This window comes from Chlamydiota bacterium (assembly GCA_016178055.1).
Classification (GTDB): Bacteria; Auribacterota; JACPWU01; order JACPWU01; family JACPWU01; genus JACOUC01.
This window is the reverse complement of sequence record JACOUC010000017.1, coordinates 1-57671: the sequence shown is the minus strand read 5'-3', so window position 1 is coordinate 57671 and position 57671 is coordinate 1. Positions and strand designations below refer to the sequence as shown.

Below are 57671 nucleotides of genomic sequence, written 5' to 3'. Positions count from 1 at the left end.
GAATGCAAATAGAGGTTGATAGTCGGGGGTATCGAGAACAAATTTTGTCCATTAAAAGGCCTGTTCGCGGACGAGATGTTTATCTTACTTTGGATATGAAAATTCAGCAGACGCTCGAAGAAATTTTGAGAGAAAAACGAGCCGTCGGAATTGTGATGAATCCCAATACAGGTGAGATTTTGGCTGCTGTCAGCCGACCTGGTTTTGATCTAAATGTGTTTATTAAACCTGATTTGAAGGAAGAAGCTCTAAAGCTCTTTAAAGATCCTAATCGACCTTTGATGAATCGAGTCTTTCAAGGAAGTTATGCCCCGGGTTCTATTTTTAAGTTGGTGGTCGCCAGTGCTGGATTGGATACAGGAGTGATGAATGAAACCAGTCTTGTCCATTGTTCAGGCTCCGTGAAAATAGGGGGTTCCACTTTCAGATGCTGGAAGGAATTAGGGCATGGAGAGGTGACGTTAGAGGAAGCCATTCGATATTCATGCAATGTTTTTTTTTATCAACTGGGACTTAATTTAGGGCCTGAGCGAATGGCCAAATACGCTAAGAAATTTGGCTTTGGAGAACCCACAGGGCTAGATGTTGGAGGTGATCGAGCGGGAGTCATTCCTTCTCCCCTTTGGAAGCGCCAGAAATTGCATGAGGGATGGTTTCGAGGGGATACGGCCAATTTTGCTATTGGACAAGGGTTTGTTTCTGTGACTCCTTTACAAATGGCTGTGATGGTTTCGACCCTAGCCAACGGGGGAAAGCTTTTTTCTCCTTCTTTAGTGAAGAAAGTCGTTCTTCCGGATGGAAGGACTTTGATTGAAATGGGTCCCAAAGAAAAAGGTTCGTTGGGTTTATCCACGTCGGTTCTTTCTTTGATTAAAAAAGGGATGTGGGAGGTCGTCAATGAAGGGGATGGGACCGGTCGGGCGGCACGATTAGACTCAGTAGAAATTTCTGGGAAGACGGGAACGGTTCAAGTTGTTCAGCATGATCAAATGATTAAGAATGGCTGGTTTGTCTCATTTGCTCCTTCTCAAAATCCAAAATATGTTTTGGTTCTTTTGGTCGAGGGAGTGGAATCAGGAGGGCATGACGTCGCTCCTCTGGCCAAAGAGATTTATGAAAGGATTTTGTAGGGGGTAGGATGATTCCTTTACGGGCTCTTAAATTTATAAATTTAAAAATTTTGTTTCTGATGCTCTTTTTATTGGGAATCGGTCTTGCCTTTATCTACAGCGCCTCTTATCAAGATTCGGGCGCTCTTTTATTCGTTCATAAACAGCTCTTTTTTATTGGAGTGGGATTGATTGCATTTTGGTTTGCCATGAATATGGAATTTAGAACGCTCAACTTGGCATCTCCTTTTTTTTATTTTTCAAGTTTATTGATGCTCGTTCTTGTTCTTTGGGTCGGACAGATTCACAATGGAGCAAAAAGTTGGTTTGATTTTGGATTCTTCTCTTTGCAACCTTCAGAGATTGCAAAGATGGGAATTGTTTTCATGCTGGCTCGATATCTATCAGAGCGTCGCGAAGATCGATTCAAACTTTCTTATGTTTTAATTTCGACTATTTGGGTAGGGATTCCGATGCTTCTTATTTTAAAACAGCCCGATTTAGGAACGGCGATGGTTCTTGTCCCTGTGTTATTGGGGATGCTTTTTATAGCAGGGGCTCGCCTCCGATATTTGGTTGGAATGATTCTCTTAAGTGTGTTGTCACTTCCTGTGATTTGGAGTGTTCTTCATTCCTATCAACGCCAGAGGCTAATGGTTTTTTTAAATCCAAATCGAGATCCTTTAGGATCTGGTTATCATGCCATTCAATCTAAGATTGCCGTTGGATCGGGGGGATGGTTTGGTAAAGGATGGCTTCAAGGAACGCAAAGTCAACTTCACTTTGTCCCAGAACGTCATACGGATTTTATTTTTTCTGTTCTAGGGGAAGAATGGGGCTTTATAGGCTGTTGGATGGTTCTTCTGGCGTATTTGCTTCTGATTTTAAGCGCCCTTCAAGTGGCAACATCTTCTGAGGATCTTTTTGGAAGGTTGTTGGCCGTTGGATTTGTACTGGTTCTCATAGCTCATGTGATCATTAATACGGGAATGACCGTGGGTGTTGCGCCTATTACAGGAATTCCACTTTCACTCATCAGTTATGGGGGATCTCATCTGATTACCATCATGGCATGTTTAGGTTTCATAGAAAATATTCATATAGCGAAAAACTTACGATAGGAAATTTGACTCCTGAGAGTCACAGGTTTTTAAAATTTAAATTTTGTTTTTGAGAGGATAAATCTATGTCAAAAGAAATTATTATTAACAGTGAAGGAAAGGAACGAAGAATCGCCTTTTTAGAGGATGGACAACTGGAAGATTTCTCGATCGAACGTGAATCCGATCGGCGTTTGGTGGGGAGCGTTTATAAAGGGATTATTGAAAATGTTGTTCCTGGAATTCAGGCTGCTTTTGTGAATGTAGGGCTGGAAAAAAATGGGTTCCTTCATGTTTCAGATATTATTAATCCGAGCGATGCCTATCGGGATATTTTAGATGAAGAAATTGATGAAGAGGTAAAAACTCCTAGTGAGGGGGAAGCTTCACCTCCTCCTATGGAGCGACCTCAGAAAAAGGCAACCATTGATGAATTAGTTAAAACGGGCCAAGAGGTTGTGGTCCAAGTCATCAAGGATCCCATTGGAACAAAAGGAGTCAGGCTTTCAACGAATATCAGTTTGCCGGGTCGTTATATGGTTTTACTCCCGGATGATCCACGCCGAGGTATTTCACGAAGGATTATGGATAAAACTGAGCGGGCCCGACTTCGCGAGATTCTATGGTCTCTCAATGTTCCAGAAAATGTTGGAATTATTATTCGTACCGTTGGAGAGGGGATGCATAAAAAGTATTTTATTCGGGATTTAAGATACTTGCTAGGGCTTTGGAAAAAGATTGAACGCCGCCGTCAAGAGTACACAGCCCCTAATTCTCTTCATACGGAACTAGACTTGGCTTTGAAGACCGTAAGGGATGCCTTCACTGAATCCGTGGGACGTTTAGTGGTAGATTCCAGGGATGATTTTCGAAAGATTAAACGGTTTGTCAGTGCAGTTCTTCCCCGCTTGAGGTCAAAAGTTGAACTTTATTCTGGAATTGAACCCATTTTTGAACATATAGGAATTGAAAAAGAGATCAAGAAAATTTTTGATCGAAAGGTATGGCTAAAAACGGGAGGGTATTTAATTATTGAACAGACAGAGGCCCTTGTTGCCATTGATGTTAATTCAGGTCGGAATGTTGGAAAGAATGATTTAGAGGAAACGATTCTTGAAACCAATATGGAGGCCGTAGAAGAAGTTGCTAAACAAATGAGACTTCGCAATGTGGGTGGCATTGTTATTATTGATTTAATTGACATGAAGACCAAAAGAAATCAGATGAAGGTTCTTCAAAAATTGAGAATGTGTCTGCGTAGAGATAAGGCGAAGACCAATATTCTTCCTATCAGTGAGATCGGACTTGTGGAAATGACTCGCCAAAGAGTTCAAGAAAGTACCAATAAAGCTCTTTACGAGTCTTGTCCTGTTTGCTCTGGTTTAGGAAGTATCAAATCCAGTACAAGCATTATTCTTGAAGTTTTGCGAGAACTCAAAAGCATTGTCGCAAAGAAAAAAATAACCTCGTCCAAAATTATTCTTCATCCCAAGGTTGCCGATAAACTTTTAACAGAAGAAAAGGAAATTTATGTACAGATGGAGAGGAGCCTAAAGGGAAAATTGGAAATAGAGAAGGATGTGGAACTGAATTTAGATGATTATAAGATCGTATATTAGAAAAAAGGTTCTTTCATGTATGAGCTAAATGCTTCAGAAATTGGAAAAGAACTCATCGATGCAAAAATTATTTCTCAGGAAGACTTTGAAAAGATTCTTTTCGGAGTTAAAAAGGGCAAGGCTTTTGATCAGCTTGTTTTAGATCAAGAAGGGGTGAGCGAAAGTATTTTTTTTCAAACCGTAGCCAAAATTTTAAAACTTCCCTTTATAGAAGTCACTGATTACCGCATTGATCCTGAAGTTGTTCAGCTTATTTCCGCTCGTACGGCCAAGGAATTCTGTGTTTTCCCTCTCTTCAAAATTCATAAAAATTTGGTCGTTGCCATGGTGGATCCAAGTCACGTGTTGGCTTTGGACCAGATTCGTCAAGAATCTGGTTTTGAGCCGGATCCTGTGATTGGCTCACGATCTGAAATTTTGAAAATGGTCGACCAATATTACGGGGCTCATCATTCCATGGGGACGTTGGTGGAAAATCTTCAGCGAGGGGAAGAGATCAAGGAAGTACCTGTGATTCCTTTGGAAACGCTTACCTTGGGAGAGAATCAGCCCGCGGTTCAGCTCTTAAATCTTTTGATTGAACATGCAGTGAAGGAAGGAGCAAGCGATATCCATATTGAGCCTGAACTGGATCGCTTGCGGGTTCGCATTCGAGTGGATGGTGTTTTGCATGAGGTTCCAGCCCCTCCAAAAAAATATGAAAATATTTTAATTTCCCGTGCCAAAATCATGGCGGATTTAAATATTGCGGAAAGTCGAGTTCCTCAAGATGGTCGTTTTTCAACTCAAGTGGATCGTAAGCGAATTGATGTTCGTGTCTCGACTATGCCAACGGTACATGGCGAAAATATCGTATTAAGAATTCTGGATGCCAAGGCCTTACAAATTCATCTTCAAGAGTTGGGTTTTTCCAGTGGAATTTATCAGCGTTTTGAGTGTTTGATTAAGAAACCCTACGGAATGATCTTAGTGACCGGTCCGACCGGGAGTGGGAAAACGACCACTCTTTATGCAGCTTTAAGGAGTATTAACAGTCTTGAAAAGAATATTGTCACCATTGAAGATCCGGTCGAATACAAGTTAGAAATTGTGAGGCAGATTCAAGTCAATCCCAAGGTTGGTTTAACGTTTGCCTCAGGTTTGAGGTCTATCGTTAGGCAAGATCCAAATATTATTATGGTGGGTGAAATCAGAGATTCAGAAACGGCGGGTATTGCCACTCAGTCAGCGCTGACAGGTCATTTGGTTTTTAGCACACTTCACACCAATGATGCCGCAGGGGCGGCTGTTCGATTGATTGAAATGGGGGTTGAACCCTTTCTAGTTTCTTCTTCTGTGATTGGAATTGTAGCCCAACGCTTGGTTCGTCTTACGTGTGAGAAGTGTAAAAAGACGGAGTCCCTTTCTCAAAAAGTCCTTCAAATGTATCAGCTGGAGGGGAGTTCTCCCATGAAAGGAGCAGGATGCCGGTTTTGTCGTCATACGGGTTTCAAAGGGCGGATGGGGATTTTTGAACTTTTAGAATTGAATGATAATATTCGCCAACTTGTTTCTTCAAAGGTAGCTGCTAGCGAGATCAAAAAGAAAGCCATTGAATCAGGAATGAAAACCATGCTCCAAGATGGGTTAGAAAAGGTTCGGCAGGGCAAGACCAGTTTGGATGAGGTGTTGAGGGTGGCTGAGATTGGGAAGTGACTTATTTTAATGACAGATCAAAATCCCAAATGTTTCCAGTGCCATTGCGTGGAAAAATTTTGATTTTTGGTTTGTCATTTTGCATTTTGATTTTTGGATTTTGATTTTCATCCCCTTGGGTGACCCATAGGGGAATGGCGGAGAATATGCCCAAGTTCATTTATCGCGTATGCACTGATGAAGGGAAAATAATCCGAGGATCTCTCGAGTCAGAATCTCTCGAGCGGGCTTTATCCATTCTTCGACGGCAAGGGTATACTCCTTTAAAAATAAGAGAAGAGGCCCATTGGCAGAAACTGTGGTTAAGCACCCTCCGTGGATTTTTAGGTCGGGTGAGGGCGGAAGAACTCATTTTATTTACCCGTCAGCTTCGTAGTCTCATATTGGCCGGCGTTTCAATTCTTAAGACTCTAGATATTGTTGTGGAACAGGTCAGATCTCCGGTATTGAAGGACGCCCTTTTAAGAATTCGAAGAGAAGTTGAAGGAGGGTTAGATCTTTCGTCTGCCATGATGCACTTCCCTAGAATTTTCTCAGAACTTTATATCAATATTTTAAAGGCAGGGGAAAAAGGGGGTGTTTTACCAGAGGTTTTGGATCGTCTTTCTATTTTTCTTGAGTATGAAGAAAAAACCCGTCGAGAGATTAAATCTTCACTGAGATATCCTGTGATTGTTTTTTGTGCAATGGTAAGCGCAAGTTTTATCTTCACTATTTTTGTCATTCCAAAATTCGCAGCGATTTTTAGTAAATTTCATTTAGACTTACCTCTCCCAACTCAATGGGTTTTTAATACAAGCACCTTTTTAAGAAATCATATCGGTATTTTGGCTTTAGCCATTGTGCTTCTCTTGATGGTGATTCGTCTTTACATGAAAACTGAAAAAGGTCGTGAAAAATGGGACGAGTTTAAACTTCGTCTTCCCATTTTCGGCAGCCTTTTTCAAAAGGTTGTCCTGTTTCGATTTGCGTGGATGTTGAAACTTATGTATCAAAGCGGGCTCCCGATTGTTAAGGCGCTTAAAATTATGGAGACAACTTTATTTAACCATACTTTTGAAAAGGAAATTCATCTTGCATCTGAGCGAGTTGAGGCAGGGGAATCCCTTTCCAGTTATCTTGAAAAGAGCCCTTGGTTTCCTCCCATGGTGGTTCATTTAATTGCCACAGGAGAAAGTTCGGGCACTCTAGATCAAATGTTAGAAGAGATCACACGTCATTATGATGCAGAGCTTGCTTATAGAATTCGAAATTTAACCACCCTCATTGAACCCATGGTTACTTTATTTTTGGCCTGTGGAGTTTTCATTCTGGCGCTCGCCATATTCTTACCCATGATTGACCTTGTGAAGATTGCAAAACAGTAATGAGAAGGCATTGTGACACGGCCCAGAGGTGTACATGGAAAAGGAAAGGGTCCGGGTGTTTAGAAAGAAATTTTTTTGACATGTCAGCAACTGAAATGATAATCTCTAAGGTATATGATAAAAGGGTCCTCAATGATTCAGGATCTTCCAGGTTCGTATTTCTCGTTCAGCCCTAAATTATTCCTTTTTATCGATCACGAAAATAGTCACACGTCTGCGGGTACTGGCGACAGGTAACCTGTAATTCACTAACGGCTAGCAAGCCTGATTCTCAAACATTTTTTTATTGTTGGGGGGAAAAGATGAAAATAAAAGCTTTGTCCTTGATCATCGTAGTTGTCTTTTCTTTATGCGGCCAACCTTATATTTTTTCTGATGAATTATCGGATTTGAAGAAGGAAATGAGCATGATGAAATTAAGGATGGAGGCTTTAGAGGAAAAGTTAAAAGAGAAGTCAACACCCGAAGTGGCCACGTCCTCGGCGGTTTCTACTCAACCTACTTTGGGGGGTGGGTTGAGTGAGCAAATAGAGAAGCCTGAAAAAGAGGGTCACGGGATAGATTCCATGCTTGAGAACCTGCATTGGCGGCCGCAAAAATATCCTTCATTAAGTTTCCAAGGTTTTTCTGATGTGACCTATCGTTTTGAAAAAGCAGCGAACAGTGCAGACGATGAAAATAATCATTTTGCCTTGGGCCAATTAGGTCTTTTTGTGATAGCGGCCATAGACGATCGTATCGATATGTTAGGAGAAACGGTTATTCAGTATGATGACGATAACGAAGCCGAATTGCATCAAGAGCGGCTCTGGGTTCGCTACACGTTTAATGACCACCTAAAATTTAAGCTAGGTCGGGAGCATACACCGATCGGTTACTGGAACACGGCTTACCATCATGGGGGATGGCATTACACCAGTATTGGACGTCCTACCCTGGTTGAATTTGACGATGACTTCGGCCCTCTTCCCACTCACAACGTCGGCTTGGAGACTTCGGGAAAATTTGACATCGATCCTCTCCCGTTTGAGTACTGGTTTACGGTGGCGAACGGAAGGGGCCGCACCCCCACGGAGATCACCAACGTGATTGATCGGAATTCATCTAAGGCATTGAATCTCATGCTCCGTTTTTCTCCGCAAGCAGTGGAAGGTCTTAAAGCAGGATTCAATATTTGGTACGACAAAATCCCCTCCAATCCAGACCCAGATTCCTCCCAGTTGGACGAAGGCATCGTAGCCCGCCCCGGCGAGATGGAGGAGTTAATTTCGGGCGTCCACGTTGTCTATGACATCCACAATTGGGAGCTCATAGGAGAATTTAGCACCATCTTCCACGATGATGAAGACACAGGAAGCGATTTTGATAACTATGGTGCCTATGCAAGCCTTGCCCGTCATTTCGGAAAATTCACGCCTTACTACCGCATTGATTATATGAATTTTGACGAAGATGACACCTTTTTTGCGCCCAACACCATTGATGTGCTTACTCACCACATAGGGATGCGGTGGGATATCGTGACCTTTGCAGCTATAAAGGCGGAGTATAGCTTAAGTGATGGAGACAGTGGATCTATTGTTCATTCGGGAACGGTGAACGTATCATTCTACTTTTAATAAAAAGGGTTTCGATGATGAAAAAGACTATCATTTTTATTTTCATGCTATGGATACCGCTGATCATCCTAGCCCAGGATGATCCTATTGCCATTATTGTTCATCCCTCCAACCCTGTAAATTCCTTGTCGATGGATCGGGCTGTTAAGATTTTCAAAATGGAGGAAAGATTTTGGCCCGATGGTAAGATTATTGTTGTACTGATCCCTGGAGAGGAGGGGGTTGGGCGGGCCCGAGTATTAGATGAAATTTACACAATGTCCGAAGCAGGACTAAACAGGTTTTTGCTTGACAAGGTATTTAGAGGGGAGATTCCCTTTCCTCCTGAGGAGATCAATTCTCCTGGAGTCATGAAAAGATTTGTCTCAGCCGTTCCTAATGCTATTGGAATTGTTCGAGCCTCCGAGGTAGACAACAGCGTTAAAGTCGTGCTCGTTGACGGAAAAAAACCTGGCCAGGAGGGATATCGGTTGCGATGAGACTCAATATTCAATAAAGCTGACCTGATAACTACTTTTTAATTTTTCAAATTAATGATATGAGATCAGCAAAATATAAAAATTAATTAACGTCGCATAATATATATTATGTTAAATTTATATTTTTTAAATAAATGAGTTTTATTTTCTTAACTTATTGTAAATACGTTAGTTATAGAATTTATATTACGAGGTGTTAATAACTTGTTTAGAATGTTAGTGGTAAGTATCGAGATGCCAACGACAGGCGGCTCGCAAGTATCCTGCAGTAATATCTTCAGAAAAAGCGATAAGCTCTTCATCTGCTTTAGTCTCAAGTGCTTTGAGGGTATTTTGAAATTCCCTTTTAGCTTTGCTCACTCGTTTTTGACATTGATAAATATTTCCAAGCTCAAAATGGGCTAAGGCGATAGAAGGATTGACGTAAAGGGCTTTTTGAAATGCTTCAACAGCTAAATCCATTTTCCCAAGTTTTTGATAGACCGCTCCCAATAAATAATATCCTGGACTCGACAAATTGTTTAACTGGACGACCCGTAATAGAATGGGCACGGCCGATTCATATTGACCTTGGTCAGCGAGAATGGAAGCTTTTCCGAGGAGCGCCGATGACTGATGAGGATTTAAGCGCAAAACCTCATCCAATAAATGTTCCGCCTGCGTATAATTCTTTTGCTTCATGGCTGCAAGCCCTTGCTCGAGGAGTGGTGTTGATAGAGGAAGTGACTCTGAAGGAGTTAGAGCATCCTGAAACATCAATAGCTCAAAGGGGGGTAAATCCACAAAAGGTTTCAATATCTCCTCTCCCGGATGGGGTGATTTTCTATAAATGATGCTGTGTGGAAATTCGACAGGAACGAATTGATCTGAAAGGGTCCAAAGGGTCTCAGCCTCTCCCATAAAAAGATAACCGGGTTCGCGAACACAAGTAGCAAACTGATTAAAAAGCCTTCGAATGGTCTCTAAATTAAAATAAATAATGACATTGCGACAAAAAAGGATGTCAACTTCTTGCATGCCGGGAAGTGTAAAAGAATCTTTTATAAGATTGTGATATTCAAAATGAACTTTTTTTTTCACGCATTCTTTAAGAATGTATTTCCTTCCTCGTTGAGTAAAATATTTTTCAAGCCACTCTGGAGGAACCTGTCTTACAGCCCTTTCACTGTAAATGGCTTCTTTGGCCCTCAATAAATGATTCCGGTTTACATCCGTTGCCAAGAGAGAAATGTTCCATGTTTCAGGCTCAGGCAAAGTTTCAAGAAGCGTGATGGCGAGCGAATAGATTTCTTCCCCGGTAGACGAACCGGCGGACCAGAGATTTAATGTTTTAGAACCGTGAGAGCGATCTCTTACAAAAAGAGGTAACACATGCTCTTTTAATACATCAAAATGGGCTGGATTTCTGAAAAAATAAGTTTCACCAATGGTGAGTAAATCAATGAGTGATTTTATTTCAATTTCACCTTCGGGGTGGTTCTTAATAAAATCGTAATATTCCTTTGCAGAATCGATGTGCCGCTTAGCCATACGATCACTTAAACCTGAAAAGAGAAGTTCCTGACGATTCGGATCAAAGAAAAACCCGCATTCTTGAATCAAGAGCGTTTGGAAAGATTCAAAGTCTGCATCAGAAAGTTTTGAGATTTTTGATCGATCTAATAACATTTCTTCTCCTTTTTATTTATAAAGGATTGTCCGGCTTAAGAAGAAGGCGTTTAACAACTTTAAGGACTTGTGAAGGCTCACAATCTTTGGTGAGGTATTCATCAGCTCCTACCTCTTTTCCCAGCTCTTTTTCATTAGGATTTCCTGTCAACATGACAACTTTCATCGATTCTAAGACCTCGCTCTTTTTCAACATTGCACAGACCTTAATCCCATTCATACCCGGGAGCATAATATCTAAAAGGACAAGATTGGGAACTTCTTTTGTCGCTAAATTAAGGGCACTTAATCCGTCGCTTGCGACCAGAACTTCGTATCCATTTTTTTTAAAAAGTTCTTGATAAAAAAGTGAAATGGTTGGGCTATCTTCAACGATGAGAATCTTAGCCATGGATCTCCTCCTTTGCGTGAACCTCTGCAAGCTCGTTTTCTTCTTTCCCTGAAAAAATAGCTGATGCATTTAGGAGTAGGATTAAACGATTTTCTACTTTCGTAATTCCTGAAAAATAGTGATGTGTTGCCATGGCCATTTCAGGGGCTTCTTGAATTGCTGCCTTGGAAATGGACAACACTTCATCCACCGTATCCACAATAAAACCTACGAGTGCTTTTGAGAGCCTAACAACAATGATGCGTGTGTTTGGGTTCGTCTCTTCTCCTCCTAAATTGAAGCGCTTGCGCAAATCTATTACAGCAAAGATGCGCCCACGGACATGGATGACCCCTTCGATGAAGGATGGGGCTTGAGGTAAGGGAGTGATCTCCTGTAGACTCAAGACTTCTCTCACCTGAGAGATAGGAAGGGCGTACGACTCATTTTTCAGGCTAAAGACCACCACCTGTAGTAGAGAATCATTTAAAAATTGACTCATTTGCGGTTTCATAGGTTTCATTTCACATTTTTCCTTGATACCTTACTTCTCTCAAAATAGTTTCTGCGATCCGGTTCAAAGGTAATACTTCATCCACAATACCTAGATCAATGGCTGCCTTCGGCATTCCGAAAATAATGGAGCTCGCCTCATCTTGCGCAAAAATTTTGCCATGGGCTTCCTTGACTCGTTTAAGCCCGTCGGCACCATCTTTCCCCATGCCTGTTAAAATAACTGCGATCGCTTGATCCCCATAAACTTTCGCGACAGACTCAAAAAGGATATTTCCAGAAGGTTTATGGTTAGCATACTCCGTCGTCTCATTTACGAGGTGGATGATACCCCCTATCTCAACCCGCGTATGAAACCCTGTGGGGGCAAAATACACAACCCCTGGTTCAATGTGTTCCCCTTCCCTTGCTACCTTTACCCTCATCTGACAGTCGTCATCCAGCCACGCTGCCAGACCCTCAGCAAAACCTTCCGCGATATGTTGCACGATCACAATTCCACATGGAAAATCTTCTGGAAGTAAACGCAACAGCACTTGTAAGGCTTGAGGACCCCCCGTAGAAGCGGCAATGGCCACAATTTTACCGCCTTCCAAATCTTTTGGCGTTTTATGTTTTTTCGGTATTCCCATCTCTTCCAACTTACCCATAGGATGATGGATCACCTTAACACGGGCCAAGATTTTAATGCGTTCAATAAAATCAGTAGACACTTCAATCCGACTCTTATCCATGACATCCAGAGCACCGTAGGACAAGGCTTTAAAAGCCAAATTCATTCCGTCCTTAAAAACCGAAGAGGATAAAATAAGAATAGGTGTAGGATTAAATGCCATAATTTGCTTTGTCGCTTCGAAACCATCCATGACGGGCATTTTAAGATCCATCGTAATAAGATCCGGCTTTAGTTTAGAAACAAGCTCAACAGCCTCTCTCCCATTAGACGCGATACCTACGACATTTAAAAATGGATCCGAACTGATAAGGGATACGATCATCTTTGATGACAGGGATGAATCATCAACGACAAGAACACGAATGGGTGACATTGATTCATTATTCATAAATAATTCCCTTTCACAAGATGTGCGATGATACGATGTGTGATGTGTAATGTGTAATGTGCGATGTGTAATGTGTAATGTGAAAATTGCTAGATGTTGAGGCTTCCGATGAGCTTGCCTAACATGTTAGCAATATGCACAATTTCTTCTCGCAACTCTTGATGCGTGCTAGGTGATATCTGATGCTCTTGCCACAATAATGTCAACATAGGGATACATTCTCGACTCGAGTTGAGAGAAATCCTATAATATCGTCCTTTCTCTTTCTTAGAAAGCTGACCACTCCCTTCAGCTAAATTATTGAGAATTGAGAGCCCTGCTCTTCGCAGTTGGTCAGCTAGGGAATATTGATATTCTCTTGGCAAAACCCTCATGAGCTGAAAGATTTTTCGTATCAGTTCCAAAGTCTTCTGATATACCTCCAATCTTTCAAAATCAAACTTATAATCTTTTCCCATTTCACCTTCCCCTTCCACATTCCACATCGCACATTACACATCGCACATTACACATCGCACATTACACATTCCACATCGCACGTTACACATTACACATCACACCTTCCACATTCCACATCGCACGTTACACATTCCACATTACACAATTTTCATCCCACCAACTGATCAATCGCTTGTAAAAGATTCGATTGATCAAACGCCCCTTTGACAATATAGGCCTGGGCGCCCACTTCAATTCCTTTGCGCTTCTCCTCTTCTTTTTCTAAGGCCGTCACAAAAACAAAAGGGAGTTCCTTATAATTAGGATTCTGGCGAAGGGTTTTGCAAAACTCAAATCCATCCATCCGAGGCATCTGAACATCACTGACAATAAGATTAAATTTTCCCTGAGACAGTTTTGCCAATCCATCCATACCATCCACCGCAGTCTCAACTTCATATCCTTGTGCTTGTAGAATCCCCCGCTCAAGCTCCCGAGTCGTAAGAGAGTCCTCTACAACTAAAATTCGCTGATGATGTTTTTCAGAAGTAATTTTTTTTTCCTTGGGCTGGGCAGAGGTATTCGCAAGCCTTGCTGAAAGAATAAGCTCGGTCATGTCCAAAATTAAAACAACCTTTCCCGTCCCCAAAAGTGTGGCCCCACTGATATTTTTGAGTTTCCCAATGTGTGTTCCTAAATTTTTAAAAAAAATCTGTTCTTCACCCACCAGACGATCCACCAGAAAACCTATACGTCTCTCCAGTAAATGAGCGATGAGTACAGGCCAACGCTCAGAAATTTCTTTAGGAGATCCTTCTTCTGTGGGCTTACTCGGAAGTTGAAGAACATCGGCAAGTTTTATAACTGGTACGGTTCGATTGCAAAATTGGATGGTCATTTTATTTTCAAGTGTTTCAAGATCTTTAGGATTGACAGATACAATTTCTTCCACAGATAGGAGTGGAAGGCCAAATGTTTGACCTTCAGCCTCTACCAAAAGAATATTCATGATGGCTACCGTAAGCGGAAGTTTAATCGCAATATGTGTTCCCTTGTCACCTTGAGACGTGACGCTGACTTCACCCTTGAGCTCTCCAATCTCTTTACGAACAACGTCTAACCCTACACCCCGTCCTGAAATGTCTGTGATCATCGGACTTGTGCTAAATCCGGGAGCAAAAATAAGGTTCATCACCTCTCGATCATCCATCCCATTCAATTCCTCTGGTTTTATAATATGTTTCTTCAAAGCAACCTCTTTGACCTGCTCGAGATCAACACCCCGTCCGTCATCGCTCACCTCAATCAAAACCCTACTCCCTTGATGTGCTGCCGTTAAATGAATGATTCCCGTTGCCTCTTTACCTTTATTCTTGCGTTCTTCAGGCGATTCAATCCCATGTGAAACTGAATTACGCAGGAGATGAATCAAGCACGGTTTTAACACCTCGAGAACCTTTTTATCAAGTTCCGTGTCTTTTCCATCAATCAGTAATTCTACCTCTTTCTTCTCTTCTCTGGCCACATCACGCACCAACCTTTCCAGACCTTCAAAGATGGTGGCACAGGGCATCATGCGAAGCTCTTTAACTTTGAATTGGAGTTCGTCAATCACAGGATCTAAGTGCACAGTTTCTGTGGATAATTGATCCGCTAACGTTAATATTCCACGCTTCAATTCTTCTAAATCAAAATTACATTGATGCATGGGTTGATCAAAATCACTTTTTTTGACTCTACCCTTCCAAAGTTCACCCTCTCCCAATTTTTCTAATAATTCTGCGAGGCGTTTCTGAGCAATTTTTACCCTTTCAGTCAACTGCCGAAAAGCCGCCATTTTGTAGGAGGATTTAATCTTATTGATCATAAGTTCCCCTACAAGACTTAAAAGGGTATCGACACGACTGACAGGAATGCGGATATATTCCTCGAGTTCTATGGGATCGCTTTTTTCAGAAATGATAGAACTCTTCGATTCCTGGCTCCCCTTGTGTTCGGATATTGCTTGAATTTTTAGTTTTGGACCGGAGGGGCCCTCTTCGGATGACTCTGATTTTTCTGTGATATATTGATTCAGTGCTTGACAAACCTCTGTGACGTCGATCAAACTTGGGTTGTTTTTTCCCATTTCTTGAAGGACTTTTTCTATGATATCTACGGCCTTTAATGCTTGATCGGTCAGGGAAGGAGTCGCTTTTAATTCACCTTGCTTAATTTTTTCCAAAAGATCTTCCAGTTGATGGGCTATGTCATGAATCTCACGCTCTCCCATCATCCGAGCAGAACCCTTCAGCGTATGAGCCGAGCGAAAAATTTCGTCAATGACTTGAACCTCATGGGGATTCTTCTCAAGCCTGATGAATCCCTGATTCAATTTGGCAATATGCTCCTTGGCCTCTGCTTTAAATACAGCCATAAACTGAGATTTGTCTAGTGGCTTCATACTTTACACATACCTCGTTACACGCGTATCACATTCCTCTGTAATTCCCTTTAAATCCTCCAACCATGACTTTTACCTGTCCAGAGAGACGATTCAATTGTTCTACCGCAGCGGCAGTCTGTTTACTCGAAGTAGCAAATTGTTTCACGACCTCATCAATGTTGCGCATCGCTTGGGTAATCTGATCACTCGCTGATTTCTGCTGCTGAGTTGCTAGCGTTATTTCTTTAATCACAGAAACGGTTTGATTAATTTGCTCTAACCCCTTCGCTGCTGTCTTGGTCGAGTCTTCAACCCCCATGATCACTGCATTGGTTTCTCCTTGAATCTCAGTAATAAGATTTCGAATATCTTGGGTTGATTCATTCGAGCGTTCAGCAAGTTTTCGAACCTCGGAGGCCACGATCGCAAAGGCTCGACCCCCTTCTCCAGCTCTTGCTGCTTCAATGGATGCATTGAGCGCAAGGAGATTAGCCTGCCCTGCAAGTTCATCAATGATCTTGGTGATATTACCAATAGACTGAGACTTTTCTCCCAAGCTCATCATTCTTTTTGCCATTGCATCCACTTTTTCATTGATCAACTGCATGCCCTTTAAAGAGGCATCAACCGCATGAGCCAATGTCTGGGCATTTGTCGCAATCCGACTCGCCGTCTGGGCAAGCTCTTCCATCGTGGAGGTAACCTCTGCTATGGTGGATGATTGCTCGGTCGCCCCAGAGGATTGCTCCTGAGCTGTGATTTGTAATTGATTCGTTGAAAAGGCAATTTGAGTCATTGCTTCTCGCATCACAGGAACTGTGGTCAAGAAAAGAACGATTAAAAGAACTGAAGCGAGTAATAATGTGATGCCAATAAAAAGATAAATTTTTTTCTTGAGAGCGTCTCGATGCTGTTTACCCTCATCCATCGCTCTATCATTTGCATTGTTTTCAATGTTGACAACAGTATTAAGATAGGCCTGTGCTTCTTCTTCCAGCTTGCCACGTTCAGCAAGCATTGTGTGAATCTCTTCTGGGTTTACCTTTGCGTCGATGGCAGCTGTGAATGCTTTCTGGGATTCCTTCAACGGCCCGATGAGTCTTTCATAGGCGTTGAGTGCTTGAATCACCTCCGGCAGTCGAGTCCATTCTCCTAAATCTCTTCGATATTCATCGTTGCGGGTCCACCTTTTATTCATTTCTTCGACCAGTTTTGGATCAGAAAAAGAGGCGTATTGCAAAACTATTTTATCCAGTTTTTGCTGTTCGGCACTTAATAAAATTGCTTTATTAAGAACCTTGGAAGACATTTTTTCTTCATTGACATAGTCGTCGAGCACATTCATTTCATGATAAACCATTAATACGATCATGATGAGAAGAAGAACAATCATTCCACCTCCCCACATCAGTTTTTGTCCTAAAGTAATTTTCTTTAAAGGATTCATTTTTTCCCCTCCCGTGATAATAATTTTTCAACTTTAAGGATAGCCATCAAATGCTTTTGCCAATGACAGGTAAATTGAATGAATTCTGTTTGCGCAGGAGTCAATGTCTCAAGGGGCGGCTCAAGACTACTGACAGGAATGTTCATAACCGCAGACACTTCATCAACAAGGAGTCCCGTGCGCTCATCTTGCATTTGAATAACAATGATGCGATTTTTATGGGTTAACGGGACTGCCTGAAGACCCAAGAGACGCTTGGGGTCTGTTATAGAAATAATGTTTCCTCGAAGACTGGTGATTCCGATAATATGAATGGGTGCCGACGGCAAAGAGGTTATTTGCCCTACTCGAACAATTTCTACCACTGCACTAACAGGAACAGCGTACCACTCCTGGCCGAGTTGAAACAAAATAAACTCTTCAGTGGCCTCCTCAACCTTGTTCTCCTCTCCATAGAGGTCCTCATCCGTCAATGGAATCTCAGGCCCTGGACAATTCATTTTCCACCTAGATCGGGATACTAAACCCCTACATACCAACATACAACATTTCTATAAGAAAACAAGGGACGTTCATTGATATATTAATATTGACTTATCTCTCCACCTACTCTAGGCTTACGTCATGCCACGCCAAGCAAGACTCGATTATCCAGGAGCTCTTCACCACGTCATGGGACGCGGTATTGAAAAGAAGTTTATCTTTAACGATGATCTTCTCAAATCGAAGTTCCATGAACGAGTAAGTAATAATTTACGTAGATTTAGCATTCAATGCTATGCCTGGTGCATTATGGGGAATCACTTTCATTTATTGCTTCAGACAGGCCAAACCCCTCTGGCAGAGTTGATGAGTAGTCTTCTGACAGGTTACGCAGTCTATTACAACATTATTCATAAACGATCAGGACATTTATTCCAGAACCGATACAAATCAGTCTTGTGTGACAGAAATGAGTATCTACTCCCTCTAGTCAGATATATCCATCTCAACCCCGTTAAAGCTGGCGTCATCAATCTCCAAGACTTAGAGCAATATCGCTGGACTGGGCATTTAGAAATTTGCAGGAATGAAAAGGGTCTTATTAAGGATAAAGATGAAATTCTGGGGTTTTTTGGTAAAAATAATCGTGAAGGTTTACGGGGATACAAAGAATTTGTGACTTCTGGATTGGACACAAAAGAGGATTATGAAGGCGGAGGGCTCGTTCGCAGTGCTGGAGGATTAAAGGAGGTTCTTAGACGGAAAAAGGATGAGAAGGAAATGTACGATGACCGTATTCTTGGAGGAGGAAACTTTGTTGAGGAGGTTCTCAAGAAGACAGGCACATTGGATCAGCAAGAATGCAAGATCAATAGCATCAAGGAGCTTTTGGGTCATGTAAGCCGCTATTATAACGTCCCCTGCCAAACGATATTAGAAACCAGAGAACACTGTGCTCGTGAGGCGAGGGATATTTTTCTATATATGGGTCGAAAGTATTTAGGCGAGAGCGTAACAAACTTAGGACAGGCGTTACATCTTAACCAGAGCGCGGCAAGTCTGGCGATTAAGAGGGCACGAAAACTGGACTTACTTAATAAAATTGAAAATGATATATTAGAATCAATATATCAATGAACGTCCCCTATTCAACGGTAAAAGTACTGTTGTCAATGGGACATCGAACGAGACTTCCAGAAGAATATCCTGTGACATCAACTTCATGTCCTTGGGGACAAACTTGAACACGATGAGCGGGTTGGGATTTTTTCTCTTCTTCAGAATGACCAATGAGTCCACCGATGATGGCTCCGCCCGCGGCTCCGATTGCAGCACCTTCACCTGTATGACCGGATTGATGACCAATGATACCACCTACGGCTCCTCCTGCTAATGCACCCCCCACAGCACCTTGCTCTGTCTCAGTACAACCGGCTGAGATAAGTGCACATGTTGCTAATAGCGCCCATACAAACTTTTTCATTTGACCCTCCTTTTTATGAGTTAATTTTAAATCGTTTCCAAAACTGGTTTCATTATATGATTGATGCAAGAATTTTTCAATTTTCAAGTTTTAGAGGAAAACCATGAAAAAAAGTTACATAGGATAAGCACGTCATTTCTTCTCAATGAACACTACTTTGAGTCCAATCCGTCGCCCTGCATTATATTGACGACGATCTGCAGTTACAAATAGGTCGCATGAGGCTTCAAGAGCTGTTCCCAGGTGAATCGCATCCAAACTGCGAATCACGCACGTCTCCAGGCATCTTATGGCTTGTTGAACAACGCTGGGAGCTATATCAAGAACAGTCGCTTTTTTTATATCCATTGCAACTGCTGATTTAAGCTTGTGGTATTGTAAACCCGTTATTTTTTTCTCCCGCCTTAAACGATTTAATCCTGAAAGAATCTCTATCGGACAGATGACGCTTACAATAGTCTCACCTGCCTCGGAGAAAAAATCCAACACTTTTTCTGATCCAATTTCCTCAATGTATCTTTTTGCGAATGCCGAGGAATCAAAGAAAATGCGCATCATAAACTCTTTTGACGATCTGCAAGAATTGCTTGACTCAACGAGACTCCAAAAATTTTCATCGGGCTGACACGTTTCCAGCCCTCTTTTGAAGAATCACCCGGTGGCAGCAAAATGGCGACAGGCTTCCCATGCCGGTAAATTTCGAATGTTTCACCTCGTTCCACCTGATCAAAATATTTTCTTGCATGATTTCTCAACTCTGTAAAGGTTACGGTGCTCACGAAGCCTCCTCTCAAATCCATGTTATAGGACGCATGATTACGATGTCATTATAATGTACATTATAATGACATTTCAAGAAAAAAGGAAATGCATCTCAAGTTTTTTTAACGTTTGACGTTTAACGTATTATGTTATAATCTTTTCATTAGATGATAAAATCATTCAGAGACAAGGATACAGAAAAAGTCTATCTTCGGGAAGTATCAAATAAGCTGCCGCAAGATATACAGCAAGTTGCGTTAAGAAAATTGCGTATGATCAATAACGCTAAGAACATCAATGACTTGCGGATTCCCCCAGCAAACAGACTGGAGAAACTGAAAGGTGATCGCGAAGGGCAAATGAGCATCAGAATTAATGATCAGTGGCGTATTTGTTTCGTGTGGCAAGGTGGAGATATTTATCAAGTTGAAATAACGGACTATCATTAGAGGAAAACTATGAAAAGAAAATTACATTCGGTTCATCCGGGAGAAGTTCTCTCAGAAGAATTTCTTAATCCTATGGGTATTAGCCAGAATAGACTTGCGCTTGCCGTAGGCGTCCCCGCACGAAGAATAAATGAGATCGTTCTTAGAAAACGGAGTGTGTCAGCAGATACCGCCCTTAGGTTAGCAAAATTTTTTGGAGTGTCGGCGGAATTTTGGCTTGGGTTACAAGCACAATACGATTTAGATGTTACTGCTGATAAGCTTGGGAACCGGTTAGAATTTGAAGTAAAGGTATATGCAAAAGCTGGATAGGTTTATTCTATTACAAGTTCCAGCTTAAGATTCTTTGCAGCATTTTCGGTGAGTTGAAGTTTCCACAAGAAAAGAATCGAGGAGCCTTGGTAGGTTCTTTCAAACCCACTTTCGGACTGTGAGATCGTTTCTAAGGGAAAATACCAGAGGTGACTTTCTTGATCAGAGGTTATTTTTGTAATAAAGCCATCATCTTCGTTCACAAGTTCTAATGATTTTGATTTCGCAAACTCCCCTTTTAATCCCAACGGAGAACGATTTTGTGATTGACTGTTGAATCGGTAATATTTTTTCTTGTCATTTCCAGCAAGGAGAGTAAGATTAAATTCGACCCCAAACCAACATGTCTCGATATTTTGAAGAGAACAAATTTCATAGTTGAGTGAAACCCTATTGCTTAATTTTGATTGCAACTGAATTATTTTTTGCACATAGAGAGGAATGGGGTTTTTCCCCTCACGAAAAAGATGTCCATTCCTTTTGAGAGTAAGCGACAGAGAATTTGTATTTTTTTCAAGAGAGCTTGCCTGATAAGGCTGGTTGACAAAATCCCCTTCCTCTCGATAGCAGCATTGATAAAATTCTTCGAGGGTCGTTCCTGGCTTAATAAAATGATCGATCAGTGAGTGGCGGCTGTACCAGTCATAAAACAAGACTTTTTCAAGGCCTTCTTCTTTTGCAATGGATAAGTCATGAATCGATTTAGGTTGTTCCCCGGAGGAATTCTGTTGGGCTTTTTGGGCCAGAGCAATTTTCTCATGATAGCTTTCTTCTCGCCGGGTTAAAACATTGGTGAGGTTGAAATCTTTTGGACGGTAATCAATTTCAAAAATAGATCCGCCATATTCCGGTTTTAAATAAAGATTTAAATCGTTTGCTGTTAAGAGAATTTCATTTTTACCATCGCAGTCATAATCACGTTCATCGATCAGGATTTTATCTTTGAATGAGTTGAGTGCAATTTTTTCTGCCTTGATGAGATGGGTATAATTGGCATGACGAAGATAGTTCAGATAGAGTCCGCCAAAGAGGCCGTGCCAGTAAGGGCAATTGCATTGACCTTTCCATAATTCTTTTTGGGCTAATTTTTTATTTTTAGAAGAATCGGAGAGTTTGGAAACTTGCTCGCTGACATAGATCATTTTTTTGTGCATGAGGTTGCTTTCGGGATATTTCGAAAAGAAATTTCTCCAAAAGCCTCCTCGCAAAAAGGGTTTTAATGCTTCATATTTTCCTGAAGATTTTAATTCATGGATACTTGATTCATAGAGTTTCTGGGCTTGAGTTGGAAGAGACCACTCCATCATTTCTTCGTAAGAGGCATTGGGAAGATAGATTCTTCCCTGAGAAGAATTGTTGGCCAAATACTCACTAAAGGTTTCCATTTTGATCCAATGGGCATTTTCTTCAAGGAGGGTGAATAAGCGCTCTAAATAGCGTTCTTCATAAACCCAATGGTGAGTCCCTGGCCAAAGTCCAAACTTCTCTCCATCATCGCCTAATGTGACTCCCCTTCCTGGATGATCGCTTGCAATACTCCCAAGGAATTCAATGGCTTTTTCAGGGATATTGAAGGGAATAAGATATCTCAAATTTTTATTAATTGGAAAAATGGATAAGGTTTTCCCTTTATCTTCTGTGGTGTAGTAGCCAAACATGTCCTTTTCCTGAAGACCCGCATAATAGAAGTGGGTGTCATCTAACAGCGTATATTCCATTCCAGCTTCTTTAATAATCGATGCCAGTTGGGGTTCCCAAACTCGTTCGGCCAGCCACATGCCTTTAGGTTTTACACCAAATTTTTCCATGAGATATTGGGTCATCATCTGAATTTGGCCAATGGCATCTCGCTCAGGGAGTGTTGCAATAAGGGGCTCGTAAAAAGCCCCGCCCATTAACTCAACCTGATTCCGATTTAACAGATTTTTAAGTTTTTCAAAATAATCGGGACGGTGTTCCTCGATCCATTCGAGCAAAGGGCCTGTGTGATGGATCGAGAGGCGAACTTTAGGATGGCGGCTCAAAACTTCGAGGAGTGGTTGATAACATTGACTAATGGCCTCTTCAAAAACCCACTCGAAGTTTCCAACAGGCTGGTGATTATGAATTCCAAAAAGAAAATCAATTTGACCCATGTTGTAAAGACAGTTTAAAGTTAAAGGTTTAAAGTTAAAAGAAAAAACAAAAAACAGTCCGATAAAGACAGTTTAAAGTTAAAGGTTTAAAGTTAAAAGAAAAACTCTATCGCTTGAATCTTTAAACTTTAAACCTTTAACTTTGAACTGTTGTTACACGCTCCACATTTCCATTTCAAAATCTTTATTAGGGACTGTAAAATTTAAATACCCAAACTTGGGATGGGTTTCTTGGATAATCTCATCTTTAAGAATAGAAACTCGAAATCTTACTTCATCCGTGCTTTTAAGATGAAGATCACTAAACGGGATTGCGAGTTCGAGTGTATCCTCAAAAGCAGTTGTTGTGTATTCTTTCACTTCAGAATAATGAATCCCCTCCTCGCTTGAAAAGAGTGTAAATTTCTTTTTTCGGCCGGCTTTAAAAACACGGGGGATCACTATCTTATACTCATTTGGCTTTGTCAAGTAGATGTGCATGTGAATGGAATCGAGGCTTCGAAGCTTGGATATTTTATGGGGATCAATGCGAATATAAAGTTGTGCGAGATCAAATCCAAAAAATATTTTTAAAATATATTTTTCAGTTTGGTGCATGGCAACATCTGTTCCAGCAAGATAAAGTCCGGCTTCATGCCATTCATAAAAGTGAGTGCTTTTGCCGTCAATTTCTGGATGGATAAATCCAATGGGTTGTTGTGCGAGCACAGGGGTTTTAATCCCTAAAACGGGTTGGTTTAAATATTCAGGAACATTCACATTCATGAGTTTATAACATGAAGATAAATGGAGGCGAAAAAGTTGATCAAATTCCTCATCAAATTCTGTTGTGAAGTCATCCCCATACCACCAAAACCAATCACTTCCTTCTGCAATGTATATTTGCTCCATTATTTTTTTCATTTGCTCATCGGGAATATCCTTTGCATTTTTCTGAATAAAATCTCGCGTTTTTCCTAAATACTCCCAAGCGGTGTTTTCCTCTTCTGAGCCGATCCAAATATCAAAATCATGATGAATCCATGATCCGCTGTGGAGAGAGGGGAGAATCTCTCTTTTGGGATTCATTTTGAAATAATTTGAAAAGGTGGTTGGGACAAGTTCAGCATTTTGGGATAGCTCATGATAGATTCCCCTTAAGAGCCCCTCTCCCCCATCAGGATAATGCTCCCAAGCATTTTCACCATCCAAAATAATAGACACCAGCGCCTCTTCATTGGCATTGTATTGTCGGATATTCTGAAGATGTTCTAAGAAATCTTGAACGGATTTTTCTGGAGGATTTTGAGAATAAGTAAATCCAATCAGATCTGAAAGACCCCGATCGCGAAAGACCATATCGACTGAGTTTTGTTCGTTCTGGGCTTGATAAACTTTAAAGAGTGCTGTCCCCTTGTCAGTGACTTGCGTTGAATGCATTAAAATGTCTTCATCGGTCGCAATCCATTGTATTCCTGCCTTAGCGAGAAGAGGAATAATCTCAGGTGCGACAGACCCTTCCGAGGGCCAAAGCCCGATGGGTTTTACTCCGAAAACACCTTTAAAAAAATCAACGGCTTTTTGAATTTGAGCCTCTGCATCTTCAGGGTGGTGATAGCGTTTAGGAAGCGGAGCCCAATTCATGCAGCGTTTGGCAAGGTCTGTGTCATAGACTAAAGGAAGAATCGGATGGTAAAAAGCGCTGGTCGTTAGTTCAACACGATTTTCTTGAAAGGCTTTTTGGTAAGAAGGAATCACGAGTTGAATCACCTCTCGCTCGATCTCTATAATTCGTTCAATTTCCTTTGAAGTATATTCTTTGCCTTTTTGGATGAGTTCATTAATTTCAGGAAATTTCTTTTTTGCTCGATACCCAAACCAGGCTAGATTGGCTAAAGCTTGAAGATCTTGAAAGTCACGGGTCGTAAAATTTTTAGCTGCCTCGCGGAGATATTCACTTTCAGCTTTATGTCCCCTTTTATTCAGGAGTTCCCAGTAGCGAGGATAGGGTTTGATCATGTTGTTCCAATGAGCCATAAAAAAATTTGAAAGTAACTCTTGTTTTTGTTCAAGGGTTAAATCAGAGGGAGGGGTGAGTGTGAGTTCTAAAAAAGGATCAAGCGTTTCAGGAATGCAGTAGTCCATCAGTTGAACAAGGACAGAAGGGACTAGATTAAAAGTGACTCTCATCGCTGGGTATTCTTCTAAAAGATCAATCATGTCAAAATAGCCTTTGATCCCGTGCAGACGAACCCAGGGCATGAGGTAATGATTTTTTAAAGGGTCTTTGTAATAAGGCTGGTGCATGTGCCAAAGAAAAGCGACATGAATCGGTTTCAAACTTCTGCCTCCTGCAAAAATCTTGCAGCCTCTTCAGGGATGGTCGGATTAATGTAAAAACCTGTCCCCCATTCAAAACCTGCCACTTTGGTTAGACGAGGCATAATTTCAACATGCCAGTGATAATCCTGATCAATGGTGGTCCAGTATCCCCTCCGTTTCCACCTGACGGGGCTGGTGTGAAGGACAAAATTATATTGTGGTTTGTTAAGTGCTTTGGCAAGTTTTGCAAGTGTAAAGCGCATCATGTCTGCGAAACCTAACAATTCATTCGAAGAAACGGTGTGAAAATCAGGATCATGACGCTTCGGAAGAACCATCACTTCAAATGGAAATCTTGAAGCAAAAGGGCAGAAAGATAAGAAGTGCTCGTTTTCATAAACAACCCGGCTTTTTTGAGTTTGCTCTTCGATAAGGATATCACAAAAAGCACAACGGTCTTTGTACTCGAAATACTCTTGAGCTCCTTGAAGTTCTTCTTTGACACGCTTAGGGGTGACGGGGGTTGCGATGAGCTGAGAATGGGGATGACTCAGGGAGGCCCCCGCTGAAAATCCTTCATTTTTAAAAATTAAAATATACTTAAATCGTAAATCATTTTCTAAATCTTTAATCCGGACGCGATAAGCCTCAAATACCTTTGCGAGGCTTTCAATGGAATGCATCTGCATTTTTTTATCATGATCCGGCGTCTCAATAATGACTTCATGAGCGCCAATTCCATTCATGCGGTCATAAATTCCGACTCCCCTTTTTCCTAAATCTCCTTCAATCCGTAGAGCTGGAAATTTATTGGGGACCACTCTTACTTCCCATCCTGGCGTATTGACGTGGGTATGAGGATTTCGAATCGCAAAGATTTCAGAGGGAGTTTTAGACTCGCTCCCTTCACAAAAAGGACATCCCTCTTTCGTTCCATCCTCCATTTCTGTTCTAAAATCACTGGGCCTTTTACCGCGTTCAGTTGCAATGATCACCCAGCGGCCCACCACAGGATCTTTTCTTAGTTCGGGCATATAAAACTCCTTTGCACTTCAATATCTCAATGCATCATTTTTTAAGTGTTTTGTAATAAACCTCTTCGTATTGTCGGGCAGAGACATTCCATGAAAAATCACATTTCATGGCGTTTTTGATGATTTGCTGGAAAAGACTTGGGTTGCGATAGATCTCCAGAGCTTTTTTAAGCTTTTCTAGAAGTGTCTGGGGAGAGTAATCCTTGAATTTGAATCCATTTCCTTCAAGTGTTTGGGGATTGAAATCCTCAATGGTATCATCTAATCCTCCCGTAGCCCGCACAATAGGAATGGTTCCATATTTAAGGCTGTAAATCTGGTTAAGACCGCAGGGCTCAAATCTTGAGGGCATTAGAAAGAAATCAGATCCTGCTTCAATTTGATGAGATAATGGATAATCAAAGTCAAACTTAACTTTTAATTTATTTGGAAATTTTTCTGCAATTTCCTGGAAGAGTTTCTGACATTTTTCCTCTCCGGTTCCTAAAAGAACAAGACCTACATTTTCAGAGAAAAGGTTATCCGTAATCTCGCTCAAGATATCAAATCCTTTTTGATCCGTAAGTCTAGAGATCATACCGATGAGCGGAGTGGTTATCGGAAGATTGAAATTAAGAAGACGTAAGAGCTCCTTCTTGCATTCGATTTTTCCTGCTAAGCGATTCAAGGAATAATGACTTGAAATCTCCGGATCTTTTTCAGGGCTCCATTCATCATAATCTACGCCGTTCAAAATACCGTAAAGGTCTTTCGATCGTCGAAGGAGAACCCCCTCAAGCCCAAAACCATATTCGGGCGTTTGAATTTCTTCACTGTATTTTCGACTCACCGTCGTCAAGCAATCTGAGTAGACGAGGCCTGCTTTAAGAAGATTCATTTTTCCATAGAATTCGATTCCTTCTGGAGTAAAAACCTCCCAGGGGAGATTGGTCATGTGCATGTCGTAATGCCAAAAGAGCCCTTGAAAAGCAAGATTATGAACCGTAAATATCGTTCGTGATTTGGTAAAAAAAGGATTGCTCGATTCAATCGTTTTAAGTAAAGCGCTCACTAAACCTGTTTGCCAATCATGGAGATGAAGAATATCCACTTTAAGATCGAGTTCTTCAAGCGTAGCCAAGATAGCCTTCGAGAAGAAAATAAAGCGTTCTGCGTTATCTTTGTAATCTCCCTGAACTGTCCGGTAAATCTCGTCACGATCATAATATTCATCTTTAATAATGAAGAGGACTTCGAGATTTTCAGAGATTTTTGCAGTCGCAATATCTCCTTCAACCACCCGATCCCCTAACTGAACAAATATTTTTTTTGAAAATTTTCGAATATCAATGTTCATTTTTTTTGTGGATCGGTAAAAAGGCGTAATGATTTTAACGTCATGTCCCAATTCGCCAAGCGCCTTGGGCAAAGCTCCCGTGACATCGGCAAGTCCCCCCGTTTTTGAAAACGGATGGACCTCACTTGCCGCAAAAACAATTTTTAATTTTTTTGGCATTTTTCACACTCCTTTAAGACAGTTCAAAGTTTAAGGTTCAAAGTTCAAAGAAAAAAATACGGTTCAAGGTTAAAAGTTTAAGGTTTAAAGGTTGACACTTGTCCCTGTTTCTTCCTTTAAGCCTTAAACTTTGAACTTTAAACTGTCTTTTCATCGCTCATTCGATCAAAGCGTGTTTTTTTAGGAACGACGACCACCCCTTCATCGGTTACAAAGAAACGTTTACGGTCTTTTTCAAGATCAAACCCAATGACTGATTTAGGGGGTATATCAACATCTTTATCAATAATGGTTTTACGAATTTGGGCATGTCGACCGATGTTAACACCGTCTAATAAAATAGATTCCTCAAGAAGACTGTAGCTGTTGACTCTGACGCCCGGGGAGAGAATCGAGCGATGAACCTTTCCTCCACTGATAATGCATCCTTCGCTAATCATGGAGTCTGTTGCATATCCTACTCTTTGTCCCTCAACATTGGCAAAGACAAATTTTGCAGGGGGTAAATGAGAGGAAACCGTGCGAATCGGCCACTCCATGTTGTAGAGATTAAGCTGGGGCGACACACTCACCAGTTCCATATTGGCTTCCCAATAAGCATCGATGGTTCCGACATCTCTCCAATATCCCCTTTCCTTTTCTTCCATACCCGGAACAGAATTTGCTGAAAAATCATAAGCAAAAACGCGTGCAGATTTTACAAGTTCAGGCATAATGCTTTTCCCGAAGTCATGATCGCTCTCTCTTTTTGCATCTTTCTTAATAGATTGAAGAAGTGCATCTCGTTTAAAGATGTAGTTACCCATTGAAACCAAGGCAAGGCCAGATCGATCAGGCAAGGGTTTGGGGACCTTTGGTTTTTCTTGGAATCCGATGATTCTCCAGTCAGAGTCAACAACAATGACCCCAAAATTAGAGGCTTCCGCGATCGGATAAGGAACTGCTGCAATGGTTACATCAGCGTCTTTTTCAAGATGGTGCTTTTCCATTTGGCGGATATCCATTTTATAAATGTGATCTCCGCCAAATACAAACACTAAATCCGGATTTTCATCTTCAATGATATTAATGTTCTGATAAATAGCATCGGCCGTTCCCTTAAACCAGGTTTCGCCCGTTCTCATTTGAGCTGGAACACAATCAATGTAATGACCGAGCGTAGGAGAAAGCCGCCATCCTGTTGAAATGTGTTTATTGAGAGACTCAGACATAAATTGAGTTAAAATTTTAATTTTAAAATATCCTGAATTGACAAAATTGCTCAAAACGAAATCAACAATGCGATACTGCCCCCCAAAAGGAACGGCAGGCTTTGCCCGATCTCGGGTCAAGGGATAAAGACGTCTCCCCTCTCCCCCAGCGAGAACCATCACTAAATTTTTGGCCATGATGCGTATCTTTCGTCCGAAAAAATATTCGAAAATTTTTATAAATTAAAAACTAATTATAGTTTTTATCTTTAAATTCTTCAAATGAATTGCTCATTTTTTCAATGCTTGGTTTTTCGTTGGCCTCGATCACGAGAACACCTTTTCCATTTTTTAGAATTAGAATCCATTCTTGAGGGGTTTTCCATAAATTCTTATCTTTTATTTTAACTTCCTGCGAGGCGTCTGGAAATTTTTTTAAAACGAGTTGACTGTATCCATTGAAAAATTGATTGGCGTCTTGAGGGGTATCCCAATGGGTGAGCCAAATCAGGATTAAGGAAGAAGAGGTTTTATCTTCCCAAACTTGATAGGTATCCCCTCCCCATCCTTCTGCCGTGGCCTCAAAAGCCTTGGATTTAAAAAATTTTTCAAAGAGGAGACGAATATTAAATTCTCCGATAACATTTTCTTCCAAGAGAACATAAGGGGACAAAACTTCTTTTAAGGATGGGAAGACGATCATTTGGGGAGCGTCATTGTCAGCCAAATATTTATCGGGGTGAAGAATTTCTTCTGTAGAAGATGGGGGTTTTTGAAAACAGCGATTGATTCCACTCCAACCACTTTTATGATAGATGTAAGAAACAAACTCTATTCCTTTAAGGTAAGGGAAAATCATATTTTGCTGAAGAACCAGAGGTGCGTTTTTAAACTCTTTTTGATCAACAAAAAAGTAGGAAAGAATATCCCAAAGAACAGATAGTTTCATGGAATGAAGGTAATAGAGTTGGGTTACAAATGAAGCGTCTCCCTCAACAAGAGATAGATGGGCTAGTTTTTGATCGTCATTTCTCAAATTTGAATCCACTAGATTTTTAATTCGAAAATGCTGATCTTGAAGCGCATGAGTGAGTTCATGGGCAAGAATAGCATTTTGAAGACCTTGCCCTATCCCGAGCCCTTTAATCTTAAAAAGGGCTTTTTCATCGACATCATAAAAGGCGCCGATTTGTTCTCCATAGATATTGATAACTTTATCCTTCAGGTTATAGTTAGGTTCTAAAAAACCGAATTTAACAAGGACTTTTTGAGTGGTTTCGATATCTTGTTTTGGATATTCATCTTGAATTTCTTCAACTAATTTTTCATGGAGCGTTTTTCGATCTACTTCACGGTAGACAGGCTCTTTAATAAAGGGAAGCTCTCGAAGTCTCGAGACTTTTCCCTCAATTTGGAGTTGGAGAAAATTTTCTTCAAGATCCTGAAGTTTAGAACGGAGGGATTTATTTTCATTCTCAACGTCGTGCAGTCGATCTTTTAAAAAGGCTTTTTGATGGTTTAAAGAGATTGTCTTAAGGGAAAGAAGAATGAACAAAAGAAAGATAACAAAGAGAATTTTTTTCATTTTAAATTTTACATTGTCATTTTGATTTTTGATGTTTGATTTTTGGATTTTTCATGGTTGATCCAAAAATCAAGCGTGTCTTTCAAAGTTGAGTTTAAAGAATGTTCAGGGGTCCAACCCGTATCTCGCTTAAGTTTTTCAAAGCTTCCTACAAGTAAAGGTAAATCACTTTTTCTCATTCGAGTTGGGTCTTGTCTTATTTCAATAGGACACGCTGCCAGTGTAATCAGCATGGATGATATCTCACGAATAGAATAGGCTTTTCCAGATGAGAGATTGTAAATCTCCCCATTTTGCCCCTTTTGGGAAGCGAGCCAATAGCCGCGTACCGTATCCCTCACATCGGTAAAATCTCTTTCGGGCTCAAGGTCTCCCACTTCAAGATAAGGGTGTGCCAGACCCAACTTGATTCCAGCAATTTGTCTTGAAAAATTAGCGATTACAAAAGAATCTGCCTGATAAGGACCCATATGGTTAAAGGGCCTTAAAATAATAATTTTAAGACCCCTTTGATTGATATAGCAACGTGCGATCAGTTCCATCATGGCTTTGGAGGATCCATAGACGTTGCAGGGATTAATTTTTTGAGTTTCTCTTAAAGGAATATCGATGGGTGAAACCTTACCATAAACCTCGCTGGTGCTAACAAGAATTGTTTTAGCCTTGGGACATTTTTTAATCACACCCGAAAGAAGATGCTCCACACTGAGGGTATTGACTTCATAAGTGAGTATCCTGTTTTTTTCTGCTTGTGGGACGTAAGCAGTTCCTGCAAGATGAAAAATAAGATCCGGCCTTACTTCTTCAAGAATTCGTTCAATTTCTAAAGATTTTGATACATCACATTGAAAGAGTTGAAGATGAGTCGCAACTTCCTCAAGATTTTTTTGAGTCTCTTCTTGATGAAGATAAGTTCCGCTTAAGAGAATAGATGGGTCTTTAAGATTGAGAATGTAGCGTGCAAGATGACTACCTGCAAAACCTGATATTCCGGTGATAAGAACCTTCAATGTGTGACCCCAGAGATAAGATTTTTTTCCTTTTGTTGAATCAGCTGATCTACCAACTTAAGGTCAGAGTCGACCATTAATTTCACAAGCCCTTCAAAGTTAAGACTGGGTTTCCACCCCAATTCTTTCCGGGCTTTTACAGAACTTCCCAAGAGAGTATCTACTTCCGCGGGTCGAATGTATTTGGGATCAATCACAACATGATTTTTCCAATCAAGACCTGCATGGCGAAATGCAATTTCCACAAATTCTTTTACCGAATGATTTTTGTCGGTCGAAACGACATAATCCTTTGGCTCTTTCTGCTGAAGCATTAACCACATGGCTTCGACATAGTCTCCGGCGAACCCCCAGTCTCGTTTAGCCTCAAGATTCCCCAAACGCAGTTCTCGTGTGATTTGGCGCTTAATCAGAGCAACGCCATAACTGATTTTCCTTGTGACAAATTCAAGACCTCTCCTTGGAGATTCATGATTAAAGAGAATGCCTGAACATGCAAAAAGGTTATAGCTTTCTCTATAGTTAATGGTAATCCAGTGGGCATAAAGTTTGGCGACTCCATAGGGACTTCTGGGGTAAAACGGAGTTCTTTCAGTTTGAGGAATCTCTTGGGCATGTCCAAACATTTCGCTTGAGGATGCTTGATAAAACCGAATTTTCGGATGGGTCATTCGAACGGCTTCAAGAATTCTTAGAGCTCCGAGGGCTGTGACCTCTCCTGTTAAAAGAGGTTGTTGCCATGAAGTCGGAACAAAAGATTGTGCCGCCAAATTATAAACTTCGTCCGGATCCGTCTCTCTTAAGATAGCATTGAGAGAGTTTTGATCGATCAAATCTCCAGAAACGAGTTCAATGTCGTCGTCGATATGTTTAATTCGGTCAATCGAAGGAGTACTGCTGCGACGAATTAAACCATAAACCTTATAATCTTTTTTTAAAAGAAATTCTGCCAAGTAAGATCCATCCTGTCCCGTGATTCCCGTTACAAGCGCTTTTCGTTGTTTCACAATGCCTCCTTAAAAATGGGTCCATTGTAAGAGGGATTTAAAGGGCGAGCAAGCTAAAAGAAAAATAATTTTCAATCCCAGTAAAAAAACTTGTATAATTAAAAATAAATAAAGGATATTCCTCATGGCTCGCTTTAACAACGAATCATTTGAAAAGTTTCTTTTGGATGAGAAGGCTGTCGATGAGGAAAAATTGCGCATCGCTCATCGAGAAGCCACAAAAATGAATGAGCGTTTAGATCGCGTCATCGTGAAGCTTGGAGTTCTTTCCGAAAGCCAAATTCTGCCTCCTCTTTCAAAATTCTTAAAAATTCCCTGTGAGCGCTTATCCCATCGGACGATTGATCGAGAAATCATTGGAAAGGTTGCTGCTAAATTTGCCCATCACTATCAGTTTCTCCCCGTTTCTTTAGATAACGGTAAGCTTTTAATTGCCATGAATGATCCCTTAAATTTAGAGTTGATCGATGAGATTAAATTGGCCCTTGAATGTGATGTGAAGCCTGTGCTTGCGGGCGAGAAAGATATCCATGATGCGTTAAAGAAATATTATGGGATTGGGGCCGAGACCGTTGAAAGAATGATTAATGAGTCAAACACTTTTATTGAAATTGAAACTCCAACCATTCGAACCGAGGAAATTTCAGAAGGAGAAGGACGAGAAGATGCCTCCATTATTAAATTTGTTAATCAGATTTTATTTGAAGCCTATAAAGATCGTGCAACAGATATTCATATTGAACCCTTTGACGATGATTTAAGAATTCGTTACCGGATTGACGGTGTTCTTTATCGGGCATCCATGCCCCCCACCATTCGGCACTTTCATGCCTCCATTGTTTCTCGAATTAAAATTATGGCTAATTTGGATATTGCTGAACGCAGACTCCCCCAAGATGGAAGAATTAAAGTCAAAATGAATGAGGAGGAATTAGATTTGAGAGTCTCGATTCTGCCGACTCCTTATGGTGAGAGCGTCAACATACGCCTGCTTTCGAGTCAGACCACTCTCTTGGATATTGAAAATTTAGGCCTCCTTTCTCAAGATTTATTGACATTAGAAAAAATGATTCGAAAACCTCATGGAATTATTTTTGTTACGGGGCCTACGGGAAGCGGAAAAACCACGACCCTTTACGCCTGTCTTTCTAGGCTGAATCATGATGAAAAAAAGATTATTACCATTGAAGACCCTGTTGAATATTTAATGAAAGGCATTACACAAATTCAAGTTCATCCGAAGATTGATCTTACCTTTGCTCGGGGCTTGAGATCGATGTTACGTCATGATCCCAATATAATGATGGTGGGAGAGGTTCGTGATTTTGAAACGGCTGAAATTACGATTCGGGTCGCTCTTACAGGACATCTTGTTTTTAGTACTTTGCATACCAATGATGCTTCAGGGGCCATCACGCGTTTAATTGATATGGGGGTCGAACCTTATTTGGCCGCCTCCTCTGTTGAATGTATTATTGCACAAAGATTAGTACGCCTCATTTGCCAAAGCTGTAAGCATAAAATTAAGGCGACTCGGGAAGATCTTTTGCGTCTTGAGATGGGTGAAGAGGCCCTCTCAACGGATATTTATGACGGCAATGGATGCGAGAAATGTAAATTTACAGGGTATAAGGGACGAACGGCTATCTATGAGTTTTTAGTTTTGGATGATGATATTCGTGACTTAATTGTCAAAAAGGCTCCCTCCCATAAGATTAAAGCCATGGCCATGTCAAAAGGGATGAGAACCTTGCGTCAAGAAGGGTGGGAAAAAATTAAATTGGGTTTGACCAGTCCTGAAGAAGTGATTCGCGTCAGTCAGGATGAAACTGGATAAGGAAAAGGTATCTGGGGGGTTAGCTTTTTTATATGCCAAAATTTAAATATGTCGCAAAAGGAGTCGGTGAAGGGACAGTCACCGGCGTACTTGAGACAGAGAGTGAAGATCGGGTTGTATCTCATTTGCAAAAACAGGGCTTATTCCCTATTCATATTGAGAAGGAAATTGAAGTGAATGGGCCTGTACAAAAGGTAAAATCTCTTAAAATTAAGAAGAAAGAAATATCACAGTTTATTCAACAACTTTATGATCTCATCTCTTCGGGAGTGACCTTGCTTAAAGCTCTAGAATTGGTTCAAGAAGGAGTTTACGGTAAAACCTTTAAAGAAATGTTGGGTTTTTTAATAGCTTCAGTACGCGGAGGTCAGAAATTCTCTGATGCCCTAAAGGTTTTTCCATCTATTTTCTCGCCCTTTTTTGTCAATCTCGTAAAATCAGGCGAAGCCAGTGGTGCTTTAGATCAAGTTTTGATGCGCTTGTCAGATTTTGCTGAAGCCCAGGAAGAGATTCGCTCAAAAGTCAAGGCGGCTTTGGCTTACCCTGTATTCGTCTGTTCAGTTGGACTTTTTGTCATTGGGGTTCTTTTGACCGTGGTCATTCCCAGAATGGCTGGAATATTCGAAGACATGGGACAAAATCTCCCCTTTTTAACTCAGGCGCTCATTTCAGTGAGTCACGGGATGATTTTTTATTGGTGGGTTCTTGCCTTGATGATAGCTCTTCTCGTCGCAGGATTTAGAATGCATCGGGCAAAGCGAGAGGGTCATATTTTTTGGGATCAAGTGAAAATTAAAATACCATTTTTGGGTGTGATTCATCGTGATACTGAAATTGCACGATTTGCTCGCACCCTTTATATGCTTTTATCGAACGGTCTTTCTTTTGTTCAATCCCTGGAGATTGTTCATGATACCATTGGAAATATTATTTTTCGGGAAGAAATCCACGCGCTTCGTTTAGGGGTTAGCCGCGGGGAACGAATGAGGGAGCGTTTAAAGAAAAGCAAATTTTTACCATCTAATTTGATCAATATGCTTGTCATTGGTGAAGAGAGTGGTCAATTAGACAAGGCGCTTAAACGAATTGCAGAATCTTATGAAAGGGCTTTAGATCGAGATGTGAAATTGGCCACTTCCCTTTTAGAACCTGTCATGATTCTCGTGATTGGAGGCATTGTAGGAATGATGGCCTTTGCAATTCTTTTACCCATTTTCCAAATTAATTTTTTGATTCGATGATTTTAAAAACTGTTGTGAGGGGTGAGTCGTGAGTTGTGAGAAAAAAATGGAGAAAGAGATGACACAAAATAAAAAGCAAAAAAAATATTCATCAGGCTTTACATTAATTGAAATCATGTTGGTTATTTTAATCATTGGCATTTTGGCTGCTATGGCTGTTCCCCGTTTGGTCGGAAGATCGCAAGAGGCAAAAATTACAGCGACTCGGGCTGATATTGAATCAAATTTAAGTGTAGCGTTGGATCTTTTTGAATTAGACAACGGCGCTTATCCAACCACCGATCAGGGTTTGGCGGGACTTGTTGAAAAACCATCAGGAGGGGCGTCTAATTGGAATGGTCCTTATCTTAAGAAAACTCCAAAAGATCCTTGGGCTCATCCCTATGTTTACAAATGTCCCGGCGAGCATAATACTTCGGGATTTGATCTTTCATCCAATGGGCCTGATGCCACTGAAGGAACTCAGGATGATATTTCTAATTGGCATGGAGCTTAAAAATCCAAAAATCAAATATTAAAAATCAAAATGACAATGTAAAACTTAAAATGTGTCCCCTGCAATAGCATTAGAAATTTTGAATTTTAGTATGTCATTTTGCATTTTGATTTTTGGATTTTGAATTAGTTCGTTTTTATATACAGAAAAATACTATGGTTTCTCATGAGACAAGACATTTTTCGTTCCCATCAGGCTTCACCCTGATTGAGCTTTTAATTGTCACCCTGATTATTGCTGTTCTGGCTGCTTTGGCTGTTCCCCGATTTAGATCTACCTATGATCAGTTTCGTTTAATGACCCTTAAAGATAAATTTTCACGTCTGGCCCAAACAGCTCATGAATTAGCGATGCTAGAATCAAAAACTTACAAAATGGTTTTTCTTGAAAATCCTCCCTCTTTTGCCCTTTTAAAAGAAATGGAGGGAGGTGAGGAACCTTTTGGACCTTCCGATGGAAATTTAGGACGAGTTCAAATCATTCCTCAAGGTTGTAAGGTTATGGCTTATGAGCGAGAAATTTACTTTTATCCTGATGGATCTGCAACGCGCATAGAGGTGCGTTTTGAAAATGCTCAATCAGATCATTTTAATTTAGAGATTTCTGCCGCAGGAAAAATAAACGAAATTGATAATTAAAAATTGAAAATGGATAATTTATGAATTAATTTATTCTACCTTTATTGTCAATTCTCAATTATCCATTATCAATTGTAAATAGATTTTCTATGAGAAAAAAAAGAAATTTACACAGTCAAGGACTGCTTCTCATTGAAGCTCTTTTATCCGTGGTTATTTTAAGCGTTGCCGTGAGTGCAGCCATTCGTGCCTTTGCCTATTCAGCTAAAGTCGATCGGTTGACCAAAGATTATTTGGCTCTCCTTCCCCTGGCTGAGGAAAAAATGTCTCTTCTCGAGGCTGAGCCTCATTTGGATGAAGGAGAAACTTCAGAGAAATTTGATAAACCTTATTCGGATTTCTCATGGCAGGCTCATATTAGAAAAATTCATAAGAATAATGTTCAAATGGAAAGTGAAGAAAAAGAGGAAACGGTGGAATATTTTAATGTTTCTTTAGAAGTAAAAGCGGCAAAAGGAATGGTTCATGGCCTTTCGCTCGACACCATTCTCGTTAAGAAAAAAGAAGACACAGAAGAAAAGGATGAAAATAATGCTTCGGCATCTCGGTAGGGAACGAATTCGCAAGGGACTCACCCTCATTGAGCTATTGCTGGCCGTGTCTTTATTCTCGGTGGTCGGTGTTGTTCTTTATTCAATTTTGGCACAAGGCGTTCATCTCTGGAAACGCTCTCAAATGGAACAGGATCGCTTCAGTGAAGAGCGACTGATCCTTGATAAAATGACCCAAGATATCCGAAATGCGTTTATACATCAATGGGTTCAATTTATGGGAAAAGCAGATGAGATCTATTTTTGCGGCTTAAGGAGATTGATTGAAGAAAGTCCCCCTTCGACCTCGCTTCGGATGGTCAAAGTTCATTATTCCTTTTTAAAGGAGAATGAAGGCTCTCAAAAAAAGGGGCTTTATTTAAGTGAATATCCTATTGAAAAATCTTTTTTGGAAGACCCTCCCCCGGGCAAGCTCTTAACGACTGTATTCAAAACACTTTCTTTTGAATATGGGTATTGGGACACCCATGAAGAAAAAATAATTACAAAATCTCAGTGGAATAATCCAAAGGTGGTTCCTCGGGTGATGATCATTCATGCCCTTTCGAGTCAGCCTTTAGTGAGAACAGTGGTTTTACCAGGAGGAGAATTGCCTGAGATTTCTGAAAAAGGAAATGAGGATCATGAAGAAGAATAGCAATCAAGGTTCTATCTTGATTTTGTCTCTTTGGATTCTTACCCTTCTTACCCTCATGGCCTCGAGTCTCTCGTTTTATACCATGCTGCGGGTAAAGGTTCTTCGATATCGCATGGATCAAGTGGTTGGACGATATCTTGCCGAAGCAGGAGTTCATTGGGCCATGCTTGCACTTGCCACACGAGATCTTGATTCCTATGAGTCCCTTTCTCAAGGTTGGTCCAATTCTCCTTCCATGTTTAAAGAAAAAATGGTTGGAAACGGTAAATTTAGTTTATCTTATAGCGAGATTGATTTGGATTTGGGACTTCAAACTTATTTTGGTATAATCGACGAAGAAAGAAAGATTAATCTTAATACAGCACCCAAGCAAGTTTTGCTTGAATTACCTGATAGCACAGAAGAAATTGTTGATGCGATCATTGATTGGCGAGATGTCAACCCAACTCCTGAACGTAAGGGGGCTGAAAAGGATTATTATCAGGATTTAGATATTCCCTATCCAGCAAAAGATGGTCCTATGGAGGATATCTCAGAGCTTCTCCTGATTAAAAATATAACACCCAAGCTCTTAGAAAAATGGGCCGATTTTGTAACCATTTATGGGGATGGAAAGGTCAATGTTAATACAGCTTCTCGGGAGGTTCTTGAAATGATCGGTTTAGATGATAGCCTCATTGAAAAATTTATGGAATTTCGTCACGGTCCGGATGAGCTTCCCGGGACAGAGGATGATGGATCCTTTAAGGATGAAGGATCGATTGCCCGTATTCTTTTTGAAGCTGAACCTCTGAGTTCTATGGAGACTTCTCAAATTATCAATCTTGTTTCGAAGGGACTTTTAGGCGTGAAATCTAAGTTTTTTAGAGTGGAGGCAACCGGGATGCCTTTGGCGAGTCTTCGATCGGGGCGTAAGGTGATTGCGATCGTTGAGCATGTTCAAGGAGATTATGTCAAGATTCGGCGGTGGTTGGAAAAATAAGTTTTTTTGCGCAATCTATCTTGATCAAGAGCTGCTCAAAATCATTATTGCTCGCTCAAGGGAGGAAAAAGATCTAGAATTGGCTTTCCTCCACCCCATTAAAGGCTTGTCGGATGAAGAGATTGCAGCGGAAATTCGAAAAGTTATTAAAAAATTTAAAGGAAAAAATTTTGATTTTGTTTTGGGGCTCCCCCGAAATTTGGTCACCGTCAAAAATTTAGCTCTTCCATCCATTCAACGTGAAGAGATGAATTCGATGGTTGAATTTCAGGTCACCCGTCTTGTTCCTCATCCCAGGTCAGAAATTGTTTTTGATTATGAACTTTTAAGTTCCCTTCCCAACGAGTCCAGCTTAGTGCGTCTGGCCGTCATTCATCGTAAAGCGATTGAGCATTTGATTTCTATTTTATCAAAGGCAAATATTCACCCGCAGCATATTTGGATGGGTTCAGAATCCTTGAATGCTCTCCTTCCTGAAATAAAAGAGCCGACTGCAATTCTTGAAGTGGACTATCATCAAACGAATATTCTTTTTTTAAAAGAGGGGAAAATTCACTTTTCAAGAAGTATTCCTCTAGGAACTAAAGATCTGGTTTCAAAACCAGAAGCTCTTTCAGATTTTGTGGGGGAGGTCGAAGCCTCTTTTGCCCTTTTTCCGGTTGATCATGAAGAGGAAAAAGAAAAAATTCCTGTTCTATTAACGGGGGGAACTGAAACAGTACCCTTATTAAAAACCCATTTAAAGGAACGCTTAGGGTTTGAGACGCGTTCTTTCGAGACCCCCTTAAAAGCAAAAATTCTTCAAGATGAGAATCTTTCTCCTCAGGTTTCTTGGGCGCATTTGCTAGCGCTGGCGAGTTCTAAACCTGACTCCCCTTTTGATCTTCTTCCGTCCGATATTCGAAAATCATTTGAAAACATTATTTATAAAATTGAATTACGAAAGTTGTTTATTCTGCTCGGAAGTGCCCTTTTAATCCTTTGCTGGGTCTTCATGAATGAGCTCAGGCTAGAAAGAAATTTTTTGAATGGTTTAAAAACTAAAACGAGGACCCTAGAACCTGCGGCAAGTCAACTCGAGGTTTTAAGAGGAAAAATTCTTCTATTTAAAGAACATATTGAACATAGAGGAGATTGCCTGGATCTCATTCTTTCACTCCTTCAAAACATGACAGAAGGAATTTATCTTAAAACCATTACTTATGATGGAAGTAAAATTTCCTTACGGGGTTATGCCCCTACCCTTGCAAAGGTTTTTGAGCTCACCAGTCTTTTGCAAAAGAATCCTCTTTTTCAAAAAATTGAGACGCGTTATGCACGTCAGGTAACAGAACAAAGAGAAGAGACGGCCGAATTTCACTTAGCATGTATTCTAGCAAAATCTCATGGTTACTTGAAGGAGCCAGAAAATGCTTAACAAATTAAGCATTCGCGAAAAGAAACTAGCACTTTTTGCAGGTTTAATCATTGTTTTAATGGCGCTTTATTTTATGGTATTGGATCCTCTTTTTTCTAAACTTCGAACACTTCGAGGAGAAATTCAAAAACAAAGTCTAATTTATGCGAAATATGTAAAAATTTTTAACAGCAAAGATCATATTGAACATACTTATAATCAATATGTTGGAATTGTAAAAGTTGAGGGAAGTAGTCAGGAGGAAATATCAAGATTTTTGGCGGAAATCGAAGCCCTCAGTCGAAAGTCTGATGTTCGAGTGGTTGACATGAAACCCTTATCGACTCAAGATAATCATTCCATTAAAAAGGTTTATCTCGAAATCGAGTTTGAAGCTCAGCAAATGGGATTGGGAAAATTTCTTTTTGAGCTTAAAAATTCTCAAGCAATGATTCATGTGGATTCTCTCAAAGTGAATGCCGGAGCTCGAAGTGAAGGATTAAAATGTCATCTCGTTCTATCGAGAATTGTTGTTTAGATTTCTGCTCTTAATTTCAGAATCGCTTCATTCATGTCTTGGGGAATGGGCGCTGAAAACGAAATGGGTTGATTGTTTTCAGGATGAATGATCTCCAAAAAAGCGGCGTGTAGCATCTGACGTGTGATTCCTAACTCTTTTGCAACTTCCAGACCTTTCTTTCCATAATCCGAATCTCCAAGAACAGGGTGTCCCAAATGGGCCATATGAACACGAATTTGATGCGTTCGACCTGTTTTAAGCACGACACGTATCAGTGTCGCCCTTTTAAATTTTTCAACAACTTCAAAAGTGGTATGAGCCTGTTTACCTGTTAAAGTCACCGCCATTTTTTTTCGATCGGTCGGATGGCGGCTAATCCCTAAGAGCAGTTCCCCTTTGACTCCTTTGAGGACTCCCCAAACAAGGGCAAGATATTGCTTCATGACTTTTCTTTTTTCAAATTGGGCCCCGAGTTTTCTTAAACCTCCTTCTTGTTTTGCAATCAATAAACATCCCGAAGTGTCTTTGTCTAATCGATGGACAATCCCAGGCCTAAGCGGATTATCTGTTTTTGCAAGGGTTTGACAATGGTGGAGAATGGCATTTACTAAAGTGTGCTCCAAATGTCCAGGCGCAGGATGAACCACCAGACCGGGTTGCTTGTTGATGACAAGAATATTCTCATCCTCATAAAGGACTTCTAAAGGAATATTTTCAGGAAGAAGGCGAATGATTTTTGGAACAGGAATATGAATTTTGATGGATTGTCCAGGATGTAGGAAGGTATGGGACTTGCGTGGGACACCATCGATGGTTACTTTTTTTTCTCTAATCGCTCCTTGAATTTGAGTTCGAGAAAATTTAGGAAGTTTTTCGACCAGATATAAATCAAGTCGTTTTCCAGAATCAATGGGGTCAACTTTGAAATGCTTAATGATTTCTTCTGACATCTCGTTTCGATCGATAAAAATAAATGAGTGCGAATCCTGCTGTTCCAAGACTCATCCACTGGAAGATGCTTAAAGCTCCTATCAAAGGATTATCCCCTCTAAAAAATTCCATTGAAAATCGAAGAACAGGATAGAGCATAAGATAAAAAATAAAAGTTTCTCCTTCAAATGTTTTTCTTTGATCGATCCATAAGAGAAACCAAAAAAGAAATGTCAGCAGCCATGCTTCATAAAGTTGAACCGGATGGATGAGATGATGAGGCCCATAATGAAGAGCTGGAAGACTCCCTTGTGGAAAGTTGACCGCCCAAGGCATTTTTGTGGGTCTACCAAAACAGCATCCATTCATAAAACATCCTATGCGTCCAATGGCATGAGCGGGCACGAGTGCAATAATCACAAGATCTGCAATTTTTAGAAATGGAAAATTTTGAGTATAAGAAAAAATTTTAATGGCTAGAATTCCTCCCATTAAGCCCCCATAAAAGGCAAGACCCCCTTTTTGAATCATGATGATCTCTAAGGGATGATGAAAATAGGTATGCCAGTGAGTAGCTACGTAGAAAACACGAGCTCCCATTAACCCGCCTATCATCATTCCTATTCCAAGGTCATAACTTTTTTGACGTGGAATACCCATTTTCTGGGAGCGAAGTCTCAGGACAATGACTCCCAAAAAAAAACCCAGTGCCATCATAGCCCCATAGGAATAAAGGGTTATTGTGCCTAATTTAAAAAGAATGGATTTCATATTATTTTTTTATATTCCTCTTTCAAAAAAGACACAGCAAAAAAAACAGCGCCTACCGTAATGGCACTGTCCGCAACATTAAATGTATACCAGTGATACGATTGGATATAAACATCAAAAAAATCTACAACATATCCTCGAAAAATTCGATCAAACAAATTTCCAAAAGCTCCTCCTAGAATTAAACTTAATGAAATTTTCTTCATCCATTTAAGGGGAGCAATTTTGCAATATAGAATCATTAAAATCATAACTGAAAGAAGGTTGATAATGAGAAGAAAAATCTTAGCATGGGGAAATGCGCCAAATGCACTTCCTGAGTTGTGGGCGAGGGTTATGTTGAAAAAATTTGGAATAATGACTTTGAAAGTCCCAGGGTAAAAATTCCCATCGATGAAGTGTTTTGAACACTGATCGATAAAGAAAATAATTAGAACAAGAAAACTGAATATCAATTTTAAGATTTTTTCTTTTTTTCCTGTTCGGTCTGGCATGGAAGGCATAAGGTGGCATAAGGAACTGCATCAAGTCGCTTCGAAGAAATAGGTTTTTCACAAACTTCGCAGATACCAAAAGTTCCATCATCGATCCGTTTAAGGGCTTCCTGGATTAAATAAAGAATTTCCTGTTCCTGAGTAAAAATCCCCAAGGCAACACCTCGATCATAATCATCCCCACTCATATCGGCAATATGAATTGAATAGCCCGAGAGTTCTCCCGTACTATCCTTCTGAGATTTTTGAAGATGATCGCTTTTAAGATGGTCAATATTTTTTGTTAATCTTTCGAGCTCATTCAGGAGAACTTTCTTGTATTCTTGAATGACGGATTTTTTTAATTTATCTTTTACAGGTTTACTCTTTGACATATTTTTCCCCTTCGCATAAAATCATTTTGAACCTCTAAGATGCTCGCTGACAGATTCAATGCACCGGTGACAAATGAGTGGATGCGCCTCACTTTCACCTACAGTGACAGCATAATTCCAACATCGTTGGCATTTTTCGCCTGAGGCTCGACTGACTTTAATCCCTAACCTTTTCATCCCCGTTAAATGATAATCTTGAGGCCAAGGTTCCATCATTCCCTTGAGACTTGCTTGGGAAACAATAAAAATAGCCTTAAGATCGAGGTTGGAATTTTCAAAACAGCCTAGAATATCTTCCCGATCTGTCACAAGCTCTACTTGAGCCTCAAGCGAACTTCCAATGACTTTAGACTTACGTTGGTCCTCTAAAACTTTGAGGACTTCAGACCGAATTTCTTGAATAAATTCCCATTTTTTTTCGAGTAATTCATCATACCACTTTTGATCAACCGTTGGCCAGTTTGTTAGATGAACGCTTGAGTTGGGTCCACCTAACAAACCATCGGACTGCCAAATTTCTTCCATACTTACAACAAGAATGGGACTGAGCAAGCCATTCAGTACCCTTAAAATTTCAAAGAGAACCGATTGAGCAGCCTTTCGTTTCTTTGATTTAGGCGGCAAAGTATAGAGGCTATCTTTAAGAATGTCAAAATAAAAAGCGCTCAGTTCAATGATACAGAATTGATCGATCAAATGATAAATTTTGCAAAATTCATATTTTTGATAAGCATGACTGACTTTCTCATGAACATTAAAAAGGCGGCTTAAAACCCATTGATCCAGTTCGCTTAATTCATCAGAATTAACTTGATGCTGCCTTGAGTCATAGTCAAATAAATTTCCTAATAAATATCGAAAGGTATTTCTCATTTTTCGATAAGTATCAGCAATTTGACGCAAAATGGCTTCTGAAATTCGAATGTCCTGAAAAAAATCAGTCGAGGAAACCCATAATCTTAAAATATCAGCGCCATAATTTTTTATAACTTCTTGAGGGGCTATGACATTCCCTGAAGATTTCGACATCTTCTTCCCTTCCCCATCGACGACAAACCCATGAGTTAAAACCGCTTTAAAGGGAGGTTTCTCCGAAAGGCTCATGGCGGCTAAAAGTGAAGTTTGAAACCAGCCCCGATGTTGATCGCTTCCTTCTAAGTAGAGATCTGCGGGGGCTTGGAGTCCTTTGACTTTATTGAGAACCGCATGATGACTAATTCCAGAATCAAACCAGACATCCATGATGTCTTCTTCTTTTGAAAATTCCCCCTTTCCACATGAGGCACATTTTTTTGTCTCCCCCAGCCAATCATGAACCGAATATTTAAACCAAGCGCAAGCACCCTCTTTTTTAACTTTCTGAATGATTTTTTGAGCCGTCTCGTTATCCAAAAATTCCTTGTTACATTGCTTACAATAAAAAATTGGGAATGGAACCCCCCACAACCTTTGTCTGGAGAGACACCAGTCTGGCCGTGTTTCGATCATGCTGGAAATACGGTTTTTTCCACCAGAGGGAATCCATTTTACTTCATCAATAGCCTTGAGCGAATTTTGACGTAGGTTTTTTCGATCGACCCCTAAAAACCATTGAGGAGTAGCCCGGAAAATAACTGGAGATTGACAGCGCCAACAATGGGGATAGGTATGCTCGATTGGTTTTTGAAGGAGAAGAGCTCCCCGTTCCTTAAGTAAATCACAGATGGCTCGATTGGCGGAAAAAACCGATTGTCCCTTAAAAAGTTCAACCTCATTTGTAAACTGGCCTTGGGCATTGACAGGGGAAAGAATAGGAAGATGGTAAACAAGACCGATTTCATAATCTTCCTGGCCATGTCCGGGGGCCGTATGGACGCAGCCTGTTCCTTGGTCTAACGTTACATGAGAGCCTAAAATCAAAAGAGATTTTCGATCAATAAAAGGATGCTGACATTCAAGTTTCTCAAGATCTTTCCCTTTAAAAGTTTTTAGGATTTTGATCGAAGCCCAGTTCATTAAATTTTGGAGTTTAGGTATGAGTTCTTGAGCTGCAATCAGAGTCTCTTCTCCTATCTCAAATGCAACATATTCTGCCTCAGGATGGACAGCAACCGCTACGTTTCCAGGAAGTGTCCATGGGGTTGTGGTCCAAATTAAAACCGATGTATTGAGCAGAAGATCAAGGGCTTGGGCTGATGTTTGAGTCAATGCAAATTTTACATAAATCGAAGGCGAGGTTTTATTTTCATATTCTACTTCGGCCTCTGCCAATGCGGTCTCACAGCTGGCGCACCAATAAATAGGTTTGAGACCTTTATAAATGTACCCCTTTTGATAAAGATCCCAAAAACACTCCATGATGCTTGCCTGATAAGAAAAGTTCATGGTGAGATAAGGGTTTTCCCATTCCCCTAGAATCCCAAGTCGCTTAAATTGAGACTTCTGAATATCGATATATTTTAAGGCATATTGACGGGCTTTGGCTCGAAAGTCAAGACGGTCAACCGTATGTTTCGTCTTCCCTAACTCCTTAAAAAGCTGAAGTTCAACTGGAAGGCCATGACAGTCCCAGCCCGGAACATAAGGGGTTCTAAATCCTTGCATGGTTTTATATCTAATGATGATGTCTTTTAAAATTTTATTCAGTGCATGACCGATGTGAATGTCACCATTCGCATAAGGGGGGCCATCGTGGAGAATAAAAGCAGGACTATTTTTCCTGTTTTCTTGTATTTTTTGATAAAGATGATCTTTTTCCCATTGTTCAAAAAAGAGAGGTTCCCGCTTCGGCAAATCAGCCTTCATGGGAAAACTTGTTTTAGGAAGATTGAGTGTTTCTTTGTAATCCATCATTGAACGGCGATCGTACCAGAGTCGCAAAAGAGTGTCAATCGCGGTTTGACCCCGCATCAGGGCAACCTCATTATAAATGAATAGGCTATGTATCTGATTCCACTCAATGCAAGTGCCATAGCAAGAATTTGTAGTCGCCCCATTCATGGGGCCATCCATGTGCATGGACTGCCCGATGAATCGGGCGACTACAAAGCAGGTTGGAATGAACAACTTCTTCATCAAATCTTGGCTCAAAATTTATAATAAGGTGGCCCTGACCATTAGAAAAAACTATAAGCGCTGAGCGATAAATGTGGTAGCTTTAAAGCCGTTATGAAAATGGGCCCCAGTAACCGCAGACAGGCGACCGGAGACAGGGAATCCGCAAATCTTATGCATCCTACTCGACTGAACATCTTATTAGGTCTTTTAATCGCTCTCCTGACTACGGCTATCTATATTCAAGTGAGTCATCATCCTTTTTTACCCTTCGATGATAATGGATATGTGACTAAAAATGCCCATGTTCAGAAAGGTCTGACGCTCGAAAATATTCGCTGGGCTTTTAAGACCAGAGAAATGGCTAATTGGCATCCTTTGACATGGATAAGCCATATAATCGACGCCCAAATGTATGGGCTCAATCCTTCGGGCCATCATCTCACCAATTTGTTTTTTCACATCTTTAATTCTCTTCTTCTGTTTACAACTTTATTTTTAATGACTGGAATTCAATCTGCCAGTTTTTTTACGGCCTTTCTTTTCGCTCTTCATCCCCTTCATGTCGAATCGGTTGCCTGGGTTGCTGAAAGAAAGGATGTTCTCAGCGCTTTTTTTGGGATCGGAACTTTGCTGTTTTATTCGATTTATACCCGCTCCCCCTCACTCCGAAAATATTTAGGAACAATCGTTATATTTATTTTAGGTCTTCTTTCAAAACCAACCCTGGTCAGCTGGCCTTTTGTGCTCCTTCTTCTCGACGATTTCCCTTTAAACCGTTTTTCAAAATATCGATGGAAATGTCTGTGGGAAAAAATTCCCTTTTTTATTTTATCCGTGGGCTCATGCTGGATGACCTTTCTTGTTCAGCGATCGGGTGGTGCTGTGCGCTCCTTAGAAAAATTTTCACTGATGGCTCGCATTAAAAACACTTTGGTTTCATATATGATTTACATCAAAAAAATGTTTTGGCCGGTTGACCTGGCCTATTTTTATCCCCATCCTGGAAATTCTCTTCCTTTATGGGAAGCGCTGGGAGCATTTATCGTATTAGTCATTATTTCGTATGGAGCCATTCAAAAACGCCGGAATTATCCTTATCTTCTCACCGGCTGGTTTTGGTTTCTGATCACTTTAATTCCAGTGATTGGACTGGTTCAAGTCGGAATGCAAGGATATGCCGATCGCTATACCTATCTTCCTTTAATTGGACTTTTTATGATTCTCTCCTGGGGGGCTCGAGATCTTCTGTCAAAATTATCTGGAAAATTTATTCGCAAAATAGTGGTTTCCATCCTATATGTATTGATTCTAGGGGTTATGCCTCTTGTCACTTGGGGGCAAATAAAATACTGGGAAAGCAGTCGAAGCCTTTTTGAACGAGCCGTTCATATTAATCCTCAAAGCGATTTGCTGTATTTTAACTGGGGGGTCGCCCTTTCTGAAGAAGGTCAATTAAAAGAAGCGATTGAAGTCTATCAAAAAACCCTTCAACTGAATCCAGGCTTCGCAAAGGCTTATAATAATTTGGGCTTTGCCTCTTATCGGCAAGGGAGAATGAGTGAAGCCATTCAAATGTATGAGAAGGCGCTGAAGATTAAACCTGATTTTATGGAGGCCCATGACAATTTTGCGGCGGCGCTTGCCGATTTACATCGATTTGATGAGGCTCTAATGCATTATACCCGTGCCTTGGAATTAAGCCCTGACTCTGCCAGCCTTCACAATAATTTAGGAGCCCTTTTGATTCAAATGAACCGGCTCGAATCAGCGGTGTCTCAACTCCAAGAGGCCTTGAGAATAAAACCTGATTATTTAGAGGCCCATTTTAATTTAGCTTTAGCATTCATGAATCTAGAAGATTTGAAAGAGGCATCGCTACAATACTTAGAGGTCCTGCGTTTAAAACCGGATTCCTTCCAGGCCCATTATAATCTGGGTTTGATTCTCGTTCGCTTAAATCTTTCCCGAGATGCAAAAAAAGAATTTTTAGAAGCCCTCAGAATTAAACCCGATGATGTAGAGGTTAAAGAAGCCATCGCGAACATACGATAAAAATTATATTGGAAAAAGTACATTCCTAAGACTGCTGGCAATAAAATGTTTGAAAGAATTACCGCCAGAACAAGTGGCTTTGATTGAAGGAGATGAAATTGAGTCGTGGCAAGAATTAAGGTCAGAGCTTCTCGATTACCTAGAAAAACTTCCTCAAACCCATCTGAGAGCAGCTCTTCTTATTGATGAAATTACAAGCATTCCACAATGGCATCGAGCCATTAAACTCCTTACAGACCAAGGAAAATTCTCTGGAGTTTTGGTTCTCTACACAGGTTCATCAACGACCTCTCTGAGAGAAGGCGGGGAATTCTTTCCAGGAAGGCAAGGAAAACATCGTCAAACCAATTTTGAAATTTTGCCTCTTCCCTATCGTGACTTAGCCGGTTTAATCAGTCTTGAAGAATATTTTTTCATTGGAGGCTTTCCCTGGGCTATTACAGAATACCTTCGTTTAAGAGTCTTGCCTGATTTTGTAGGCGAAATTTACTGGAGCTGGCTTAAAGGGGAATTTCTAAAAAGAGGAAAATCAGATGTTCTTCTTCTGAAACAGCCCGACAGTATTTGGAATTACTCAAGGATTGCTTTGCCATTTATGAAGTGATGTGGCAAGATCCCATCAAACAAATCCTGTCCCATCGGAAAAATCGAAAATACTACCCCATCGATCCTCTGCTTTTCCATCTTTTTCAAAGGGGAGGCACTTTGAATGGGTTTGAACCAAGAGACCCCATCCGGCCTGAACTTGAAGGTCAAATCGCTGAGGGCATCGTTTGCCAAGAACTTCAAAGAATTTCAAAAGATGTGGGCTACTGGAGTGGGAAAAAAGAAATCGATTTTGTCCCTTCTCTCATTGAAGTCAAATACCAAAATAGAGTTTCCCCTCACGAATTTCTGTGGTTTGAAAAAACTTTTTCAAAACGGAAAAACCTCTTGGTCCTAACCAAAAACGATCACTTCCATTTGGGGCCGATCAAGGGAGTTCCTCTCAAAGAATGGCTTCTGAGCGATAAGTCCTTTTCTTCATAAAACGTTTATAGATTTAAGTTTTAAGGGGAACCCAAGATAGTATCTATAGACACAATATATAAAAATATGTACAATGTACGTATGGATTATTTACGCTTTGAATTGGAGATAATTCTATGAGAGAACATTATGATTTTTCAAAGATGAAAGCCGAGAAAAACCCCTACGTTTCTAGATTGAAGCGCCCTATTACCATTCGGTTGGACAAAGGAACCATATCCTATTTCAAGGCGCTGGCTACCGAGCTAGGCATTCCCTACCAAAACCTTATTAACTTATATTTACGAGATTGTGCATTTCATCACAAAAAACTGCAACTTAACTGGGCTTCATAAACCTAAGAACAAACCGCTTGTCATATCAGTATACATCGGCACAGAACCATTCATACTTCATCTCCTGATAGTACAAATACATCATACTTTCTGGAGAATAAAAATGAAATGTTGCTTATGAGATGATTAAATATTCTTCTCAGCAATACCCGCTGGACGGGCAACAGCACCGAGGTCACAGCCGAGGTGAGTGGATTCGAGCAAATCGAGACTAACTTTTATGATTATCAGTAATTTCTACTTAAACGAAATTTCCTTACTTTTTCCTAAGGCTTCATTTATAAAAACCAGCTTCCCTGCATCCTCTCCACACAATTGCTTATTTGCATTCAAAAGCTCAATCCCATAGATGGTCCCATCCGAGGAAATATCCACATTGAGCTCATCACTAATATGAAGGGTCTGGACTGAATCCGTCTTCTCGTGCAAACGAAGATAGGCAATGTTATATCGAGGATCATAAGTGAGTTTCACAGGAATCTCCCATTAAAAATATCTTGTAATCACGGTTAACACCAACCATCTTGATTTTTCTTCAACTGTAAAAATTTCAACCTGTTTTGTAAAGTAATGTCGCCCTTTCTAAGATGCATCAAACACAAAATTTTTGCGGAAGCCTACACGCCCAAATTTTGCAGGGAAACGTTCCCCCGTCAACACAGCTTCCTGAACATCCTGCTCACTCGCCCCTCTTTCCATCATGCGTTCTACAGCATGAGGGTGTAGATCAACATTCATAGAATGAAACCTCTGAAAAACCCTTACTTCTGGAGACCTCTCAAAAAGGTCCCAGAGGGAAGCGCGCTGCGAGCGAAGGAGGAGGGCGTACGTTTTCCGGTACGCCGCACGACTGAGCGAAGCAGGAAGCGTTGCAGATGGGCCTTTTTCAGAGGTCTTAGAATTTTAATCCCAAGGTTACTCCTATTTCAATGAGGTCATTATACATCAAAAATAGTTGCTACAGGAATTACATATTCTTCTCAATAACCCCCGCGGCGCGGGCAGCGGCATCTATGTCACGACCCAGGTGAATGGCCGTTTTTAAAGGAGGAATTTTTCCATCTTTTGGGAGCAAATCATTGATTTCTTCACGAGTCAACTGGAGTTGGTCTCTCATAAGAGCTCTCAATTGGACTTCATCTCCTGAATAGAGTACCGTCAAAAGCAATTGCTCAAAATCAAAGTCTTTGTCCCCGCACACGGCAGGGATTTTTTGAGTTAAAAGATAATCGCCGTAGAGCTTCCAGTTTTCCTCAAAGCCAATCACACGGACTTGTTCTTTTTTATTCGTTAACACATCAAATGAATGCCGCCAAATCTGATCAATCAATTGTTTGCCAGTATTTTCTCCAGTAACAACCAGAATATCATCCTCACGAACCCTATATTTTTTTCTCACAAATTCTTGAAAATCCTCGTCTCCCCTCGTGTCAAAAAATACAATTCCCGCTTTTTGAGATTTTCTCATCTGAGCTACATCGAACATCACTTTTTCTGCCTTCTGAGGGTCTCTCAAGAAATCAATATCAATGGAAAAGATAACCTTGTCCGGAATCTCATAACTTTCAAGCCGCTTCAATGCGGCTTTAAAAATAGCATCTTTTAATCTCTTCAATTGCGCCTTGAACCCAGCATAAATAAAGGCCCATCTGGCCATTCTACCTTTTGTTAAATTAGCATCCTCTGATTTTCTAATCTCAATCGCATCGATTCCTGTTTCTCTGGTCTCCAACTTTTGAACGAGCACGGATCCACCCGGAATTGATTTTCTATCTTCCAGGGCACTCCCAATGGAACCATAGGTACCTGTTCTAAAATCCAATAAAAGACCGTCTTTTGATAGTCTCCCTTTCATCTCATTTCCAAACGCCTTTACCTCGTCGGTCACGCCCAACTCCTCCAGCGTTTGAATCCCTTTTAGTTCAAGGGCTAAATTCTGGAGCACTTTTCCATCTTTAGATCTTGTGGCTTGAATTAAATCACTTAAATTTTGGATCCATTGATTCAGTTCATCAGGAGAAAGTTGATTGCCTCTTGCAACACGGTATTTCTCTAAATTTTCTCCCAATGTTTCCAGAATTTGTGGAAGCGTTCTTCTCAGCGCGCTCACATAACCCTTGAGTGTTTCAGCATGAGTTAAGATGCCATTCTCTTTCAACCATGCCTCAAACTGATCATCCAACTCTACTCGAGACCCAGTATTCATATTCAATGAATCAGAAATTTCTCGGATGATCTCTTTAAGCTCGTCTTTTATTCGCCCGAGAGTCTCTTCATCTTTTGCAGACTTAAGCCACTGTGCAGCACTCTGATGATGACGATGCATCACTTCTCCATCCAATTTTCTATAAATCGCAATCACTCCCTTAACATCATGAACAGCCTGAGTTGCTTCTTCGGTCACGTCTAAGATCATTTTGATCAGTTCCGGATTTTTCATCAGAAGGTCCTGAAGCTCACGGATCTCGACCACAGAATCTTTTCGAATACGATTCAAGAGGGCGACCGTGGGTTTAAGTTTATCTTCAAGGCTATAACCTAAAACCGCTGGAAAAATCTCAATGATCTGAGCAACGTTCACTCCGAGACTTTCGAGATACTCTACTGTGGGCTCCAGATTTTCTTTGACGCTATAACTGAGAACTTTAGGGAAAAGATCAATCACATCGCCTATTCTCTTGACCCCTATTTTTTGGAGATATTGAACGGTCGGTTCCAAATTTTCTGAAATATCAAGACCCAACACTTGAGGCAAAGTTTCAATCACATGCCCCATACGTTTAACCCCAACCTTGCGAAGATAGCGAATCCTAGATTTTATCTTCTTCATACTCAGATTAAGCGCTTGAGGGAAAACATCAATCACATGGCCTATCTTTTCAACCCTCAAACTCCGAAGATATCGAATCCTGGGCTTAAGCCTCTTCCCAAGATTAAGGCCCAAAACGGAAGGAACTGTCTCAATCATATGAGCCAATCTTTTAACATGAAGACTTTGAAGATATTCAACCGTAGGTTTTAGATTTTTTTTCAAATCATAAGTGAACACCTTGGGAAAAACATCGATTACATGACCTATGTTCTCTACGCCAAGGCTCCGAAGATACTGAACGGTAGGGCCTAAATTATCCTTGATGCTTAGGCCCAGAACAGAAGGGGCAACTTCGATGATATGGGCTATTTTTTTGGACCCAAGCCCCTGAAGATATTCTACTGTCGGCTGTAAATTATCTTCAATGCTGTAATTAAAAATTCCGGGAAAAACTTTTACCACATGAGCTAGTTTTCTCACGCCAAGTCCATAGAGCCAGATAAGGACCCGTTCTTGTTTCTCCGTAAATTTTCGTCCTGGAAATGCCTCTTTTATCGCAGTAGATTTATTAATCTCACGAATATGGATTTTGCGTACGCCTTTTTCTTTCTCTTTTTCTTTCTCTTTTCCATCCACTATCCCTAGCGGCAATTCATGTTGTCTTCCCCATTTGCTAGGAACCAGAACGCGCGTCTCATGAAACGCCTGTTCAACCTCTCTTAATAAATCGGAATAGCCGTCATCTTCATCGTGGCTATAGTCGGAATTATCGAGGTGCTTTAATTCGTGGTCTAATATTTTTTCTAAGAGCTCTGGACCGTGATCTAGTAGCCACTTCAAGAAATTTTCTCCGATCCAGATTCTGGCCTGAGGTGTCGTTAGTATGCCTCTACCATCAGAGAGTCCGACATGGACATATGCTTTTGTATCTTTTCTTTCATAGACCAGGTCCTTGCCTTTTAAAATTCCGAAAGAAAAACGACACCTGAATTCTTTGTCTTCTAAACCATCGTCTCTATCGTCATTCTGGCGCAAGCCAGAATCCAGATTATTACCTGTCATTCCGGGCTCTGAGCTGGAATCCACTGTTACTTGCCTCTCATAAGGTCCTGGATTCCCGCTTCCGCGGGAATGACGAAAAACGTTGTATTTTGCCTTACCCAGAATTTGAGTAAATCGGCTGAGCTGATCAGAAGTAAATGTCACAGCCTGATCTTTCGCAACCTGAGTCTGCCACGGCTCTACTTTTTCTCCTTCTGTTTTACTCTTGGGAATCAGATATTGATGAATCTCTCGTTCATCGACTTCCACCTCCACAATCTCTCGCGGCCCTTCTCCAATCGTCCACCAAATCACCTCATTCACATCTTTATTTTCAGCATCGCCTATGTTTTCGATAATTACATCACCCTCCTTTCCATGATTAAGTTCGTCTTCCAGCTCAGAAATAAACCGCCATCCGGGACTATATTTTTCTGCGGCATGAGCCATCAAGATACCTTCACGAGGGAAATTTTCTACAAACCAATCCTTCATGACAAAGACGATGGTATCCACAGATTCAGGATCTTCGTACAGAGTCACCAAGGGATCTTCCTGACACCTCACGTGTCCAGAGACGCTTCTACCTGAATAAAGAGTTTGATAACCAAGATCTCCTTCAGAGTGGTTATATCCAAGTGCCATGTGGAATTGGCCTCCTGCTCTGATACGGATGTCCCATCCAGGACGTTCTTTAATAACATCAATAACAATGAAACCCCCAGCTATATTTTTACTTGCCCCGCCACTCGGAAATTTAGCCCATCTATCTGTCTGTAAATTCTCAATCGCCCTGCGAATGCCTCCTGTTCTTGATACATGAGCATCCTTTATCTCGACAAAACCTTCAGGAATACAAGATTCAAGATACCGATAGACTTCAGACGCCGACTTACGTTCATTAAGTGCTTCGTGTAAAAATCGATATCGCGTTTCCAGCCATACAGAGCCCTTTTCGTAGCATAAGGCGATAAGGGCCAAAGAACCTCTCACATCCAATAAACTTAAATGTCTCTCATCATTTACAATGACAATAAATTTCCCATCGTTATCCCGATAAGCATAGATATCTAAAGACATCTTAGGATTGATCCACACTTCAACATCCCCATTGAATGAATTGAGATATTTCTTTAAAGATTTGACCGTTACTTTTGCCACAGATTGTTTAGCAATATTGAGGGCTTGGGCAATAGTCCCTGGAATCTCTTGTGAATCAACCTGTTGCAAAGCGCGCGGCCGTAAATTCCATAAAATAGGTTCAACGACTGCCCAGAAGATTAAAGCAATAACCCATACAGGATGCGTCTCTGCCGCTGTCAATAAAATATAGAAAGACACATTTGAAAGTGCTGAAGTACACCATCTCACATAATATTTCAGTAATTCGATGCGGTTTACCTCTATGGGAAGCCCCCACTTTTCTATCTTTGAAGAAAAGAAACTGTTGTTCAAAATAATAGAAGCCACGGATAATATAAAAAAGAGTCCTCCTGCATGGGGGTCTATGAGAGAAGCCACAGAAAAAAGAAGCATCAAAAAAGCCTTTGATCCTAAAATGTCATACTTGCCTTTGTCAATCCTCTTCAAAAATGATCGAACGATCAATTTCAAGCCGTTCATTATCTTTTTGGGCTGCACGGTGTTCGCCTGAACCGATTGATCTGCCTTCTTTTCAATAGCCAACTCAGTTGGAGCTTGGGAAAGCATCAAATCATTTTTGGATAAATTCTGGACTTCGGCTTGAAAACTTCTATTTTCATTTCTCCTCACACTCAACTCAAACAAATTTTGATCTATCTCATCTTTCACTTTTATTATTTCATCAAGAACACCTTGAACAATTATGATATTGCCCCGGTAAATTTCAACAGAGCTTCCTACGACCCTTATAGCATATGTATGTACGACATCCTTGTTTTCAAAAAGACTTGACTAAAGATGTCTGCATTCTCAATGACTTGGACATTTCCAATTTTTCCCGTTCGGAGAATTCTTGCATCCTGAGGTGTTAAATACTTATGAATCTCATCGCCTCTTCCGCTTATTTCATGAATGGCCTCATGTGAGGTGCCAAACATAAAATCGGCCTGACGATGCGCTTTTGGAATATTCATCAGATGTTTCAAGCTGACAAAAAATTTCATATCACCCACATGATTGCCATAAGGAGTGCTGAAGTCATAACCCTCTTTATCATTTTCTTCATCGCCAAAATAAAAGATGTAAGCACCATCTGGAAGAGTCTCTGTTTCTAATTCCAGCCCCTGCCCGCACAGCTCTTGAACCCTTGCCTTAATGACAGCCGCCCATTGAGCCAAAAATTGTTTTTCCTCTTTCGTCCCCTCTTGTATTTCCAAAATCTTATATAGTGCAGTCTTTTCTTTGGATTGAGCCAAAGAACTGATCAAAGAAAACCTCCTTAGTTCGAACTAAGCCCATCGCTTCAATCACTTCGTGATCTGCCTCTGGAAATAGGATGTGCGCAGTTTCATGCACAATTGTGGCCTCATCCAGCAGCTCTACCTGAAAGAATATTTCCTTAATCCCTAGAAGAGCGAACGTGCCCAAAACAGCTCCCCATATCATATTGGAAGATCCGAAAAGCCCTAGCACGCCCCGACTAAGCTCGGCCGCCCCAGCCTGATGGGATGCCAAAAGAGCAATCGCCGCGCCCGTCGCTAAGAATAAGGCCGTGATAAACTCTGTCCCTCCTGAACCTTCTTGACCGGTCTTTTCAGGCTTGCCGGGAAAATCTGCGTATGCTCTCTCCTGTTCCCGAATAATGTCCTGTTCCTGCCTGACAGAATCGGGCCTATTCATCGCCAGTTCACGGGGAGACGGCAATGTCTCAAAATCAATAATTCTTATCCCACCATCATCCTGCACAAGCATTTGTTTCCAGCGTATGAGTCCCTCCGGATGACCGACCCCCGCATCCCGTAATATTTGCTCAATCCGGGCCAGTTCAGGCGGTTTCTGTTCCAAATCCAAAACCGTCCTTTCAGCCAAAACTCCCAGTGAAAGCAAATAAAAATTGCCCTGGTCATAGACGACACCGATGAATTCCTGTGCCCGGTACTGAGGGCGCAATTCTCTCAGAGCTTCATCCACCTGAATTGCTTTCCTGATTTCCTCTGCAGGATGTCTTACGCGCAGTAGGGCAACTCTCTTAGCGTATACCCATCGCCCATCTTCAAGCTGAAATCTCCTGACTTTTCCGCGATCTTCTCCCGGACAATGCGGCATATTTTGCGTTTGATCATAAAAATCGGCTATCGTTTCCAGCCTATCCGGACTCAATATAAGATCATCCCTCAATAATTCCGTTAACCCCTCTATATATTTTGCGGGTGAGAGATAAAATTCTTCTTCAAATTGACTTTTAAAACGGTCCAGAACGATGATTTGCGAAGATCCATCATTTCCATAATATTTTTCAGCAATATCCGGAAATAAAATGGGTCTTGATCTAAATAGTTTGAGCAAATCTGTAAATTCTTTTTCGAATTGATTCTGCTTTCCGGAGTCCTGACTTATTTTAACCTGTATTTGCCGTGAATAATATTGATCCGCGTCGGCAAGCGGGTGATTCTCGCCGTGAATCGTCCGCATTAGGTTTTCCATGGCATAATGATCTCCCACTAATCCTATTAATCTGGATTGCGCCCTATTGTTTTGATGCAATTCTTGATATGAAATGCCGGAGCGCTGCAATGCGATATAAAGCACTAAATTAAACGGGAATCGTCCCCGTTCATCCATGACATATTCGCTTTCTGTGCGTGCATTAAGGACAATAAAACCCAGGGCATATTTCAACGCTTCATCTGAAAGACTTTCAAAAGAAATCATCGAGCTCAGCTTATCGAACAACTCCTGAGGGAATTGGGCCAGCGATCCATATTGGTTTACGGCATTCTTAAATTCCCGCGCAAACCGGAAGAGCTTCAGTTGAGCCTCCCGCTCCCGATTCCAAATTTTTGAATCTAGCCCAGCCGCAAGATCAGATGCGCTCTGGACTGCTGAAACTCTTGGGCGGGTTTTAGCTAATGAAATAAGCTGCTCAGATTTCTGACGAATATTTGACGCCAGTATCGTGGGCGCTGTATGATCATCTGGGGTCATCTATGAAAAAGGGATGCAAGAAAAAAATGAAGCGCCATCCCTGAATAAATCTACGTAAGTTTTTCCATTACCATCTATGAAAAAGGGATGCAAGAAAAAAATGAAGCGCCATCCCTGAATAAATCTACGTAAGTTTTTCCATTACCAACCTCTTTTCGTTTTTTGCATTTTTATTTTTTGTCTTTTCGTTTGTTTTGAGTTCTCCCCAGTCA

52 protein-coding genes and 1 pseudogene (1 of these 53 running past the window's edge) are annotated in these 57671 nt (G+C 40.8%); 24 read left to right on the top strand and 29 right to left on the bottom strand.

The genetic code is table 11. From position 1 onward, the window contains the following. The 7 genes from mrdA to HYS07_02390 form a co-directional block, all read left to right on the top strand. Positions 1-1130, top strand: partial view of a penicillin-binding protein 2 gene (mrdA, locus tag HYS07_02420; protein ID MBI1870030.1) — the 3' portion only. It extends 622 nt beyond the left edge of the window; 1130 of the gene's 1752 nt are visible here — the last part of the coding sequence; the start codon falls outside the window, past its left edge; it ends in the stop codon at positions 1128-1130. An 8-nt stretch (positions 1131-1138) separates the two neighbouring features. Further along, positions 1139-2230 carry a rod shape-determining protein RodA gene (gene rodA, locus HYS07_02415; protein ID MBI1870029.1) on the top strand — a complete coding sequence of 364 codons (1092 nt, stop codon included), beginning with the start codon at positions 1139-1141 and terminating at the stop codon, positions 2228-2230. Between the two features lie 65 nt (positions 2231-2295). Next, positions 2296-3828 carry an Rne/Rng family ribonuclease gene (locus HYS07_02410; GenBank protein MBI1870028.1) on the top strand — a complete coding sequence of 511 codons (1533 nt, stop codon included), beginning with the start codon at positions 2296-2298 and terminating at the stop codon, positions 3826-3828. Positions 3829-3843: 15 nt separating this feature from the next. Beyond that, positions 3844-5523, top strand: a complete 1680-nt coding sequence (locus tag HYS07_02405) for a type II/IV secretion system protein (protein MBI1870027.1) — start codon at positions 3844-3846, stop codon at positions 5521-5523. 146 nt (positions 5524-5669) lie between these two features. Continuing rightward, on the top strand, positions 5670-6890 hold the full coding sequence (locus tag HYS07_02400) for a type II secretion system F family protein (GenBank protein MBI1870026.1): 1221 nt from the start codon (positions 5670-5672) through the stop codon (positions 6888-6890). A 302-nt stretch (positions 6891-7192) separates the two neighbouring features. Next, a complete protein-coding gene (locus HYS07_02395; protein ID MBI1870025.1) occupies positions 7193-8509 on the top strand; it encodes a hypothetical protein in 1317 nt (438 codons plus the stop codon). A 14-nt stretch (positions 8510-8523) separates the two neighbouring features. After that, the gene (locus HYS07_02390) at positions 8524-8988 is read left to right on the top strand and encodes a hypothetical protein (protein ID MBI1870024.1); all 465 of its coding nucleotides are present in this window, start codon (positions 8524-8526) and stop codon (positions 8986-8988) included. Between the two features lie 216 nt (positions 8989-9204). Here the strand turns inward: HYS07_02390 and HYS07_02385 are convergent, their stop codons facing one another. From HYS07_02385 to HYS07_02350, 8 genes are all read right to left on the bottom strand, one after another. Next, positions 9205-10656, bottom strand: coding sequence for a tetratricopeptide repeat protein (locus HYS07_02385; GenBank protein MBI1870023.1), 1452 nt, complete (start codon positions 10654-10656; stop codon positions 9205-9207). Positions 10657-10672: 16 nt separating this feature from the next. Then, entirely contained in the window at positions 10673-11047 is a 375-nt protein-coding gene (locus HYS07_02380; GenBank protein MBI1870022.1) for a response regulator, read from the bottom strand. Beyond that, positions 11040-11549, bottom strand: coding sequence for a chemotaxis protein CheW (locus tag HYS07_02375; protein ID MBI1870021.1), 510 nt, complete (start codon positions 11547-11549; stop codon positions 11040-11042). The genes HYS07_02380 and HYS07_02375 overlap by 8 nt, the downstream gene beginning before the upstream one ends. Before the next feature lies 1 nt (position 11550). Continuing rightward, the gene (locus tag HYS07_02370; protein ID MBI1870020.1) at positions 11551-12603 is read right to left on the bottom strand and encodes a chemotaxis response regulator protein-glutamate methylesterase; all 1053 of its coding nucleotides are present in this window, start codon (positions 12601-12603) and stop codon (positions 11551-11553) included. 89 nt (positions 12604-12692) lie between these two features. After that, positions 12693-13061: a four helix bundle protein gene (locus HYS07_02365; protein MBI1870019.1), complete on the bottom strand. Its 369-nt coding sequence runs from the start codon at positions 13059-13061 to the stop codon at positions 12693-12695. 149 nt (positions 13062-13210) lie between these two features. Further along, on the bottom strand, positions 13211-15484 hold the full coding sequence (locus HYS07_02360) for a hybrid sensor histidine kinase/response regulator (protein ID MBI1870018.1): 2274 nt from the start codon (positions 15482-15484) through the stop codon (positions 13211-13213). A gap of 28 nt (positions 15485-15512) precedes the next feature. Further along, positions 15513-16913, bottom strand: coding sequence for a methyl-accepting chemotaxis protein (locus HYS07_02355; protein MBI1870017.1), 1401 nt, complete (start codon positions 16911-16913; stop codon positions 15513-15515). Further along, entirely contained in the window at positions 16910-17413 is a 504-nt protein-coding gene (locus tag HYS07_02350; protein ID MBI1870016.1) for a purine-binding chemotaxis protein CheW, read from the bottom strand. Before HYS07_02350 ends, HYS07_02355 begins: the two co-directional genes overlap by 4 nt. A gap of 124 nt (positions 17414-17537) precedes the next feature. On the opposite strand from HYS07_02350, the gene HYS07_02345 reads away from it, so the two are divergent. Next, a complete protein-coding gene (locus HYS07_02345) occupies positions 17538-18533 on the top strand; it encodes a transposase (protein ID MBI1870015.1) in 996 nt (331 codons plus the stop codon). Positions 18534-18540: 7 nt separating this feature from the next. On the opposite strand, the gene HYS07_02340 is transcribed toward HYS07_02345, so the two are convergent. From HYS07_02340 to HYS07_02330, 3 genes are all read right to left on the bottom strand, one after another. Beyond that, on the bottom strand, positions 18541-18879 hold the full coding sequence (locus HYS07_02340) for a glycine zipper 2TM domain-containing protein (protein ID MBI1870014.1): 339 nt from the start codon (positions 18877-18879) through the stop codon (positions 18541-18543). Between the two features lie 132 nt (positions 18880-19011). After that, positions 19012-19437 carry a type II toxin-antitoxin system VapC family toxin gene (locus tag HYS07_02335; protein MBI1870013.1) on the bottom strand — a complete coding sequence of 142 codons (426 nt, stop codon included), beginning with the start codon at positions 19435-19437 and terminating at the stop codon, positions 19012-19014. Further along, positions 19434-19658, bottom strand: coding sequence for a type II toxin-antitoxin system Phd/YefM family antitoxin (locus HYS07_02330; GenBank protein ID MBI1870012.1), 225 nt, complete (start codon positions 19656-19658; stop codon positions 19434-19436). Before HYS07_02330 ends, HYS07_02335 begins: the two co-directional genes overlap by 4 nt. Before the next feature lie 150 nt (positions 19659-19808). On the opposite strand from HYS07_02330, the gene HYS07_02325 reads away from it, so the two are divergent. Both HYS07_02325 and HYS07_02320 read left to right on the top strand, forming a co-directional pair. Continuing rightward, positions 19809-20090, top strand: coding sequence for a type II toxin-antitoxin system RelE/ParE family toxin (locus tag HYS07_02325; GenBank protein ID MBI1870011.1), 282 nt, complete (start codon positions 19809-19811; stop codon positions 20088-20090). 9 nt (positions 20091-20099) lie between these two features. Beyond that, entirely contained in the window at positions 20100-20402 is a 303-nt protein-coding gene (locus HYS07_02320) for a HigA family addiction module antidote protein (protein MBI1870010.1), read from the top strand. Positions 20403-20404: 2 nt separating this feature from the next. On the opposite strand, the gene HYS07_02315 is transcribed toward HYS07_02320, so the two are convergent. From HYS07_02315 to gmd, 8 genes are all read right to left on the bottom strand, one after another. Next, complete coding sequence (locus HYS07_02315) at positions 20405-22537, bottom strand: DUF1926 domain-containing protein (GenBank protein ID MBI1870009.1); 2133 nt, start codon at positions 22535-22537, stop codon at positions 20405-20407. Positions 22538-22690: 153 nt separating this feature from the next. Continuing rightward, entirely contained in the window at positions 22691-24856 is a 2166-nt protein-coding gene (locus HYS07_02310) for a glycoside hydrolase (protein ID MBI1870008.1), read from the bottom strand. Then, positions 24853-25872, bottom strand: a complete 1020-nt coding sequence (gene galT, locus HYS07_02305) for a galactose-1-phosphate uridylyltransferase (GenBank protein ID MBI1870007.1) — start codon at positions 25870-25872, stop codon at positions 24853-24855. The genes HYS07_02310 and galT overlap by 4 nt, the downstream gene beginning before the upstream one ends. A gap of 34 nt (positions 25873-25906) precedes the next feature. Continuing rightward, positions 25907-27367: a glycogen synthase GlgA gene (gene glgA / locus HYS07_02300; protein ID MBI1870006.1), complete on the bottom strand. Its 1461-nt coding sequence runs from the start codon at positions 27365-27367 to the stop codon at positions 25907-25909. 137 nt (positions 27368-27504) lie between these two features. Further along, positions 27505-28755, bottom strand: a complete 1251-nt coding sequence (gene glgC, locus HYS07_02295; protein ID MBI1870005.1) for a glucose-1-phosphate adenylyltransferase — start codon at positions 28753-28755, stop codon at positions 27505-27507. Between the two features lie 52 nt (positions 28756-28807). Continuing rightward, positions 28808-30142, bottom strand: a complete 1335-nt coding sequence (locus HYS07_02290) for a hypothetical protein (GenBank protein ID MBI1870004.1) — start codon at positions 30140-30142, stop codon at positions 28808-28810. Positions 30143-30150: 8 nt separating this feature from the next. Beyond that, positions 30151-31152: a GDP-mannose 4,6-dehydratase gene (locus HYS07_02285; protein MBI1870003.1), complete on the bottom strand. Its 1002-nt coding sequence runs from the start codon at positions 31150-31152 to the stop codon at positions 30151-30153. Beyond that, positions 31149-32159, bottom strand: coding sequence for a GDP-mannose 4,6-dehydratase (gene gmd / locus HYS07_02280; GenBank protein MBI1870002.1), 1011 nt, complete (start codon positions 32157-32159; stop codon positions 31149-31151). The genes HYS07_02285 and gmd overlap by 4 nt, the downstream gene beginning before the upstream one ends. A 124-nt stretch (positions 32160-32283) precedes the next feature. Here gmd and HYS07_02275 point away from each other — a divergent pair, with 124 nt between their 5' ends. The 9 genes from HYS07_02275 to HYS07_02235 all read left to right on the top strand — a co-directional run bounded on the left by HYS07_02275 (position 32284) and on the right by HYS07_02235 (position 40475). Beyond that, positions 32284-33996 carry a type II/IV secretion system protein gene (locus HYS07_02275; protein MBI1870001.1) on the top strand — a complete coding sequence of 571 codons (1713 nt, stop codon included), beginning with the start codon at positions 32284-32286 and terminating at the stop codon, positions 33994-33996. Between the two features lie 32 nt (positions 33997-34028). Further along, the gene (locus HYS07_02270) at positions 34029-35237 is read left to right on the top strand and encodes a type II secretion system F family protein (GenBank protein ID MBI1870000.1); all 1209 of its coding nucleotides are present in this window, start codon (positions 34029-34031) and stop codon (positions 35235-35237) included. A gap of 58 nt (positions 35238-35295) precedes the next feature. Further along, the gene (gene gspG / locus HYS07_02265; protein ID MBI1869999.1) at positions 35296-35733 is read left to right on the top strand and encodes a type II secretion system major pseudopilin GspG; all 438 of its coding nucleotides are present in this window, start codon (positions 35296-35298) and stop codon (positions 35731-35733) included. Between the two features lie 155 nt (positions 35734-35888). After that, entirely contained in the window at positions 35889-36371 is a 483-nt protein-coding gene (locus HYS07_02260; protein MBI1869998.1) for a type II secretion system protein, read from the top strand. Between the two features lie 89 nt (positions 36372-36460). Then, the gene (locus HYS07_02255; GenBank protein ID MBI1869997.1) at positions 36461-36922 is read left to right on the top strand and encodes a hypothetical protein; all 462 of its coding nucleotides are present in this window, start codon (positions 36461-36463) and stop codon (positions 36920-36922) included. Beyond that, the gene (locus HYS07_02250) at positions 36894-37559 is read left to right on the top strand and encodes a prepilin-type N-terminal cleavage/methylation domain-containing protein (protein ID MBI1869996.1); all 666 of its coding nucleotides are present in this window, start codon (positions 36894-36896) and stop codon (positions 37557-37559) included. Before HYS07_02255 ends, HYS07_02250 begins: the two co-directional genes overlap by 29 nt. Beyond that, positions 37546-38541: a general secretion pathway protein GspK gene (locus HYS07_02245; GenBank protein MBI1869995.1), complete on the top strand. Its 996-nt coding sequence runs from the start codon at positions 37546-37548 to the stop codon at positions 38539-38541. Before HYS07_02250 ends, HYS07_02245 begins: the two co-directional genes overlap by 14 nt. Continuing rightward, positions 38510-39958, top strand: a complete 1449-nt coding sequence (gene pilM / locus HYS07_02240; protein MBI1869994.1) for a pilus assembly protein PilM — start codon at positions 38510-38512, stop codon at positions 39956-39958. Before HYS07_02245 ends, pilM begins: the two co-directional genes overlap by 32 nt. Beyond that, a complete protein-coding gene (locus HYS07_02235; protein ID MBI1869993.1) occupies positions 39951-40475 on the top strand; it encodes a hypothetical protein in 525 nt (174 codons plus the stop codon). Before pilM ends, HYS07_02235 begins: the two co-directional genes overlap by 8 nt. Here the strand turns inward: HYS07_02235 and HYS07_02230 are convergent. Genes HYS07_02230 through ileS form a run of 5 tightly spaced genes read right to left on the bottom strand, consistent with a single transcriptional unit; the run spans position 40472 to position 45855 of the window. Continuing rightward, complete coding sequence (locus HYS07_02230) at positions 40472-41407, bottom strand: RluA family pseudouridine synthase (GenBank protein MBI1869992.1); 936 nt, start codon at positions 41405-41407, stop codon at positions 40472-40474. The two genes, HYS07_02235 and HYS07_02230, sit on opposite strands and share 4 nt — an antisense overlap. Further along, positions 41388-42158, bottom strand: coding sequence for a prolipoprotein diacylglyceryl transferase (gene lgt / locus HYS07_02225; protein MBI1869991.1), 771 nt, complete (start codon positions 42156-42158; stop codon positions 41388-41390). The genes HYS07_02230 and lgt overlap by 20 nt, the downstream gene beginning before the upstream one ends. Next, positions 42155-42652, bottom strand: coding sequence for a signal peptidase II (gene lspA / locus HYS07_02220; protein MBI1869990.1), 498 nt, complete (start codon positions 42650-42652; stop codon positions 42155-42157). The genes lgt and lspA overlap by 4 nt, the downstream gene beginning before the upstream one ends. Next, positions 42616-43026 (bottom strand): TraR/DksA C4-type zinc finger protein, encoded by a 411-nt coding sequence (locus HYS07_02215; GenBank protein MBI1869989.1) that lies wholly within the window; start codon positions 43024-43026, stop codon positions 42616-42618. Before HYS07_02215 ends, lspA begins: the two co-directional genes overlap by 37 nt. Before the next feature lie 21 nt (positions 43027-43047). Then, positions 43048-45855 carry an isoleucine--tRNA ligase gene (ileS, locus tag HYS07_02210; protein ID MBI1869988.1) on the bottom strand — a complete coding sequence of 936 codons (2808 nt, stop codon included), beginning with the start codon at positions 45853-45855 and terminating at the stop codon, positions 43048-43050. 90 nt (positions 45856-45945) lie between these two features. On the opposite strand from ileS, the gene HYS07_02205 reads away from it, so the two are divergent. The 5 genes from HYS07_02205 (at position 45946) to HYS07_02185 (ending at position 49478) form a co-directional block, all read left to right on the top strand. Continuing rightward, the gene (locus tag HYS07_02205) at positions 45946-46104 is read left to right on the top strand and encodes a hypothetical protein (GenBank protein MBI1869987.1); all 159 of its coding nucleotides are present in this window, start codon (positions 45946-45948) and stop codon (positions 46102-46104) included. A 129-nt stretch (positions 46105-46233) separates the two neighbouring features. Further along, positions 46234-48114: a tetratricopeptide repeat protein gene (locus tag HYS07_02200; GenBank protein ID MBI1869986.1), complete on the top strand. Its 1881-nt coding sequence runs from the start codon at positions 46234-46236 to the stop codon at positions 48112-48114. Positions 48115-48121: 7 nt separating this feature from the next. Further along, a complete protein-coding gene (locus HYS07_02195; GenBank protein ID MBI1869985.1) occupies positions 48122-48718 on the top strand; it encodes an ATP-binding protein in 597 nt (198 codons plus the stop codon). A gap of 101 nt (positions 48719-48819) precedes the next feature. Beyond that, a complete protein-coding gene (locus tag HYS07_02190) occupies positions 48820-49143 on the top strand; it encodes an ATP-binding protein (protein ID MBI1869984.1) in 324 nt (107 codons plus the stop codon). Positions 49144-49259: 116 nt separating this feature from the next. After that, positions 49260-49478, top strand: a complete 219-nt coding sequence (locus tag HYS07_02185) for an antitoxin (protein ID MBI1869983.1) — start codon at positions 49260-49262, stop codon at positions 49476-49478. 237 nt (positions 49479-49715) lie between these two features. On the opposite strand, the gene HYS07_02180 is transcribed toward HYS07_02185, so the two are convergent. The 5 genes and pseudogenes from HYS07_02180 to HYS07_02160 form a co-directional block, all read right to left on the bottom strand. Then, positions 49716-49952: a DUF2283 domain-containing protein gene (locus HYS07_02180; protein MBI1869982.1), complete on the bottom strand. Its 237-nt coding sequence runs from the start codon at positions 49950-49952 to the stop codon at positions 49716-49718. A gap of 12 nt (positions 49953-49964) precedes the next feature. Next, positions 49965-50180, bottom strand: a pseudogene (locus tag HYS07_02175) (hypothetical protein). Positions 50181-50445: 265 nt separating this feature from the next. Then, positions 50446-55143 (bottom strand): hypothetical protein, encoded by a 4698-nt coding sequence (locus HYS07_02170; GenBank protein ID MBI1869981.1) that lies wholly within the window; start codon positions 55141-55143, stop codon positions 50446-50448. Positions 55144-55220: 77 nt separating this feature from the next. Further along, positions 55221-55742 (bottom strand): hypothetical protein, encoded by a 522-nt coding sequence (locus tag HYS07_02165; protein ID MBI1869980.1) that lies wholly within the window; start codon positions 55740-55742, stop codon positions 55221-55223. Next, a complete protein-coding gene (locus HYS07_02160; GenBank protein ID MBI1869979.1) occupies positions 55696-57459 on the bottom strand; it encodes a hypothetical protein in 1764 nt (587 codons plus the stop codon). Before HYS07_02160 ends, HYS07_02165 begins: the two co-directional genes overlap by 47 nt. Between the last annotated feature and the right edge of the window lie 212 nt (positions 57460-57671).

Excerpts from the sequence above, each read along its gene's own strand:
- HYS07_02205 (MBI1869987.1), top strand. The coding sequence starts at position 45,946 with ATGTATCTGATTCCACTCAATGCAAGTGCCATAGCAAGAATTTGTAGT.
- HYS07_02320 (MBI1870010.1), top strand. The coding sequence starts at position 20,100 with ATGAAAAGAAAATTACATTCGGTTCATCCGGGAGAAGTTCTCTCAGAA.
- HYS07_02380 (MBI1870022.1), bottom strand. The coding sequence starts at position 11,047 with ATGGCTAAGATTCTCATCGTTGAAGATAGCCCAACCATTTCACTTTTT.
- HYS07_02275 (MBI1870001.1), top strand. The coding sequence starts at position 32,284 with ATGGCTCGCTTTAACAACGAATCATTTGAAAAGTTTCTTTTGGATGAG.
- HYS07_02250 (MBI1869996.1), top strand. The coding sequence starts at position 36,894 with ATGAAAATAATGCTTCGGCATCTCGGTAGGGAACGAATTCGCAAGGGA.
- HYS07_02230 (MBI1869992.1), bottom strand. The coding sequence starts at position 41,407 with ATGTCAGAAGAAATCATTAAGCATTTCAAAGTTGACCCCATTGATTCT.
- rodA (MBI1870029.1), top strand. The coding sequence starts at position 1,139 with ATGATTCCTTTACGGGCTCTTAAATTTATAAATTTAAAAATTTTGTTT.
- HYS07_02355 (MBI1870017.1), bottom strand. The coding sequence starts at position 16,913 with ATGAATCCTTTAAAGAAAATTACTTTAGGACAAAAACTGATGTGGGGA.
- HYS07_02160 (MBI1869979.1), bottom strand. The coding sequence starts at position 57,459 with ATGACCCCAGATGATCATACAGCGCCCACGATACTGGCGTCAAATATT.
- HYS07_02360 (MBI1870018.1), bottom strand. The coding sequence starts at position 15,484 with ATGAAGCCACTAGACAAATCTCAGTTTATGGCTGTATTTAAAGCAGAG.
- HYS07_02235 (MBI1869993.1), top strand. The coding sequence starts at position 39,951 with ATGCTTAACAAATTAAGCATTCGCGAAAAGAAACTAGCACTTTTTGCA.
- HYS07_02350 (MBI1870016.1), bottom strand. The coding sequence starts at position 17,413 with ATGAATTGTCCAGGGCCTGAGATTCCATTGACGGATGAGGACCTCTAT.
- HYS07_02255 (MBI1869997.1), top strand. The coding sequence starts at position 36,461 with ATGAGAAAAAAAAGAAATTTACACAGTCAAGGACTGCTTCTCATTGAA.
- HYS07_02385 (MBI1870023.1), bottom strand. The coding sequence starts at position 10,656 with ATGTTATTAGATCGATCAAAAATCTCAAAACTTTCTGATGCAGACTTT.
- HYS07_02395 (MBI1870025.1), top strand. The coding sequence starts at position 7,193 with ATGAAAATAAAAGCTTTGTCCTTGATCATCGTAGTTGTCTTTTCTTTA.
- HYS07_02245 (MBI1869995.1), top strand. The coding sequence starts at position 37,546 with ATGAAGAAGAATAGCAATCAAGGTTCTATCTTGATTTTGTCTCTTTGG.
- HYS07_02315 (MBI1870009.1), bottom strand. The coding sequence starts at position 22,537 with ATGGGTCAAATTGATTTTCTTTTTGGAATTCATAATCACCAGCCTGTT.
- lgt (MBI1869991.1), bottom strand. The coding sequence starts at position 42,158 with ATGAAATCCATTCTTTTTAAATTAGGCACAATAACCCTTTATTCCTAT.
- glgA (MBI1870006.1), bottom strand. The coding sequence starts at position 27,367 with ATGCCAAAAAAATTAAAAATTGTTTTTGCGGCAAGTGAGGTCCATCCG.
- HYS07_02390 (MBI1870024.1), top strand. The coding sequence starts at position 8,524 with ATGATGAAAAAGACTATCATTTTTATTTTCATGCTATGGATACCGCTG.
- HYS07_02325 (MBI1870011.1), top strand. The coding sequence starts at position 19,809 with ATGATAAAATCATTCAGAGACAAGGATACAGAAAAAGTCTATCTTCGG.
- pilM (MBI1869994.1), top strand. The coding sequence starts at position 38,510 with ATGTCAAGATTCGGCGGTGGTTGGAAAAATAAGTTTTTTTGCGCAATC.
- HYS07_02400 (MBI1870026.1), top strand. The coding sequence starts at position 5,670 with ATGCCCAAGTTCATTTATCGCGTATGCACTGATGAAGGGAAAATAATC.
- gspG (MBI1869999.1), top strand. The coding sequence starts at position 35,296 with ATGACACAAAATAAAAAGCAAAAAAAATATTCATCAGGCTTTACATTA.
- HYS07_02345 (MBI1870015.1), top strand. The coding sequence starts at position 17,538 with ATGCCACGCCAAGCAAGACTCGATTATCCAGGAGCTCTTCACCACGTC.
- HYS07_02410 (MBI1870028.1), top strand. The coding sequence starts at position 2,296 with ATGTCAAAAGAAATTATTATTAACAGTGAAGGAAAGGAACGAAGAATC.
- HYS07_02215 (MBI1869989.1), bottom strand. The coding sequence starts at position 43,026 with ATGTCAAAGAGTAAACCTGTAAAAGATAAATTAAAAAAATCCGTCATT.
- galT (MBI1870007.1), bottom strand. The coding sequence starts at position 25,872 with ATGCCCGAACTAAGAAAAGATCCTGTGGTGGGCCGCTGGGTGATCATT.
- HYS07_02185 (MBI1869983.1), top strand. The coding sequence starts at position 49,260 with ATGAGAGAACATTATGATTTTTCAAAGATGAAAGCCGAGAAAAACCCC.
- HYS07_02290 (MBI1870004.1), bottom strand. The coding sequence starts at position 30,142 with ATGAAAAAAATTCTCTTTGTTATCTTTCTTTTGTTCATTCTTCTTTCC.
- HYS07_02260 (MBI1869998.1), top strand. The coding sequence starts at position 35,889 with ATGGTTTCTCATGAGACAAGACATTTTTCGTTCCCATCAGGCTTCACC.
- HYS07_02270 (MBI1870000.1), top strand. The coding sequence starts at position 34,029 with ATGCCAAAATTTAAATATGTCGCAAAAGGAGTCGGTGAAGGGACAGTC.
- HYS07_02375 (MBI1870021.1), bottom strand. The coding sequence starts at position 11,549 with ATGAAACCTATGAAACCGCAAATGAGTCAATTTTTAAATGATTCTCTA.
- HYS07_02200 (MBI1869986.1), top strand. The coding sequence starts at position 46,234 with ATGCATCCTACTCGACTGAACATCTTATTAGGTCTTTTAATCGCTCTC.
- lspA (MBI1869990.1), bottom strand. The coding sequence starts at position 42,652 with ATGCCAGACCGAACAGGAAAAAAAGAAAAAATCTTAAAATTGATATTC.
- HYS07_02365 (MBI1870019.1), bottom strand. The coding sequence starts at position 13,061 with ATGGGAAAAGATTATAAGTTTGATTTTGAAAGATTGGAGGTATATCAG.
- HYS07_02405 (MBI1870027.1), top strand. The coding sequence starts at position 3,844 with ATGTATGAGCTAAATGCTTCAGAAATTGGAAAAGAACTCATCGATGCA.
- glgC (MBI1870005.1), bottom strand. The coding sequence starts at position 28,755 with ATGGCCAAAAATTTAGTGATGGTTCTCGCTGGGGGAGAGGGGAGACGT.
- HYS07_02370 (MBI1870020.1), bottom strand. The coding sequence starts at position 12,603 with ATGAATAATGAATCAATGTCACCCATTCGTGTTCTTGTCGTTGATGAT.
- ileS (MBI1869988.1), bottom strand. The coding sequence starts at position 45,855 with ATGGATTACAAAGAAACACTCAATCTTCCTAAAACAAGTTTTCCCATG.
- HYS07_02340 (MBI1870014.1), bottom strand. The coding sequence starts at position 18,879 with ATGAAAAAGTTTGTATGGGCGCTATTAGCAACATGTGCACTTATCTCA.
- HYS07_02335 (MBI1870013.1), bottom strand. The coding sequence starts at position 19,437 with ATGATGCGCATTTTCTTTGATTCCTCGGCATTCGCAAAAAGATACATT.